Origin of the sequence: Streptomyces venezuelae ATCC 10712, assembly GCF_008639165.1 — a bacterium.
GTDB lineage: Bacteria > Actinomycetota > Actinomycetes > Streptomycetales > Streptomycetaceae > Streptomyces > Streptomyces venezuelae.
Genome location: NZ_CP029197.1, coordinates 5,506,122 through 5,563,792, shown reverse-complemented (window position 1 = coordinate 5,563,792; position 57,671 = coordinate 5,506,122). Strand labels below are relative to the sequence as shown.

The window sequence follows — 57,671 nt, the reverse complement described above, 5'->3', positions numbered from 1 at the left end:
GCAGGTAGACCGCGGCCTCCGACACCTTCGTGTTGATCTGCTTGTAGAGCTCGCCGGCCTTGTCCGGGTCGGTCTCCTTCAGCGCCTGGTCGAACAGGCCGTTGACGGCCGGGTCGTTCAGCTCCGAGAAGTTGTTGTTACCGCTCTGGAGGATGAAGCGGCCGTCGACCAGCGGCTGCAGGAAGCCCTGGCCGGTCGGGAAGTCGGCGCCCCAGCCCATGATGATGATGCCGTAGCCCTTGTCCTTGACGACCTTCGGCGAACCGATGATGCCGGAGGTCTGGGCGCCGTCGAACTGGTCGATCTGGGCGTCGATGCCGACGGCCTTCAGCGACTGCTGGAGGGACTCGGCGGTCGCGATCTCGATCTTCTTGTTGTTGCGGACCGCGATCGTGGTCTTGAAGCCGTTCGGCTTACCGCACTTCTTCAGGGCCTCCTTGGCCTTGGCGAGGTCCGGGGCACCCCCGAGCTTGCCGTACGGGTCGGCCTTCGGGTCGGCACCCTTGATCGCCGGCGGCAGCATGTTGGAGGCGATGTCGCCACCGGCCTGCGGGCCGCCACGGGCGGTCTGCAGCGACTTGGAGTCGGCCGCGTAGATGATCGCCTTGCGGCACTCGATGTTCGGGATCACCGTCTGCGGGAAGACCGCGTAGCGGATGAAGCCGGTCTGCGGGTTGTCGACGTTGCCCTTGTGCTGCTGGAGCACCTTCTGGCGGGCGGAGGCGCCGACGCCCGTCGCGTTGATGTCGAGGTCGTACTCGCCCTCGACGAGGCGGTTGTCCATGTCGTCGGCGTTCGTGGTGAACGTGACGCTGACGCTGTCCGGGAGCGCCTTGCGGACGTTGTCCGTCTTGGCGTCCCACTTGTCGTTGCGGACGAGCTTGATGGACTTGTTCGGCGTGTACGACTGCCACTTGTACGGGCCGGAGGAGAAGGGCTTCAGGCCGTACTGGGCCTTGGTGTCCTTGTCCTGGCGGACCGGGGAGGCGGCGGGCATGGCCAGCATCTGCAGGAAGTCACCGTTGGCGACCGGCAGCTTGAAGATGATGGTCTTGTCGTCCGGGGTCTCGATGGCCTTGAGGCCGAGCTTGTCCGCGGAGGTGTCCTTGTACGGGCCCTTGTACTCGCCCTTGGGGTCGAGGACCTGCTGGAGGTAGATCGGGCCGCCGGAGATGACGTCCTGGGCCCAGATGCGCTCGATGCCGTACTTGATGTCCTTGGAGGTGATCGGCTTGCCGTCCTCCCAGGTGACCCCGTCCTTCAGCGTGAAGGTGTAGGTGAGGCCGTCCGCCGAGACCTTGCCGGCGTCGGTGGCGAGGTCCGGGACGAGCTCGGTGGAGGCGGTGCCCGGCGCGGCCTTGAAGGTGACCAGCTGACGCGTGTAGTAGCGGGCGAAGTCCCACACGAAGCCGTAGTAGCCGCGCTGCGGGTCCCACGAGTCGGCCTCCTGCGAGCCGATGAACTTCAGCTCGCCGCCCTTCTTGTCGGAGGCGTTGGCGACCTTGTTCACGCCGGCGTTGAAGCCGGGCGTTCCGCCCTTGCCCTTGTCGCCGCCGTCGCCGTTGCCGCCGCCACAGGCGGTCGTGACGACCATCGTGGCCGCCGCGAGCAGCGCGCCCGCGGCGATTCTGCGCTGAGAGCTCTTCAGCATGGTTCCAGCAACCTCCGGGATAGTGGCGGCCGATACGGCGGTCCGCCGATTGGGGATGGGCCTCCTGTCGCCAGCGGCAGGGGCGGGTCGTGCGGGTCGGCGAACGGTCAGCGGGAGCCCTTCGGGTCGAGCGCGTCGCGCACGCCGTCGCCGAAGAGGTTGAACGCCAGGACGGTGACGAAGATCGCGAGGCCGGGGATCACCATGAACAGCGGGTCGGCCTCGTAGGTGGTGATGGCCGTCGACAGCATCTGCCCCCAGGAAGCGGTGGGGGGCTTCACACCCGCGCCGAGGAAGCTGAGGGCCGCCTCGGTGAGGATGTTCGTGGGGATCATCAGCGTCGCGTAGACCGTGATCGGGGCGATCAGGTTGGGCAGCAGCTCGCGGCGCAGGATGTACAGGCGTCCCGCGCCGAGGCTCTGGGCGGCCTCGACGTACTCGCGGTTGCGCAGCGAGAGGGTCTGGCCGCGGACGATGCGGCCCACGTACGGCCAGCCGAAGAAGCCGATGACCAGCACCAGGGCGGCGATCCGGACGCCCGAACCGTCGAGGCCGAGCAGCGAGTTCGGCAGCACGGAGACCAGCGCGATGGTGAAGAGCAGCTGCGGGAAGGCCAGCATCACGTCCATGACGCGGCTGAGGGCGGCGTCGATCCAGCCGCCGAAGTAGCCGGCGATGATGCCGAGGAGGGTGCCGAGGACGACGGCGAAGACCGCGGCCAGGAAGGCGACGAGCAGCGAGATCCGCGCGCCGTAGACGATCCGGCTGAAGACGTCGCGGCCGTTGACCGGCTCGACCCCGAAGAGGAAGTCGGAGCTCACACCGCCCCAGGAGCCGATGGGGGTGCCGAAGAGCGGGTCGATCTGGTCCTCGTGGAACTCGTCCGGCGGGTGGCCGAGCAGGCCGACGATGACCGGCGCGAAGAGCGCGACGAGGATCAGGAAGACGACGACGAACGCGCCCGCGAGGGCCAGCTTGTCGCGCTTGAGGCGGGTCCAGGCGATCTTCCAGGGCGAGCGGCCCTCGATCGCCTTGCCGGAGTTGTCCGGAATGCCGGATGCGTCGGGCGCGCCGCCGACGGTGGCGGTCGACTCGCCCGCACTCGTCTCGTGCAGTGGTGCCGTCATCGTGGTGAGGACCCCTCTCGGCCGCCGGTAGCCGGCCCTTGCCCGCCGCGGGTAGCGGCTCGGTGGAACAACCTGCTGGGCATGTGCTCGAAAGGAGCCGAACGCCCGGTGTTCCGGGGAGTCTTCAATGCGCTTGTGATCACCCGCCAGCCCTGACGAGGAATGTTTGCTCAAACGTGATGCGGTGCTGCGACTTCCGTTATCCGGACGTCGCGATCACGTGAGCGGACCATCTCGGGGCCTCTTCCCCCCAATCGGACATGTCGCTCAACTGGGCGTTCCACCGGCTCTATTGGGGCGAACGAAAACCTCCGGAGCGAACTCCGGAGGCCGGTGGGGTGCGGTGCGGAAAGGGAGACGTCTCAGTATCCGGACGGCGCCGGGGGCGGGTAGCCGTAGCCGGGGACGGCCGCCGCGCCGCGCCCGGCGTGCGCCTCGCGGTCGTAGAACGGCCGCCCGTTCGCCCGCAGCCAGAGCGCCACCGGGTCGTACGCGTCGGAGAGCGCGACCGTCGAGACCGGCAGCCCCTCCGGCACGGCGCCGATCGACTGGCGCATCATCGCCCGCACGGCGTCGACCGCCGCCGGGGAGGTGTCGTACAGATCGAGACCGATGGCGAGGTACGGGGTGCCGAGCGCGGGCTGCACCCAGCCGCGCCGGAGCGCCCGGACGGCCGGGGTGCGGTGCGCGTTCTGCGTGAGCAGGGCGTAGAACTGCGGGAGCTCCAGGGTGGGCTCGCCGACCCGGAGCGGCCCGGCGGGCATCCGGTCGAGGCCGGTGGCGATCCGCCGCAGGTCGGCCCAGGGAATGCCGACGCCGCCGCCGGGGGCGTGCGGATTGAGCCAGACGCCCCAGCGGTCGGGGTAGAGGGCGCGGGCGATCTCACGGCCGGTGACCAGCTCGTGGGCGCGCTGCCAGCCCGAGGCGGACAGTTCCTGGGCGGAGGTCACACAGGGCGCGTAGCCGAAGCCGTCGACCTCCATGTTCCCGTACTGGGCGTCCGCCGAGCCGGGCGTGCCGTGCCAGAGCAGCATCCACAGCTCGCCGTCGGCGAGGGCGTGCAGCAGCTGCTCGTACGCGTCGTAGCGTCCGGGTGCCACCTGGCGCAGCATGTGCTCGACCTGTCCAGCCGCAGCGGTGCCTGACGCGCTCACCCTGGGTTCCGCCCCTCTTGTGTCCACCGAATCAGTTCAGCTTAAACAGGCCGTCCGTCACACGGCGGCGCGCTGGTAGAAGGGCCGCACCCGCTCCAGCATCCAGTCGCCCACCGGGTCCTGCGCCATGTCGAGCAGGATGAGGTTCACCGGCCAGGCGACCTCGACCTGACCGAGGGCGCGGCCGAGGGCGTCCAGGGGTGCGTTGCGGTCGACGCCGTCCCAGGCGGCGAGCTGGACGCCGATGAACAGGGCGGGTTCGGTGCCCTCGACGCTGGCGAGGGTGCGGCGGGCGGTGGTGACGACGCCGGTCGCCTCGAACTCGGCGGAGGCGGCGGCGAGGAAGTCGACGGGATCGTCCTGCCAGTCGGGCTCGAAGAGCCGGACCCGGCCGCCGGTGGCGGGGCCGTCGAGCGGGGTCCGGCCGGCCCGGCAGAGCTCGGCGACGGCGGGCGGGGGCAGCGGGACGCCGACGGTGCCGCCGGGGTTCACGGCGATGCCGAGCTGCGGGGGCAGGCCGCGGGCGAAGTCGCGGGCGGGGGCGACGGTGAAGGACATGTGGCCGCCGACGACGGCGAGGAACTGCTCCTCGGAGCTGAAGACGGGGACGTACGCCGCGCCGTCGATCTCCATCGTGGCGAGGTCGAGGTCGGGGCTGTCGGGTCCGCCGCCGTTGGGCAGCGGCACCCAGACCGGGCTGCGGCCGAGCACCTCGACCAGCCGGCCGCCCGCCGCGGGGTTGCCGAGGGAGGCGGCAAGGACCTCTTCGAGCTCGTTGCCCGGCCACGTCACGTCCACGGTCCCGTTCCCCCTCCTCGCACGGCCTGCCGCACCGGCCGCCCGGCAGCACCCTAACGCCGCCCCGGCACCGCCGTGGCCAAAAAGAAGGGTACGAGGACCCTGCGGGGCGGGGGAGGTACGTCACACGCCCCGGAGGTCGCCGGTCGGGGGCGCGGGCGGTCCCGGGCGCCGACGGCCCCGGGCTCCGACGGTGTCGGCCCCCGGCTCAGGTGGTCTCCCTGAAGCCGATCTTCCGCAGGGTGTCCGCCGCCTCCCGGTCCAGGAGGGTCGCGGAGGCGCAGCCGTGCGGCAGCCGGCCCGACTCGGCGGCCGCGACGAGCCGCCCGACGGCCCGCCGGTGCCGGGCGAAGGCGTAGGCGGAGACGCCCCGGCCGCGGGCGCGCTGGCCCTCGCGGGCGGTGTCCGGGGCGACGTCGAGGAGGACCAGGTGCAGGGCCCGGCCGCGGCGGCGGGCCTCGCGGGCGAGCCAGCCGCGGACCCAGGACTGGGTGCCGCAGTCGTGCACCACCACCCCGGCGCCGGAGCGCAGGGCGCGCCGCAGCCCCGCGTAGTGCGCGAGCCGGACGAGCGGGCGGTACACGGCGTACGGCAGGAACCGCGGCATCCGGGCGTCCCAGCGCTCGCGGGCGTCCTGGGAGTCGATGGCGGCGCCCCCGGCGGCCCGCTTCATGAGGGTGGACTTGCCGCTGCCGGGCAGCCCGGAGACGACCACCAGGTCACCGGCGGCGAAGGTGAGGGCGCGGGGACCCCTGCCGCCGCGCTCGCGCAGGTCGCGCAGGAGCCGGCCGCGGCCGCGGGTCCTGGCGCGGGCTCGCTGGGACGGTATGCCGGTACTCGACGCGTACGCGCCGGTGTGCTGGATCCTCATCGCTTCTCCCCCTGCCGGGCCCGGGAAGACCCTTGCCCACAAAGTGTAAAGAAACGGTAATGGGACACAAGCGATGTGCCCCGTCGGGCTCGCGTGCAATGATGTGCGCGCCAGGCGCGCACAGTCGCCACACAATCGCATACCGGCCGCTCGAATCCGCGCGGGAGAGTTCCGGACCGCACGTCGTGTCCGGACGCCGAAGGAGCAAGACCCTCCCTTGAATCTCTCAGGCCCCGTACCGCGTGGATGAGGCAGATCTGAAAAGCGGGACACCCTGCCGTGTCCCCACCCAAGGTGCAAGCCGAGGATGCCCTCGGTGAACCTCTCAGGTTCCATGACAGATGGGGAGGACGTCCTCGCCCGTCATGTGTTTCGTCACCGATCACGCCCTTGGGACCCGGGAGCCACCCATGAGCATTGCCCCCCGTCTGACTGCCCTCGATGCCCTGCATCGTTCGCTGGGCGCGACCATGACCGACTTCGCCGGCTGGGACATGCCGCTCCGGTACGGCAGCGAGCGGGACGAGCACGTCGCCGTCCGCACCAAGGCGGGCCTCTTCGACCTCTCCCACATGGGCGAGATCACCGTCACCGGCCCGCAGGCCGTCGAGCTCCTCGACCACGCCCTCGTCGGCAACATCTCCACCGTCGGCGTCGGCCGGGCGCGCTACACGATGATCTGCCAGGAGGACGGCGGCATCCTCGACGACCTGATCGTCTACCGCCTCGGCGAGACGGAGTACATGGTCGTCGCCAACGCCTCGAACGCGCAGATCGTCCTGGACGCGCTGACCGGGCGCGCGGCCGGCTTCGACGCCGAGGTGCGCGACGACCGTGACGCGTACGCGCTGATCGCCGTGCAGGGCCCGGAGTCCCCCGGCATCCTGAAGTCGCTCACCGACGCCGACCTGGACGGCCTCAAGTACTACGCCGGCCTCCCCGGCACGGTCGCCGGAGTCCCCGCGCTGATCGCCCGGACCGGCTACACCGGCGAGGACGGCTTCGAGCTGTTCCTGAAGCCCGAGCACGCCGAGGGCGTGTGGAAGGCGCTGACCGAGGCGGGCGCCCCGGTCGGTCTGATCCCCTGCGGCCTGTCCTGCCGCGACACGCTCCGCCTCGAGGCGGGCATGCCGCTGTACGGCCACGAGCTGACCACCTCGCTCACCCCCTTCGACGCGGGCCTCGGCCGGGTCGTGAAGTTCGAGAAGACGACCAACGAAGGCCGGTTCGTCGGCCGCGAGGCCCTGGAGAAGGCCGCCGAGCGCGCCGAGACCGCCCCGCCGCGCAAGCTGGTCGGCCTGGTCGCCGAGGGCCGCCGGGTGCCCCGCGCCGGCTTCTCGGTCGTCAAGGACGGCGTGGTGATCGGCGAGGTCACCTCCGGCGCCCCGTCGCCGACCCTCGGAAAGCCGATCGCGATGGCGTACGTGGACGCGGCGCACGCCGAGCCCGGCACCCAGGGTGTAGGTGTGGACATCCGCGGCACCCACGAGCCGTACGAGGTCGTCGCGCTGCCGTTCTACAAGCGCCAGAAGTGACGTCCGCGCCGCGGAAGTGACGCATCCGTCTCACTTCCCGTCTCACCCCGCAAGACCCACGTTCATCAGCACTCCCCCGATCCAGGAGAATCAGGCCATGAGCAACCCCACGCAGCTGCGCTACACCAAGGAGCACGAGTGGCTGTCGGCCGCCGAGGACGGCGTCGCGACCGTCGGCATCACGGAGTTCGCGGCCAACGCGCTCGGTGACGTCGTCTTCGCCCAGCTCCCCGAGGTCGGCGCCACCGTCACCGCGGGCGAGACCTGCGGTGAGCTCGAGTCGACGAAGTCCGTGAGCGACCTCTACTCCCCCGTGACGGGCGAGGTCGTCGCCGCCAACCAGGACGTGGTGGACGACCCGTCGCTGGTGAACACGGCTCCGTTCGAGGGTGGCTGGCTGTTCAAGGTGCGCGTCACCGGTGAGCCGGACGAGCTGCTCTCCGCCGACGAGTACACCGCGTTCGCCGGGAACTGAGACCGGGCCCGAGACCCTTAGGGATCGATTCATGTCGCTTCTGAACACCCCCCTCCACGAGCTGGACCCGGACGTCGCCGCCGCCGTCGACGCCGAGCTCCGCCGTCAGCAGTCCACGCTCGAGATGATCGCCTCGGAGAACTTCGCTCCGGTCGCCGTCATGGAGGCGCAGGGCTCCGTCCTGACCAACAAGTACGCCGAGGGTTACCCGGGCCGCCGCTACTACGGCGGCTGCGAGCACGTCGACGTGGCCGAGCAGATCGCGATCGACCGGATCAAGGACCTGTTCGGCGCCGAGTACGCCAACGTCCAGCCGCACTCCGGCGCCTCCGCGAACCAGGCCGCCCTCTTCGCGATCGCCCAGCCCGGCGACACGATCCTGGGCCTGGACCTGGCGCACGGCGGTCACCTCACCCACGGCATGCGCCTGAACTTCTCGGGCAAGCAGTTCAACGTGGTCGCGTACCACGTGGACGAGGCCGGCCTGGTCGACATGGCCGAGGTCGAGCGCCTCGCCAAGGAGCACCGCCCGAAGGTGATCATCGCCGGCTGGTCCGCCTACCCGCGCCAGCTGGACTTCGCCGAGTTCCGCCGGATCGCCGACGAGGTCGAGGCCTACCTGTGGGTCGACATGGCCCACTTCGCGGGTCTGGTCGCGGCCGGTCTGCACCCGAACCCGGTCGAGTACGCGGACGTGGTGACCTCCACCACGCACAAGACGCTCGGCGGCCCGCGCGGCGGCATCATCCTGGCGAAGAAGGAGTTCGCGAAGAAGCTGAACTCCTCGGTCTTCCCCGGCTTCCAGGGCGGCCCCCTGGAGCACGTGATCGCGGCCAAGGCCGTCTCCTTCAAGGTCGCGGCCTCCGAGGAGTTCAAGGAGCGCCAGCAGCGCACCCTGGACGGCGCCCGCATCATCGCCGAGCGCCTGGTCCAGGACGACGTCACCGCCCACGGCGTCTCCGTCCTCTCCGGCGGCACGGACGTCCACCTGCTCCTCGTCGACCTGCGCGACAGCGAGCTGGACGGCCAGCAGGCCGAGGACCGGCTCCACGAGGTCGGCATCACGGTCAACCGGAACGCCGTTCCGAACGACCCGCGCCCGCCGATGGTCACCTCCGGTCTGCGCATCGGTACGCCGGCGCTCGCGACCCGCGGCTTCCAGGCCGAGGACTTCACCGAGGTCGGCGACATCATCGCGGAGACCCTGAAGCCCGGCTTCGACGCCGACAAGGCCGCCTCGCTCAAGGCCCGGGTGACGGCGCTCGCCGACAAGCACCCGCTGTACCCCGGCCTGAAGTAATTTCGTACCCTTTTGTTCGTACGAACCTTCGGGGCACCGCGCACACTGGACAGTGAGCGTGGTGCCCCACCCCATGTGATCACGCTGTTCCCCGCGCTTCTCTGCTCCACCCCGGCAGACAACGGCGTCTAGCCCCCACAAGGAGTCATCCCGTGGCCATCTCGGTCTTCGACCTGTTCTCGATCGGCATCGGCCCGTCGAGCTCCCACACGGTGGGACCGATGCGTGCGGCCCGGATGTTCGCCCGCCGCCTGAAGAACGAGGGCCTGCTCGCCCACACCGCGCACCTCCGGGCGGAGCTGTACGGCTCGCTCGGCGCGACCGGCCACGGCCACGGCACCCCCAAGGCCGTCCTCCTCGGCCTCGAAGGCAGCTCGCCGCGCACGGTGAACGTCGAGACGGCCGACGACGAGGTCGAGCGGATCAAGACCAGCGGCCGGATCAACCTCCTCGGCGCGCACGAGATCCCCTTCGACTTCGACGCCGACCTGATACTGCACCGGCGCAAGGCGCTGCCCTACCACGCCAACGGGATGACGATCTTCGCGTACGACGCGGAGGGCGCCCCGATCCTGGAGAAGACGTACTACTCGGTCGGCGGCGGCTTCGTCGTCGACGAGGACGCCGTCCAGGGCGAGAACCCGATCGTCCCCGACGACACCGTCCTCAAGTACCCCTTCCGCACCGGCGACGAACTGCTCCGGCTCGCCAAGGAGACCGGCCTGTCGATCTCCGCGCTGATGCTGGAGAACGAGAAGGCCTGGCGCACCGAGGACGAGATCCGCGCGGGCCTGCTGGAGATCTGGCGGGTCATGCAGTCCTGCGTCTCGCGCGGCATGTCCCGCGAGGGCATCCTGCCCGGCGGCCTGAAGGTCCGCCGGCGCGCCGCGAACCTGGCCCGCAAGCTGCGCTCCGAGGGCGACCCGAAGACGCACGCCATGGAGTGGATCACCCTCTACGCGATGGCCGTGAACGAGGAGAACGCGGCCGGCGGCCGGGTCGTCACCGCCCCGACGAACGGCGCGGCCGGCATCATCCCCGCCGTCCTGCACTACTACACGAACTTCGTGCCCGGCGCCGACGACGACGGCATCGTCCGCTTCATGCTGGCGGCCGGCGCGGTCGGCATGCTCTTCAAGGAGAACGCCTCCATCTCCGGCGCCGAGGTCGGCTGCCAGGGCGAGGTCGGCTCGGCCTGCTCGATGGCCGCCGGCGCCCTCGCCGAGGTCCTCGGCGGCACGCCGGAACAGGTGGAGAACGCGGCAGAGATCGGCATGGAACACAACCTGGGCCTGACCTGCGACCCGGTCGGCGGCCTGGTCCAGATCCCCTGCATCGAACGCAACGGCATGGCGGCGGTCAAGGCCGTCACGGCGGCGAAGATGTCGATGCGCGGCGACGGCAGCCACCTGGTCTCCCTCGACAAGGTCATCAAGACCATGAAGGAGACGGGCGCGGACATGAGCGTCAAGTACAAGGAAACCGCGCGGGGCGGCCTCGCGGTGAACATCATCGAGTGCTGACCCCTGCCCGCGTGGCGGGTGTCGGCCCGCGCCGTTGGGGCGGCGCGGGCCTGGTTTTCCGGTCAGTAGCGGACCCAGAGGACTATGACGTCCGGGCGGGTCGACGTGAAGGGCTCGCAGAAGAAGATCGAGCCCCAGATGTGGCGGCCCGCGACGCCCGCCGCCTGGCATTCGGCGTACGAGGAGTGGTGGCTGCGGGCGTAGAAGCCGGGGCCGGGGGCGGCCTCGGCGGAGGCGGCGGTGCCGAGGGCGAGGGCTCCGGCGGTGGCCGCGGTGGCCAGTGCGGCTGCGATGCGACGGTACATGGCATGTCCTCCTGAAAACGCCGGGATGCCCCGGCGGAGTGCGTGACGATGCGATGTGGAGCGTTGCGGTGCGATGCGGTGCGGTATGTGCCGGCTGCGCAGCCGGGTCGAACGTACCGTCGCGGACAGGGCCGCACAATAGGTCTAGGCCAATAGCCGGATCACGCCGGGGTCGGCAGCACGCTCCTCCCCGTCTCGTGCGCGTACAGCATCGCCCGGTCACGCAGGGCCGCGTGAACCGCCATGCGGGCGTCGCGGCGGCGCTGCGCCGGGCCGTCGGGCAGGTGCAGGATCCCCGCGTTGCCGCGCGAGCCGCGCTGGATCTCCGCCGTGCGGGGGATCCGCAGCGACTGGTAGCGGTCGAGCCGGGCCGCGGTCGTCGACGGCGCCGGATCGGCCAGGCAGGCCGCCAGGTCCATCGCGTCCTCGACCGCCTGGTTCGCGCCCTGCGCCATGAACGGCAGCATCGGGTGGGCCGCGTCACCGAGCAGGGTCAGCCGCCGCGAGGACCACACGTCCAGCGGCGGGCGGTCGTGCAGCGCCCACTGCAGGGTCGTCTCCACGGCGCCCACCACGTCCGCGACCAGACCGTTCCAGCCGCCGAACACCTGGCGCAGCGCCTCCGGATCGCCGGGGACCGACCAGGACTCGCCCGGGGACTGCGCCATCGGCACCGTCGCCGCGAAGCTCAGGTACTCCCCCGCCGCGACCGGGTAGCACACGAAGTGCCCGCCCGGGCCGAGCCAGAGGCGCACCAGAGGCGCGCGGGCCGCGTCCGGCAGCCGGTCCATCGGCACCAGGCCCCGGTAGATGCCGAGCCCGGAGAACTCCGGCTCGTCGCGCCGGAACGCCTCGCGGACGGTGGAGTGGATGCCGTCGGCGCCGACCACCAGCTCCGCCCCGCGGACGGTCCCGTCCTCGAAGGCCAGCCGGACGCCGTCTCCCGCCCCGTCCGTCTCCCGCGCCTCGCTGAGGCGTTCGCCCAGCTTGAGGCTGCCCTCGTCGACGAGCGTGAGGAGGGCGTCGTGCAGATGCGCCCGGTGCACCGTGTAGTACGGAGCGCCGTACATCCCCTCGCACTCCGCGCCCAGCGGCGTCCGGGCGATCGGCCGCCCGCTCCAGCCACGTACCTCCATGGCGTCGATCGCCACCGCCCGCTCGCGCAGGGCCGGGCCGAGGCCGAGCCGGAGCAGCGGCCTGACGGCGTTCGGCGAGAGCTGGACCCCCGCCCCTACCTCGGCGAGCCGCCGCGTCTGCTCGTACACCGTGTACGCGATACCCATGGAGGAGAGCGCGCCGGCCAGCGTCAGGCCGCCGATGCCGGCGCCGACCACCGAGACGTGCGGCCGCTCCTCCCCTCCCCACTCGTCCAGATCCCCGAACCGCACCTTTGAGACCGCCTTCCGCGTCGCTGCTGTGTCGGCACCTTCGGCGTCGCCGGCCGCGGTCTCCCGCAGCCCGGCCGTCCGCCGCACCCCGAGCATGGGCGGCCCACCGGCCCCCGGCAACGCGGGTCACGCCCCGCGCTGACAACTGTCGCGGCTTCCATGACGTCCGTCACCGCCGCCCCGGCGCGCCCGGTCCCGCCCTCCTGACCGCGCCTAACGTCGAGGCTGCGCCCGGGAGTCCGTCTGCGGGCGACGACCCCACGACACCCACACCGGGAGGCACACAGTGACACGAGCCGAGGGACCGCGGTGACCGCCGCGGTGGCCGTGGAAGGCCTGCAGAAGCGGTACGGCGACCACGAGGCCGTGCGCGGCGTCGACTTCAGCGTCGCCGAGGGCGAGATCTTCGCCCTGCTCGGGCCGAACGGCGCGGGCAAGACCACCACCCTGGAGATCCTGGAGGGCTTCCGCGACCGCGACGGCGGCCGCGTCGAGGTCCTGGGGCGCGACCCCGGCGTGAAGGCCGACGGCCACTGGCTGCGCGGCCAGGTGGGCCTGGTGCTCCAGGACATCGCCGTGGAGCCCTATCTGTCGGTACGGGAGACCGTGGCCCGCAACGCCGGCTACTACCCGGACCCGCGGAACGTCGACGAACTGCTCGACCTCGTCGGTCTGAACGAGAAGAAGGGCGCCAAGGTCAAGGACCTGTCCGGCGGCCAGAAGCGGCGTCTCGACCTGGCGCTCGGCGTCGTCGGCCGGCCCAGGCTGCTGTTCCTCGACGAGCCGACGACCGGCTTCGACCCGAACGCCCGGCGCGGCGCCTGGGACGTGGTGCGCAATCTCCGCGACGACGGCACCACCATCGTCCTCACCACCCACTACATGGACGAGGCGCAGGCCCTGGCCGACTCGGTCGTGGTGATCGCCGAGGGCCGGATCGTCGCCTCGGGCACCCCGGACACCCTCGGTGGCCGGGACAGCGCCCAGACCCGGATCCGCTTCGCGCTGCCGGACGGCGCCGCGCTCGCCGACGTACCCCTGCCGGTGAGCGACGTCGAGGACGGCCTGGTGACCGCCGAGACGACCGAGCCGACGGCCGCGCTGCACCGGCTGACCGGCTGGGCCCTCGACCGGGGGACTCCGCTGGACCGGCTGACCGTCGAGCAGCCGACCCTCGAGGACGTCTATCTGAGCCTGACCAAGGAGTACGTACAGCAGGAAGCCTCCTCGCCGTCGTCCGCGCGCGAGCGCAAGGCGCCCGCGGGACGAGGCCGCCGACCCGGACGGAGCCGCTCATGACCACGCTCATCCCCCCGACCACGGAGACCGCACCGGTGGTCCCGTCCGCACGCGCGGACGCCCCGCGCGAGCGGAACCCGCTGGCCCTGCTGGGCCATCAGATCCGTTACGAACAGCTGTCGTTCTGGCGCAACCCGCAGTCGATGGTCTTCACGTTCGTGCTGCCGATCGTCATCATCGGCATCTTCGGCGCCGTCTTCAGCGGCAGCGAGGGCCAGGACTTCTTCTTCGGCCTGACGGGCATGCAGTACTACACGCCGGTGATCGCCGCGGTGTCCGTACTCGGCGCCTGCTACGGCCAGTTGGCGATCGTGCTCGCGATGCGCCGGCAGACCGGGGTGCTGAAGCGGCTGCACGCGACGCCGCTGCCCGCCTGGGTGTACTTCGCGGGCCTCCTCGTGCACTGCGTCGTCGTCAGCATCGTGGACGTCGCGCTGGTCTTCGGCATCGGCGCGCTGTACGGCGTCGACCTGCCCACCCACTGGGGCGCGGTGCTGCTGACCCTGGTGCTCGGCGCGGCAAGCTTCTGCGCGCTCGGCGTCGGCGTGGCCTCGCTGATCAAGAACTCGGAGGCGGCCCCGGCCGTCGTGCAGTTCATCCAGTTCCCGCTGGTCTTCATCTCGGGCAGCTACTTCCCGATCCACGCGGAGCTCCTCAACACCATCGCGGGCCTGCTGCCCGTGAAGCCGTTCAACGACGCCATGCTGGCGCTGTTCACCCAGGACGCCGGCTTCCAGTGGCGGGACCTCGCGGTCCTCGCCGGCTGGGGTGTCATCGGCGCCCTGATCGCCGTCCGCAGCTTCCGCTGGGACCCGCGCCCCGAGTAGCGGGGACGCGCACCACGAAAAGGCCCGACCGGGAGACCGGCCGGGCCTTTCGTGTTCCCCGTGGGGGGGTCAAGCGTGCTGCGGTACGGGGGTGTTCGCCGGCAGCGGGAACGCGTGGGCCAGGACCGCGTAGGTGCGCAGCTCCTCCAGGAGGCTCAGGCCGAGCCGGTTGTGGAGCATGTGCGCGTGCGAGAAGAGGACCATGCCGGGGTGGGACGGGGACTGCTCCCGGATCTCCTCCGCGTGGGCGGCGATCCGGGCGTGCCAGCCGGCGAACGGGCCGTGGGCCGCCGGGTCGAGGGCGACCGTCCCCTCGACCCGGGTGATCGTGTCGAGGAGTCCGGCCGGGTGCCCGGCCTCGGCGGCCCAGGCGCGCCAGGCGCCGAGCCCGTGGGCGTAGTAGTACGCGCGCTCCGCCGGGTCCCCGAGGGCCGCGGCGACCGCCACGGTGCCGCGCAGGGCGAGCGTCGCCCGCTGCCGTTCGCCGGTGACCCGGGGCAGGGCGGCGAGGACGAGGGCGCTGGACAGTTCGAAGAGGGACTCGGCGGCGGGCATCAGGGACGCGCCGCCGTACCGGTCGTACTCCGGCTCGTAGACGGCCGGGTGGACGCCGGGGGGCAGCAGGGCCTTCACCGAGGTGTTCTCGCCGGTCTCGCCCGCGGCGGCGAGCCGCTCGGCCCCGCTGCGGTAGGCGGCGGGGTCGAGCGGCTCCTCGCCCTCGGCGGGCGCGCCGGCGACGGCGAGGCGTTCGGCGAGGGCGGCCGCCACGCGGGCGCGCGCCGCGTCGTCGAGGTCGCCGACGCGCAGGCGCAGATGGGGGCCGGACTGCCAGTAGCGGATGAAGAACCACGGTGTGCCGGGGGGGAGTTCGCGGATCGTGGGGCCGATGACATCGGTGACGACCCGGTCGTGTGCCGACCGGGCCGTCGTGCCGAGGTGGAGGTGCCAGGCGGTCCATGCGGTCCGCCGTGGCGTGGTGGGCGGGGTCGGGGTCACGGGACGCTCCTTCAGAGTCTGAGGTCGAGCAGCGCGCCGCCGGTGTCCTGCGGTACTCCCACGACCACGGACAGGACGATCATCTCGTCGGGGTCCAGGCCGAGGACGCGCTGGGTGGGAATCTCCTTGAAGGCCCGCACGGGGCGGGCGAAGAGGCCGGAGGCGGCGGCGGACAGGCAGAGTCCGTGCGCGGCCCAGCCGGCGGCGTGCTGCACGGCGCCCCAGCCGGCGGTCCCGAGGCGCTCGAAGAGCTCCCGGGTCCGTACGGACAGGAACACGGTGAGGGGCGCGTCGTGGATGCCGCAGCCGTTGACGGGCGAGAGGCCGTAGCCGTACCGCTCCTCCAGGCGTCGCGGCGCGGTCGGGTCGGCGCGCAGCAGGTGGGCGGCGCCGTCCCGCAGCAGGTGCACGCCGTCGGTCCGGCCCGTGACGCCCTGGACGACCGCGGTCACCTTCAACGCCTCGAAGGCGGCGGCGAGTTCGGGTCCCGGCGGGGGGACGGAGAGCCAGCGGGCGGCGCTGTCGAGGGCCTCGGCGGGTACCGTACGGCGCCGGCCGCTCATGCCGTGCAGGGCGCGCGGCATGCGTCCGGAGTGGCGCCGCCACAGCAGCTCGGCCCAGTCCGGCGCGATCGCGGAGGGGGCGAGGTCCGCCGGGACGGCGGTGGTGAGCGGGGCGGCGGCGCCGTCGTAGGTCTGCTCGCGGTTGACGCGGATGAGCGCGGCGAGGGCGGGGTCGGTACGGGGCAGGTGGTCCGGGGGTTCGGTGGGCGCGTGTCCCGCCAGGGCCGGCGGCTCGGGGGGCGCGTGGCCCTCCTCGCCGTCGAGTTCCACGACGAACGGGAGGGACCAGGCCCAGGCGTCGTCGAGGCCGAGGGCGGGCAGCAGGCGGTGGGCGTCCCGCCCGGGCGGCCGCAGCCGCGCGGGGACGTCGAACAGCTCAAGGCCCAGGCTCAACGACCGCAGCACGAAGCCGAGTTCGATGGCGATGAGCGAACCGCGGAACCACTGGTAGGCGGGCGGCACGCTGGTGTACCGGCCGGTGAGCACGACGTTCCGGGCGGGGGCGGCCGGGGCGCCGGTGAGGGCGTGCCGGTCCGGCTCCAGAAGCCGCCACGGCATGCCCGCGCCCCCGTCCACGAAGGCGTGGACGGGGAAGAGGCAGCGCGGCGAGGCGTACGGCCGGTGGTCGTTGTAGGGGTTCTCGGGCTCCCTGCGCTGCGGTCCGAAGGCGGTCACGAGGGCGCGGCCGAGCCGGTCGGCGACCGGCTCGGCCGCGGGACGGTCGGCGCTGCCGAGGGGGCCCGGCAGCGCCGGGTACGGCAGCCCCGCGAGACGGTCGTGGGTGCCGAGCGGCAGGGGCTCGCGCGGGCCGCCCCCGCGCGGCGGCGGGGGCGGTACGTGGGTGTCGGGCGGCGGCTGCGGCACCCAGGTCCACGGGGGCGCCTCCGGTGCGTCGTCCCCGGCCCCGTACGCGTACCAGAGGGGCTCACGGGCGATGCTGTTGTCGCCCTCGGGTCCCGGCAGGTCGACGGGGCCGCGCCGGGTCCACGCCCCGGCCGCGGCGGAGTCGCCGGATGCGGCACGCGGGGCGGTCGGGGCCGTCACGGGAACGGGTGGGGGTCGAGGGGGATCGCCCGGTGCTCCTGCCCGGTGCCGCGCAGCGCGGCGGTGAGCCGGGGCAGTCCGGCGAGCCGCTGCTGGGCGTGGCCGAAGCACATCGGGACGATGCCGGGGACGACCGCGCGGGCCACGTGGATGCCCGCGTCGGCGTGCTCGCGGCTGGTCTGGTCGACGAGGACGATCCGGTCGAGCCCGGCCTCGGCGAAGAGTCCGCGGACGAAGTCCAGGGCGCCGCGCACGTCTCCGCCGGAGCCGCGTTCCATCCGCCCGGGCCAGCCGGGGAAGGCCTCGTCGAGGGTGACCCGGGGGCCGCCGAGGGCGGCGGTGGCGCGGGCGGCGGTCTCGGGCAGCGAGGAGAACCGGACGTGGTCCTCCAGCTCCTGGACCAGCCACGGGTCCTCGACCATCGGTTCGACGGTCTCGCGGGTCCAGTCGACCGGGTTGGTGACGAGCTGGGCGACCTCGCGCAGGGCGCCGCGGATCGCGGACTGCGGGTCGGCGCCGGAGCCGGCCGAGGAGAAGGTGGCGGGGAAGGGGTTGAGCCGGTTGACCGCGAGCACCCAGACGACCGGGAGGCCGATGTCCTGGGTGGCGACGAGGAGGTGCACGTCGAAGCCGCGCGACTCCATCAACTCGATCATGGCGCGGCTGGTGGGGTCGGTGAGGGAGGAGTTCGGGATGGTGGGCAGCGGGGCTGCCCGGTGCCAGGAGAGCAGGAACGCGTCCCGCTCGGCCAGCTCGAACAGCGAGTGCAGGGCGGCCTCTTCGAGGTTGGCGCCGACGGCGCAGCCGCTGGAGGACTCGTAGAAGTAGTGCTTGCGGCCGGGCGTCCCGGCGGCGCGGGCGGCCCTGCGGTCCCGGCGGTGGTTGTACTCGTACTGGTAGAAGGCGTGGTCGGCGGGGACGAGCAGCGGACGGCCGTCGCCGAGGTCGTGGCCCCACACCCAGTCCATCGGGGTGTCCGCGTCGAACGGCGTGGCCCGGCTGGTCGGATGGGCGAGCTGCTCGGCCGTGTACTGCCCGAGACCGGCCGGGTCGACGGCGTGGTCGGCGACCTCCGTGTACGAGCGGTCGGTGAGCACCGGGATGTCGTACGGGAAGCCCGCGAGCCGTTCGTACGCCTCCAGGACCGCCACCGGACCGGTCTCGGCGAAGGTACGGGCGCGGCCGTGGCCCATGGCCGGGGCGTCCGGCACCACGGCCATGCTCATCGCGAACGGGGCACGGGACTCGCGCAGCAGGGCGCGGACCGGTCCGAAGCGGTCGTCGACGAGCCGGTCCTGGAGGACCCCGCGCTCGACCAGCCGGCTCGCGGCGGTGCGGGTGCAGTCGTCCGGGAAGGCGGGCCGGCCGGTCAGGGCGAGCGGCGCCGGCGTCCGCGTGCCGTCGAGGCGGTCGTACGCCGGTCCGCACAGCGGGCAGTGGAAGCTGCGGGCGACGCGGTGGCGGCGCAGGCCGCGCGGCGAGACGGAGAAGAGTTCACCGGGCCCGAGCGGCCGCCTCACCAGGTGCTCCAGGGTCGCCCGGAGCAGTTCGGGGAGGAGCGGCGCGCCCGGCCCGGGGGCGGCGGTCGCCTGCCGGAGGTCTCCGACGAGCGGGTGGTCGGGCACGGTCCGGTCGCGGACCTCGGCGCAGCCGGCGCAGCCCGCGTCCGTGCCGGCCCGCCAGAGCGGTCCGACGAGGACCTCGTCGCCCCGGAGGCGTACGGAGAGGTGGTCGCGGCCTGCGGCGCGGGCCCCGTCGAGGCGCTCCCGCTCCCAGTCGAGGTGCCAGCCGCGGTCGACCGCGACGGTGGACTCCGGGAAGACGTCGGTGAGGACGTCGAGCACGGAGCGCCAGTCCTCGTCGGCGGGGTGGGCGTCGAGCCCGGGGCCGAGGGCGAGGGAGATCGCGAGGGTGTCAGTGGGCATCGTGGGCCTCCACGGGGCCGTACCAGAGGGGGAGCTCGCCGAGGACCGGGTCGTGGCGGACGGCCGTGCCCCGGTACGTGGTGCCGGAGCGTGCCGCGAGGTCGGCCCGGAGGGTGTCGAGGGCGGCGCGGTCGGCGAAGAGCAGGGCGTCGGTGGAGAGCGGGTCGACGGTGCCCGGCTCCGTGCTCGTCTGGGTGCGGGCGAGCGCGGTGCACAGGGCGTTCCGGGCGGCTTCCGCCGCGTCGGCGCCCCAGGCGCGGGCGAGGCGGGCGCCGTCGGCGGTCACCTCGGCGAGCCGCCAGCCGAGGCCGGGCAGGGAGTGGAACCGCACGTGGGGCTCGGGGCCGAGGAGGCGGCGAAGGGCGGCGAGTATCCGCAGGCCTTCGGGGTCGAGCGCCTCCTCGCCGCCCGCGGCCACGGCGGGGGCGCCCGCCGGGAGGGCCGCGGGCGGCACGTGCGGGGTGACGGTCGTCGCCGGCAGGGGCCGGGTCTCCTCGGCGAGCAGGCGCAGGGCGCCGTCGAGGAGCCAGTGTTCCCTGGTGAGCCCGGCCGCCGGGGTGGGAGCCCCGGGGATGTGGGCGGACGGGCCGGCCGCCGGGGTGGGAGCCCCGGGGATGAGGGCCCGGAGGGCCGCCAGGGTGGCCGCCACCGTGGCGGTCTCCTGGTGGGCGGCCCAGGCGAGGACCGTGGTCGGGGGGCGGCCGCCGGACCGGAGTTCGGCGGCGCGCAGGGCGAGTGGCATCTGGGGCAGGTCGGCGCCCTCGGTGAGGGCGAGGAGCCCGGTCCAGCGGGCGGCGAGCGGGGTCGCCGTCTCGCGTGCCTCGTCGGGTTCGGGGCGGGGCTCGGCGGGCGCGGTGCCGAGGTCGGAGGGCTGCTCCGGGGTCTCGGGGAGGGAGCCCGGTCGGCCGGTCGCGGCCGCCGGGTGGGCTCCCTCGACGGACACCCGGTCGGAGACCAGGTCCGTCCCGTGCACGACGTGGGCCTCGCCCGGGTCGGCGGTGCCGGTCAGGACGTCGACGAGGAGCTGGGCGCCGAGGGCGCCGGCCAGCGCGTCCGCCATGGGGCGGGGCGCCGGCGCGGTGGACTCGGCGGCGGCCCAGGCACGGGCCCGGTCGCGGAACGCGGCCCCCGCGGCGGGGTGTCCGGGGCCGGTGACCGCAGGTCCGGGGCCGGTGACCGCGGGGCCGACGAGGGTGACGCCGGTGCCGCCGAGCAGCACCGGGACGACGAGGGGCGCCTCGACGGAGCCGGTCCCGTCGTCCTCGCGGATGTCGAGGACCGCGTCCGGGGCGCCGGCCGGCCCGTCCGTACCGGTGAGGACCGTGCCGATCCCCGCCCGGCGCAGGCCGCGCACGGCGGGTCCGGTCGCGGTGGCGGGTCCGGTGACGAGGACGGTCGCGGCCCGGAGCCGGGCGAAGGCGCCGTACGGGTCGTCGAGGAGGCCTTCGAGGCGGGCGAGCGCCTCGGTGTGGCGTTCCCGTACGGCGGCGGGCGGTTCGGGCGCGGTGTGCGCGGCCGGGTCGAGGAGCAGTCCGTTCTCGCGGAGCTTGTCGACGAGGAGGCGGACGGCGGGGCGGGCGCGTTCGGTGCCGATCTCGGCGACGAGCGCGTCCTCGTCGGTGCCGTCCTCCAGGAGCGGGACGCAGCCCTGGGCGACGGCGTGCAGGACCTCGGAGCCGCGCAGGACGAACTGGGCGCGGGCGCCGCTGAAGTAGACGCCGCCGGGGATGGGGGCGTAGTGCAGGTCGGGGCGTGCCTTGAGCATCGTCACCGCTCCTCTGCCTGAGTGCTCGGGTGGTAGGTGAAGCGGCCGCCGGCGGTCCGGCCGACCTCGACGACCCACTCGGTGGCGTGGCTGCCGTCGACGACGCCGGGCAGCGCCTCCTCCAGGTAGCTGCCGCCGGTGTCGGCCCCGCGCCGCTCCAGCATCCGGGGCAGGACGCGGGCGCCGAGCGCGCTGCTCAGGTCCACGTACTGGGGCTTCTGCTGGAGGCGCTTGGACTGGATGTCGGGGGCGCCGACGGAGAGCGGGCCCTCGTCCTCGGGGACGGTCTTGACGACGACCTCCTCGGGGACGCCGTACTTGGCGCGCCAGGCGTTGAGGGCGAGCAGCCGCTCGTGCTCCTCGGGCCCGGCGGCGAGGGCGGCGCCGAGTTCCTCTCCCCCGTACCAGCGGCGGCGGCCGATGAGGACGTCGCCGACGGCCATGCGGGGGGCGGTGCGGGTGGTGGCCCTGTCCCAGGGGGTGGCGGCGTGCCAGCTGTTGGGCAGGGCGTTGAAGAGGCGGCCGCTGATGGCGAGTCCGGAGGCGACGGAGAGCGGCGGCGGGAAGAGGCCGGGGTGGCCGGTGCCGAGCGGCAGGACCCGCAGCGGGGCCCCGTCGGCGTCCTCGACGCGCAGCGAGTCGGTCTCGGGGTCGTGGGCGAGCCGCAGCCCGAACCAGTCGTCGGGGGTGAGGCCGCCGGGCAGGATCGGGGTGTGGGCGTTGACGTTGAGGCGGTGCAGGCCCAGGTCCTCGGTGACGCGGGCGCCGTCGTAGCCGTACACCCGGCGTACGTGCTCGGCGAGGCGGGGCAGGGCGCGGCCGCCGAGGCGCCGGTCGGCCTCCAGGAAGCGGGCGTAGAGCATGCCGTGGCCCGGCAGTCCGTCGTTGAGGACGAGGTGGCCGTCACCGCGCTGGAGCAGGATGCCGTAGATCAGCGGGTCGCGGCGGAATCGTTCCGGCAGGTCGCCGGTGAGGCCCGCGACCTGCTCCGGGCTGATCCGGAGGGTGTCGTCGCCGCGCTCGACGGCCCCGCCGATGAGGGCGTGGAGCTCCTCGGTGACCTCGCGGCGCAGCTCGTAGATGCGCTCGAGGGAGCCGTCGGCGGGGCCGATGCCCTTGAGGGCGGTCGGGTCGCCGGGGCCGTCGGGGCCGTACACGGCGGCCATGGCGGCGGCGCGGCGGGACACCTCGCCGACGACGAAGGGGGCGTGGGCGGCGAGCGGGACGTTCGCGCCGGGGCCGAAGCGCTCGACGAACGCGGCTGTCATCAGGACCCGCACGTCGTGCAGCCAGTCGAAGACGGTGAGGAGTTCGACGGCCGGGCCGAGGTCCTTCAGGGACTCCTTCCAGGGCTCCGTGGCCACCTTGAGCGGCGGCATCACGTAGTCCTCCTCGACCGTGACGTGCGCGGGGCGGCCGGCGGCGTGGCTGAGTTCGCCGAGGGCGCCGCGCAACTCGGCGAGGGCGGCGCCGCGTTCGTCGGCGGGCGCGGCGGTGAAGGCGGGCATTCCGGCCTTGACCCGGTCGGTGAGCCGCTTCGTGACCGGACGGGGGTCGTCCGGGGTGAGCAGGACGTCGTAGTCGGTGGAGCCGTCCTCGGCCGCGTGGAAGGTGCAGAGGAGGCCCTGCGCGACGGCGCCGCGGACCTTCTGGTCGGCGTCCTCGGCGGCGATGCCGGAGCGTTCGGCGACGTGGGCGACGACGGACGGGAAGGGGCGGGGGCCCATGGAGACCGCGTCGAGGAGGTCACCGGCCGGGCCGTCGAGGGCGACGGCGGCGCGCCGCATCCCCTCGGGCGAGGGCTTGAGGAAGAACAGCTTGCCGGCCGCCGGGTCGGGCGCGGAGGTCGGCGGCAGGCCGATCCACATGTCCTCGATCGCCCGGTCCGCCGGGTCCGGCAGTCCGCCGAGGACGTAGTTGAGCATCACGCGGTCGAGGCCGGGGAAGGCGGTCGCGCCCGGGAAGCCGGCCTCGTCGGGGCCGGAAGCGGCCGGGTCGGGCTCGGCGATGCCGACGGCGGTGAAGCGGGCGAGCGGGCTCGTACGGACCATGGCACGGGTCACGTACTGGATGAGTCCGCGCTCGGACTTGCGGGACTTGGCCGGGACCTTGCCGGGGGCCCGGACGGCGGCGCGGTAGCGCTCGGCCTCCTGGTGGACCTCGGGGGCGACGAGCGCGAGGGAGCGCAGCAGGTCGGGGTCGCCGAGGAGTTCGGCGAGGACGCCGCGCTCGCGCTCGGCGGCGTCGGGGTAGCCGGCGACGAGCTCCGCGCGGACCCGGTCGCGCTCCTGGCGGGCCCGGAGCCAGGCGTCGAGCACCGGGGAGGCGGGCCCGGGCGTCTTCTTGGGGGCCTTGCCGCTGTTCACGGCCCGGCGCAGGGCGATCAGTTCGCGTCGTTCGGCGTCGTCGGCGGCGGCGCCGATCCGCTCGTACAGCTCGTCGGACGCGGCGGCGGAGGCCTCGGCGAGGGTCTGCTCGGCGGCGGTGAGGAGGACGAGCTGCCGCCGCAGCTCGGCGTCGGCGAGCCGGGCCCGGCGCAGCGGGTTGACCCGCAGGAACCAGAGGGGCTCTGGGGCGGACGGGGGGCCGGCGGCGGGGGTCGGGGCGGGCGTCTGCGCGGTCGTCGCGTCGGCGGCCGGTACGGGTGTCGCGGTGGGCGGCGGTACGGTCGCGGGCTCGGGCGGTGTGGCCCCGCGCGGGTCCGTCGGGCTGCCGATCACGGGGGCGGTCATCGCAGGGCTCCCTCGGTGGCGGTGCCCGGAGCGGCGCTCGGGGCGGGGGCGGCGGAACTCGTCTCCCCGGCGGGGGCGTTCGGCAGGCGGCCGGCGATCCGCTCGCGCCAGGAGACGCCCAGGACCTGGTCGACCGTCTCGGCGACGGCGAAGCAGGTGTAGTAGCGCTGCATCGGGGAGACGGTGAGCAGCGGCAGCTGCTCGTAGAAGAGGTTGGTCAGGAGGCGGAAGGAGGCGAACCACGGGGACGGGGCCGAGGTCACCCCGGCCGCGCCGACGGTCCGGTGGAAGTCGCTGTCGGGCTGCTCGCCCTGCGGGACGACCGTGGTGGCTCCGGGCGGGCCCATCTCCGAGCGGTCGAGCCCGGCGGTGGCCCCGTCGAGCAGGTCGAGGGTGAGGGTCCCGGCGGCGACCGCGCTCTCCAGCGCGCCGGCCCCGTAGGCGAGTCCGGTGCGCCAGGCGGCGGCGGTCGCGGAGACCTCGCCGCTCAGCCGCTGTTCGACGACCCTGCGGAGCACCGGCGCGTCCTTGGCGAGGCGCTCGGCGAAGACGGGGCGGACGTCCTTGGTGGGCGCGGCCCAGGCAAGGAAGGCCTCGACGTGGGAGCGGGGCGAGAAGACCCCGTATCCGAGGCCGAGGGTGTGGGTGTCGGCGAGCGCGACGAAGGCCTCGGCGAGCCGGAGGGTGCCGGAGCCGGGTTCGCCGGCGAGGTCGTCGACGGTCCGCAGGAGTGCGGGTGTCAGGGCCCCGTGCACGACGGTGCGGAAGCGGTCGAGGCGCGGGTCGCGGGGCGTGGCGCCGGGCCGCTCGCCGGGTTCGATCCGTTCGACGGCGCCGTGTTCGCGCAGCGGCAGGTAGGGCGGCTGGACGGCCTCCAGGCGCCCGAACTCGCGCGCCTGGCCGAGGTAGGTCTCCTCGGTGAGGGCCCGGGGCGGGTCGAGCGGGCCGGCGTCCAGGCCTCGTGCGACGGCCTCCCAGTCGGGGCCGCCGCCCGGGACGCCGCTCGCGTCGCGGGCGAGGATGTCGACGTGCGGCCCGTGGAGCCACCCGCGGCGCAGCTGGACGGCGGGAGCGCCCGCCTCGTTCAGCGCGCGGGCGACCGGTACGACGTACCGGGCGAGCCAGGCCGGTGTGACCGGCATCCGTGTGTGCAGCCGCACTCCCGTCAGGCCGTCGGAATCCGGCTTCACGGCAGTGCGCTCCAGCGCATCAACCCCCATGCTTTCGCACCTTCCGAGAATTCGAGAAACAACGTCCTGGTGATGTGTTTCGCTTCCGGCCGTAATCATGTGCCGGGGAATTGCGGCGGAACAGGGAAAAAGGCGCCGCGCTGACATGTGTCACGCTTTCCGTGACGCTCGGGCCACGGCTTCGTTCGAGCCGGGTGCGAGTCGGACTGGCTGAAAATAGACAAGCCGGTCGGATGATCGTGGATCATCGCTGTAAGGTCCGCGCCATGACTACGGAATCCACCGACGCCGAGTGCCTCACGCTCTCGCGTAATCTGCGCCGCCGCGGCGCGATCGTCCTCGCCGTCTTCGCCCTGGTATGGGCCTTCGCGGGCGGTTCGGGAATAGCGGCGATGCCCGTGGCCGTCGCGCTGGGCGTCGTCGCCGCCCTCGTGACCGCCGGCGCGGTGGTGCTCGCCTACCGGGGCACGGCGGGTCCGGTGACCCGTCTGGTCCGTCTGCCGGAGAAGTGGAACCGAGGGGTCGGCCTGGTCAACGCGGCCGAACTGGTGGCGATCTTCGCGGTGATCGCCTTGTCGAACGTCTCGGGCCACCCGGCGTTCATCCCGATCGGGATCTGCCTGGTCGTGGGGCTGCACTTCTTTCCGCTCGCCCGCCTCTACGACCAGGGGCAGTACAAGTGGACCGCCATCTTCCTGACGGCGGTCGCGATCGTCGGGCTGGTCGTCCTGGCGGCCGGCACCACCGCGGAAACGATCCGCGTCGTGGTGGGCCTGGGCGCGGCGATCGTGCTCTGGGCCTCGTCCTTCCACGTGGCCCTGCGCGGCTGACGCCCTTTACCGAGAACGCGCCCGCATACCCGGAACGCGCCCGAAACGCACGCGAGGATGCGCCACCCGGCCTGAGCCGGGCGGTCGCATCCTTCGTGCGTCGTGCGTTCAGCCTCGGTTACTCGGTCAGCAGGCCGAGCAGGTGGAGGAGGACGACGACGAGGTGCCGATCGAGCCGCTGGAGGCACCCATCTCCGGGAGGGCCACGCCCTGGGCGACCTCGAGGGTCTCCAGCTCCGCGACGTCGAAGTTGTCGAAGGCCGCGTCGTCGCCGTTCTTGATGTCGTCGATGCTCATGGTGAGTTTCCTTTCAGCGTTTCGGTTGGGGGAGGTTCAGCAGGCGGAGCAGGTGGAGGACGAGGAGGACGAGGTGCCGATCGAGCCGCTGGAGGCACCCATCTCCGGGAGGGCCACGCCCTGGGCGACCTCGAGGGTCTCCAGCTCGTCGACGTCGAAGTTCTCGAACGCCTTGTCCGCGTCCTGGCCCTGCTTGATGTCGTCGCTCATGGTGAATTCCTTTCCGAATTCTTTTCCGCAACCGTTCGGCTGCAACACCAATAATGCTGATCCGAGTTCGGCTGCACCAGCCTTTCCGAGTACCACCTGACGTTTATCACGCCCGGAATAACCGGCGTCATGCCGAAAGGCTCAGGGATTCTCGGGAAGGGACCACTCGGGGCTGTTGAGCATCTGCCAGCCCTCCCCCGGCTCACCTGCGACGGAGTCGTCGGGGCGCCGGCTGCCGAGCAGGAAGTCGCCCACGGAGGACTCCTGGAGGTAGTCGAGGCCCAGGACCCGCGCGGACATGTCGGCGTCGCCGTTGCCCAGCGCGCACGGGGCGAGCCCGAGGGCCGTCGCGACCAGGTACATCGTCTGGTAGAGCACGCCCGTGTGCCGGAGCGTGGTCGCGTAGGCGATGGCCCGGTACTTCCACGACATGCGCTGGAACCGGGCCGTGACGGTGACGAGGACGTCGGGCCGCGCCTCCATGCCGGTGGCCCGGGAGGCGACGTGGAACAGGGACTCGCGGTCGGCCTCCTCCTCGTTGCGCAGCACGAGCCGGTGGCCGACGGGGTCGTAGTAGTAGATGCCGGGGGCGAGGCCCGCGCAGCGCCGCACGGTGACGTACAGCTCCAGCTCGTAGCCCTGGCCGCCGCTCGGGTAGGGGCGGGAGACGACCTCGTCCCGGTCGCTGCCGGGCTCCGGCGTGTAGTGGGCGCGGACCCGGGCGACCCGGTAGAGGAACTCGCCGAGCTGGCGGGCGGTCATCTCCTGGTCGCCGTAGCCGCGGATGGACCGCCGGGTCTCGATCGCCGTGGTGAGCGAGGGGTCGTGGGCCGCGATCTCCTCCCGGGTCGGCCGGTACAGGGGCACCGCGGGGCCGTCGGGGACGGGCCGCACCGCCGGCCGGGGCTCGATGGCACCCCGGTGGGGGTAGACGGCGCCGAACACGTCGTCGTACCGGCCGGAGCGAATGCGCGAGTGGAAGAGCAGGTCGTGGAAGTCCCACTGGCGCAGGACGGGCTCGGCGTCCGAGCCGAAGTCCCCGTTGGCGTCGGCGAGTTCGGCGAATCCTGCCCCGACGAGGTGGCCGAGGACGTCGGCGGTGCCGGCCTCGTCGAGACCGGCGTCCGCACCGAGCCGGGCGGGGGTGCCGGGCTCGCCGAGCGCGGCGGCCAGGGTCCGGGCGGCCGGGTCGGTGAGCACCGCCCGGAACTTCACCAGCGGCGACTCCAGGACGAGGACGCCCTCGCGGGTGCGGCAGAAGGCGAAGCGGGAGAGCCGGACGGTCGCGCCGGCGGGGACGTCGACGGGCCGGTACGCGGCGTCGCGGGCCACCGGTTCCAGCCGGAGGAGCTCCCGGGACCCGCCCCTGGCCAGCACGGCGTGCGCCACCAGGTGCCGGGCGCGGTCGAGGACCCGCTCGAACTGCACCCGCTCGGCGGGGCGCAGCCCCTCGTACAACTCCTCGGCGGGCAGCGGCCCTTCGGCGAGCCGTTCCAGGGCGGTCCGGAGGCCGCCCCGGACGGGACGGAGGGCGAGGGAGGTGGCGGGCCCGGCGAGGGTGGCGACGTCGCCGTCCTCCGCCGTGAAGAAGACCCGCACGCCTCCGGTGAACGCCGGTACGGCCAGGGCGGGTCGGAAGGGACGCGGCGCGGTGTCCGATGGGGTCTGCGTGGTGTGCACGGTGCCTCCGTGGGCGCGAGGATGACGGTCCGGCGCCGGGGCCGTGCGGCCCCGGGGGCCGGCGGACGGGAAGGCGCCGTACGCAGGGCAGACGCCGGGCAACACTCTCGCGCGGGGAACCCGGCCCCGGTCCGCGCCCACCGGAATCGGTGACATTTCCCGGACGAGGCGTGACGGGCGGCATTCCGTGACGTGACTCCCGTCATCCCGGAGTCCCTGATTCCCATCCCCACCGGGGGAAATGACCGAGGTCATCGATCGCGTGACACATGCAAGAACCGGGGCGAACTCGCTCGGAGTTCCGGCCGTTCGCGCCCATGCTCGGAGAGCGGAATTCACCACCGCTCGGAAGCACCACCGGACCACCGCTCGGAAGCGCCACCGGACCACCGTTCCGAAAGGCCGTTCCGCACCACCGTTCCGCATCACCGATCCCGGAAAACCGTCACGTAAGGAATCCGCTGTGTTCTCTCGCCGCAACGCGATACGACTCGGACTCACCGCCGGTGCCGTCGGCGCTGTCGGCGCGGCCGGCGGGGTGTTCCAGGGCCTCACCTCCGGGACCCCGGCGGTGGCCGCCGAACCGCCCGCCGGTCCGCCCGCGGTCACCCCGTTCACCGTGCCGCTGCCGCGGCCGCGGGTCCTCGCGCCGTACCGGAGGACCCGGTCGGCCGACTACTACGCGGTCACCATGCGCCGGGCGCGGGTGGAGATCCTGCCCGGGCTGCGGACCGAGGTCCTGACGTACAACGGCACCTTCCCCGGCCCCACCATCCGGGCCCGCAGCGGGCGCACGGCCGTCGTGAAGCAGATCAACGCGCTGTCCGCGCCGACCTCGGTCCATCTGCACGGCGGGGCCAACCCGCAGGACCAGGACGGCGGGATGATGGACCTCATCCAGCCGGGCCGGTCGAAGACGTACGTGTACGCCAACCGCCAGCCGGGTGCCACCCTGTGGACCCACGACCACGCCCACCACCTGGAGTCCGAGCACGTCTACCGGGGCCTCTCCGGGCTCTACCTCCTCGGCGACGAGGCCGAGGACGCGCTGGGACTGCCCTCGGGGCCGTACGAGGTGCCGCTGATCCTCCGGGACGCGCACTTCGACGCGGCGGGGCAGCTGCTCTACACGATGGACGACGCCCTCAACCGCACGACCATCCTGGTCAACGGGGCCCCGTGGCCGCACCTGAAGGTGAAGGCCCGCAAGTACCGCTTCCGGATGGTCAACTCCTGCAACCTGCGGATCTTCGTGATGGCGCTGTCCGACGGCAGCCCGATCATCCACGTCGGCTCGGACGGCGGGCTGCTCCCGGCGCCGGCGCCGTCGCCGGTGGTCGTCCTCTCCCCCGGCGAGCGCGCCGACTTCGTCATCGACTTCTCGCGGTACGCGCCGGGCACCCAGGTCACCCTGGCGAACATGCTGGGCCCCGGGCCGACCGAGCTGGTCGGGCAGATCATGCGCTTCGACGTCGAGGAGAAGGTGCCCGACACCAGCCGGGTGCCGGACGTCCTGACCACCCTGCCGCCGCTGCCCACGCCGACCGTGGAGCGCTCCTTCGAGCTGCGGATGGACGAGCCGGGCACGGGCCACCTCGCGTACATCAACGAGAAGACGTTCGACCACGACCGGATCGACACCGAGATCGCGTGGGGCACCACCGAGGTGTGGACGGTCAAGAACACCAGCACGACCGTTCCGCACAACTTCCACACCCACCTCGTCCAGTTCCGGATCCTCGAACGGGACGGAATGCCGGTCTATCCGGCGGAGGCCGGACTCAAGGACACCGTCCTCCTCTTCCCGGGGCAGACCGCGAAACTCCAGCTGACCTTCGACACCCACCGCGGTGTCTTTCCCTACCACTGCCACATGATCGACCACAGCGCCATGGGAATGATGGCGCAGATGCGCATCTCGTAATTCCCTCCGCACCACCCGACTCCTCATTTCCGGAAAGGAGGAACCATGTACGTACGCCGCATTCTCGACGCTCTCGGAAAGGACCCGGGGCGCGTGGTGATCCACCGCGCCGACGAGGCCGTCACCGCCGGCCGGCTCGCCGGCTCGGTGCGGGCCACCACGGCCCTGCTGCACTCCCGCGGCGTCCGCCCCGGCGACACCGTCGCCGTGCTCACCGGCCCCAACCGGCCGCTGATGCTCGGCGCCCGGTACGCCGTCCATCTCCTGGGCGCCACCTCCGTGTACGTACGGTCGATGAACCCGCGTACCGACACGGAGACCTTCACGGTCGCCACCCAGGCGCAACTCCTGCAGGACCTGCGGGTGTCGGTGCTCCTCGTCGACGACGAGAGCGCCGAGCGCGGCACCTGGCTCACCCGCCGCGTACCCGGGGTGACCGCGCTGACCGTCCCCTGGGGGACGGGCGACGGTCCCGCAGGACCGCTGCCGGCGCGGCTGCCCGAGCCACGCCCGGACGACCTCGCGACCGTCGAGTTCACCAGCGGCAGCACGGGCCGGCCGAAGATGGTCGCCCAGCGGTACGACACGCGTGAGGAGCTCGTCAGCCGTCTCGCCCATGGCCTCGATCCCCGGGGACCCGCGACGCTGCTGTCCGTCACGCCGATCAGCCACACAACCGCGCCGATGGCCGACGCGGTGCTCGCGAGCGGCGGACGGGTCGTCCTGCACGACGAGTTCGACGCGAGCGACGTCCTCGACGCCTTCGAGCGGCACCGGGTGACCGACGTCTATCTCGCCGTCCCGCACCTCTACCGGCTCCTGGACCATCCGGCCGCCCCGCTCACCGACCTGTCGTCGCTGCGCCGCATCACGTACAGCGGCACCCCGGCGGCGCCGGCCCGGGTGGCACGGGCCGTCGAGCTCTTCGGCGACGTGCTCATCCAGGTGTACGGGACCACGGAGGCGGGCGGCATCAGCAGCCTCAACCCGCTGGACCACCGGGAACCCGAACTGCTCGGCTCGGCGGGCCGCCCGTTCCCCTGGGTGCGGGTGGAGGTCCGCGGCCCCGGCGGCGGCCCGCAGGTGGAGCGGGGGGTGTCGGGCGAGATCTGGATCAGCTCGCCCACCGTCACGGCCGGCTACCTCGGCGACGAGGAGCGCACCGGGACGGTCTTCCGCGACGGCTGGCTGTGCACCGGCGACCTGGGGCACTGGGACCGGTACGGCTACCTCCGGCTGGACGGCCGGGTGGGCGACGTGATCAAGCACGGCGGGCTCAAGCTGGACCCGGCGGCCATCGAGGAGGCGCTGATGCGCCATCCGCAGGTGCGCCAGGCCACGGTGTTCGGGGTGCGGGACCGGGACTGGGTGGAGCAGGTGCACGCGGCCGTCGAGCTGTACTCGGGAGCCGGGCACACCTCCTGCGACCTGCGGGGCTATGTGGCCGCGGCGCTGACGCCCGAGCACACCCCGGTCCGGGTCTCGGTCTGGCCGAAGCTCCCCCTGACCCCCTCGGGCAAACCGGACCGCGCCTATCTGCGCTCCGTCTCGCCGCCGGACCTGGCCGCCCGGGACGCCGCCGACCCGCCCGGCCCCGGCGCGCCCGCCACCGCCGGGCACGGCACGGACCCCCCGTACGGCACCGCCGCCCGGCACGGCACGGAGAACCGGCACGGCGCGGACCCCCCGTACGGCACCGGCGTCCCTCGCGTCGGCGGACCGGCCCTCAGCTCCCCGCGCGGAGCCACCGCGCGGGCCGACCCCGTCCGCGCGAGCGGCGCGGGTCACCAGCCCGATCACGCCACCTCGCGAACCAGAAAGGGCGTTCCATGACCGGTTTCGGCCACTTCGCCCGGTCGCTGCGGCTACGGCGGCTCTACCGCCACAGCACGGCCGGCCTGATGATCACCCCTCTCGACCACTCGATCCATGACGGTCCCGTGGTCCCGAAGGGCACCACCCTCGACCAGCTCGCCGCCAAGATCGCCTCCGGCGGCGCCGACGCCGTCGTCGTCCACAAGGGCAGCGTGCGGCACATCAGCCCGGAGCGGTTCGCCGCGATGTCGCTGATCATCCATCTCAACGCGAGCACCAGCCAGGCGCTCGACCCCAACGCCAAGTACGTCGTCGCCGGCGTCGAAGAGGCCCTCCGCCTCGGCGCGGACGCGGTCAGCGTCCACGTCAACCTCGGCTCCGACGACGAGCGGCAGCAGATCGGCGACCTCGGCCGGATCGCCGACGCCTGCGACCGCTGGAACCTGCCGCTGCTCGCCATGGTGTACCCGCGGGGGCCGCGGATCACCGACCCCCGGGACCCGGCCGTCGTCGCGCACGCCGTGACGATCGCCGCGGACCTGGGCGCGGACCTGGTCAAGACCGTCTTCCTCGGATCCACCGCGGAGATGCTCGACCTGACCGCGGCCTGCCCGGTGCCGGTGCTGGTGGCCGGCGGACCCGCCCTGGAGAAGGAGGAGGACGTCCTCGCGTACGTCAGGGACGCCATCGCCGGAGGGGCGGGCGGGGTGGCCATGGGCCGCAACATCTTCCAGGCCAAGGACCCGCGGGCGCTGGCGGCGAAGGTCGCCAGGGTCGTGCACCACTTCCCCGAACAGCACTTCACCACCGGCCCGTTCAGCGAGGCGGCCGGACGGGAGCGGCTTCACGGCGAACGCCTCACCCCCGACCACCTCGACGGCACACCGCTCGACGACCCGCACCACGACACCACGCACCTCGACCCGTCGCTCGACGGTTCGTCACTCGACAACCTGACAGGAGGTCCGCATCATGACGGACGCCAAACTGTGCTGGCTTGACATCCGTGAGGCCGGCGCCGCCACCGCCGCCGTCCTCGAGGAGGCCGTGCACCAGAAGATCGACGGCATCGTCGCCGCCGACCCGGCCGTCTTCGCCGGTCTGCCGCCCACCGTCCGCAAGGTACTGCTCTTCGAGGACGGCGCCGCGACCGTCCCCGCCGACCTCGGCGAGGCCGACGTGGTGATCGTGCCCGGGCCGCGCGACGCCCGTGCCGAACTCGAAGCGGCCCACCCGGACGTCCAGTTCGGGCGGTACGTGGAGATCGTCGACGCCGACACCCTGGAGGACGCCTGCCTGGCGGCGCGTCTGGAGGCGTGGAGCGTCCTGGACTTCCGCGACCCGACGAAGATCCCGCTGGAGATCGTCATCGCGGCCGCGTCGGGCGCGCCCGGTTCGATCGTGACGACGGCCGCCGACACCGAGGAGGCCGAGATCCTGTACGGCGTCCTGGAGCACGGCTCGGACGGCGTCCTGATGCGGGGCCGTACGGTCGGCGACGCGACGGCGCTGCGGACCGCGGCGACCGCGCACGGCGGCGAGATCTCCCTGGTCGAGTTGGAGGTCACGGCGACCACCCACATCGGGATGGGCGAGCGTGCCTGCGTCGACACCACGACCCACTTCCGCAAGGACGAGGGCATCCTGGTGGGCTCGCACTCCAAGGGCATGGTCCTGTGCGTCAGCGAGACCCACCCGCTGCCGTACATGCCGACCCGTCCGTTCCGCGTCAACGCGGGCGCCCTGCACTCCTACACGGTGGGGCAGAACGGCCGCACCCACTACCTGAGCGAGCTGCACGCCGGCAGCTCCGTCCTGGCGGTCGACGTCGACGGCCGCACCCGGCCGGTCAGCGTGGGCCGGGTGAAGATCGAGACCCGTCCGCTCATCTCCATCGACGCGGTCGCGCCCAGTGGTCAGACGGTCAACCTGATCCTCCAGGACGACTGGCACGTGCGGGTCCTCGGCCCCGGCGCCTCGGTGCTCAACAGCACCGAACTCAAGCCGGGCGACCGCATCCTGGGTCACCTGCCGACGGCCGACCGCCATGTCGGCTACCCGATCAACGAGTTCTGCCTGGAGAAGTAGGAGCGCGCCGAGCGCCCTGCTCCACCATGTCGTGACGCCCCGCCCCGGCACGCCCCGTGCCGGGGCCGGCGCGTGTCCCGGCGCGGCCGCCCGCGCCCGGGAGGCCCTCACAGCAGCCCGCATTCCGCGGCGATCCGCGCCGCGTCGAACCGGTTGCGCCCGCCGAGCTTCTTGATCGCCGCCGAGGTGAGGTTCCGTACCGTGCCCGCCGCGAGGTAGAGCTCGCCCGCGATCTCCTTGACGGTCGCCCCGCCCGCGGTCAGCCGCAGCACGTCCGTCTCGCGGACACTGAGCACCGTCTCCCCGGCCGCCGGGGTCCGCAGCAGCCCCGGGTCGACCGTGAGGCAGCCCCCCGCCACCCCGACGAGCGTGGTGATCAGCTGCGGCAGCCGGGCCGTCTTCGGTACGACTCCGAGCGCTCCGGCGGCCACCGCCCGGTCCACCACGGACGGCGTGGCCGAGCCGACCATCAGCGCGACGCCGCAGGTCGGGTGGTGCGAGCGGACCTCGGTCGCCGCGTGCAGCGCCTTGCCTCCCATGGTGCTCTCGCCGAGCAGCAGGACCGTGGGCCGGTGCCGCTGGACGGCGGGCAGCACCGCCTCGAAGGTCGTGGCGAGCCCCACGACATCCAGGCCGTTGGTGCCGTTCAGGGTCTCGGCGAAGGCCTCCAGGACCAGTTGGTGGTCACCGGCCACGACGACACGAATGGACATCTCTCTCCCCCGTGGTGACTTCTGTGGCGGCGGCCCTCTCGGGCCGCCGGTCAGCGGCTTGTCGCCCGCGCCGCGTCGACGGCGAGGCGGTCGACGACGTCGCGGATCCAGGTGCGGTCCTCGGCCGTCGTCCCGCCCGGTTCGGCCGGGGCGGCGGGCGCGCGCTCGATGTGCCGGGCGCCGGGCGGCAGCGCGGCCGCGAGGGCGGCGGACACGGCGCGGAAGGCGCGCAGCAGTTCCGCGGTGGAGTCCGGCGGCGGCAGGACGACGACCGCGGCGTGGACCGGGCCGGCGTCGTCGGCGATCTGGCCGGGCAGCCGGCCGGCCTCGGCCGGGTCGCGGACGTCGATCCGGTACGGCAGGGCCACGAGTCCGGCGTCGGTGAGCGCCTTGCAGAGGAAGGCCGCGTTGGTGGCGGCGTCGTCCGCGCGGTCCGGGTGGCCGGCTCCGACGACGGCGACGAGCGCGCCGGCGGCGCTCAGGCGGGTCGTGAGCTCGCGGCCGACGCCGGTGGTGGCGTCGACGACGAGGACGACGAGCCCGTCGAGCCGCGGCGGGGAGGAACCGGTCTGGAGCACGGGAACGCCTTTCAAGGAGATCGTCGAGCGGGTAGCGTGCTGATCGTGTGAATGGTGTGAATGGGATGGCTCCGCGGCGGGGCGGGAGATCCGGTTCTGAGCTCTCCGCGCCGGACCGGGCCGGGGGCGGTACGACCGTTGGGGGACACCACGTGGACGAGGTCTCGTCACTCGATCAGCACACGCTGGGCGTGTACCGCGCGATCCTGTTCCACAAGGAGCACGATCCGGAACGCCTGGCGAAGCTGCTGAGTTGTACGACCGAGCAGGTGACGGAGGCGCTCGACCTGCTGACGCGCCTGTCGCTGCTCGCGCCGTCCCGGGACACCCCGGGCCGGATGCGCGCGGTGAACCCGTCGCTCGGTCTGAAGGTGCTGCTCCAGCGGGAGGAGCGCGAACTCGCCTCGCGGCAGCAGCGGATCGAGCAGAATCGTGCCGCCCTGGCCGCGCTCGCGGCCGAGTACACGGCCTCGGGCCGGTCGGGCGGTCTGGACGGGGCGGAGCACCTCGACAACGTCGACGACATCCGCACCCGGCTCGAAGCCCTCGCCGAGTCCTGTACGGCCGAGTCGCTGGCCTTCCATCCCGGCAAGGCCCTCACGGAGGAGTCCGTCGAGGCCGGCCGGCCGCTGAACGAGCGGGCGATGGAGCGGGGCGTCCGCTTCCGGACCATCTATCTGGACAGCGTCGCGGGTGACCGGGTCACCCGGGCGCACGCCCAGTGGATGGCGGAGCGCGGCAGCGAGATCCGTACCTCGCCGACCCTTCCGATGCGGCTGCTCATCGTGGACACGGCGGCGGCGGTGGTCGCCGGGCTGCCGGGTCAGGCCCGTCCGTCCGCGCTGCTGTTCAGCAGCCAGCCGGTGGTCCTGGCCATGCGCGCCCTGTTCGAGGCCTACTGGGAGCACGCCTCCCCGCTGGACGGTCCCGGGGACGCCCTGCCGGGCGGGCTGACCCCGCAGGAGCGCAAGCTGCTCCAGCTTCTGGCCAGTGGTCTCACCGACGAGGCCGTGGCGCGTGCGCTGGGCATCGGGGTGCGGACGGAGCGGCGGATCGTGGCCGACCTGATGGAGCGGCTCGGTGCGTCCAGCCGGTTCGAGGCGGGGGTGCAGGCGACCCGCCGGGAGTGGATCTGAAGGGGTGCGGCGGCCGTGGCGGCGGTCGTGGCGTGCATGGGGGTCAGTCCCTCGGGGCGACGGGCCAGACGAAGTCGTCCGGGATCTCGGTGATGCAGGGCAGTCCGGGCAGCGGGCGGACGCAGGGGAAGTCCGGCAGCTGCGGGTGCGGCGGCGTCGGCCAGACGAAGTCGTCGGCGGCCTGGGTGACGGCGTGCGGGGCGGCGGGGGCGGCCTCGGCCGGGGCGGCCATCAGCAGTCCGCCGAGGAAGGTGGCGGCGACGGCGGCGAGGACACTGCTGGCGCGGCGCGAGCGACAAGACATGGAGGTCTCCGTTTCGTTGCTGTACGGGTGCGGCGTACAGGTGTCAGCGGTTCCTTACGGCCGGTGAGTTTTCAGCCTTCCCGGCCGCACACCTAGAGGAAATCACCGGTGGGCCCCGACTGTCCGCTTCCGGACAGGCCAGGAAGCTGCCTGGCAACGAGCTGCCTCACGACCTGCGGGAAAAGCGGAGGCACGCTCCGAGCGGACCCCCTTCTTCCGGCCAAAAGGCCAGGTGGGAGGCGCGCACCTGTCAGTCGCGCGCCGGGCCGCGATCCGGCCACGGGCACATGGTGCAGCGAGTTGCCGGCGGCACGGGACGGCCGCCGGGCGCCGGCCCGGCGGGGAGCGGGCGCGCGGGCGGCGGCGCGGGGAGGCTCAGGGAACGGGCCCGTGCGGATCGGGCACCACGGTCAGCAGCGCCGAGACGACCACGATCGCGGCGAGGACGGACAGCTCCACCCGGGCCGGTGGCTGCGCGTTCCCGCCGGAGAGCAGCCGCCCCCGGGCGGCCAGCGCCAGCAGGCTGACCCCGCCGAACAGCACCAGTTTGACCAGCAGGACCCGGCCGTAGGCGGTGCCCAGGACCGCGTCGAGGGGGAGCTTGCGCAGGGTGGTGGCGGTGCCGGTGAGCACGAGGGCGGCGTATACGAAGGCGGCCATCCGGGCGTACCGGAGGAGGACGTCCCGTCCGCCGCCGCGCAGCCGCATGGTGCGGAGCACGTACAGCAGGGTGCCGGTCCAGAGCGAGGCTGCGGTGAGGTGGACCAGGGTGAGGGAGGTGCCGAGGAGCGGCTGGTGGGTCTCGGGGTGGGCGCGCAGGGCCTCGGCTCCGGCGGCGACGGCGAGCGGCAGGGCGGCGAGCGCGGGGTGCCGGGAGGCGGCGCAGAGGGCGGCGAGGACGAAGGCGTTGGCCGAGACGAGGACGAGACGGCCCTCGCGGAGCCCGTACACGACGCTCGGGCTCAGTCCGCTGACGGCGGTGAAGAGCAGCAGGAGTCCGGCCGAGGCGGCCGCGGCGAGCAGGGCGGCGGGGACGGACCAGGAGCGCGGCCGGGGGCCTTCGCCGGCGAGCCGGCGGCCGGCGATCTCGCCGGTGTGCACGGCCAGACCGGTGAACACGAGGAGCCGCAGCAGCGTGGTGGTGCCCGCCGCGGGTATGCGGAGCTCGTCCGTGCCCGTCTGCGCGAGGCCGGCGCCCAGCAGGGCGACGACGAGGACGGCGACGGCGGCGAGGATCGCCGCCGTCGGACGGCTCGGGGTACCGAAAGGTCCGGGAAGCGTCACCGGACGATCGTCACCGAGCCCCGGACGGGCGGCAACTCAGCGTTGCGCCGCCCGTCCGGGCGGGCGGATCAGGCCTTGCTGAGGTGGGACCAGAACTCGTCCCAGGACAGCCGGCCGTCACCGTTGTCGTCGCGCTGCTTGATGAGGGCCTCGGCGACCGTCTCGGTGACGTTGAAGTCGCCGAGCTGCGCCATGACGCTCTTGTACTCCGCGGCGGTGATGAAGCCGTCGCCGTCCACGTCGTACCGGTTGAATGCCGTACGTGCCGACTCGATGTCCGCCACTGCTTCCGCCCCTTCTTGGTGCTTCTCTGACGGGGGTCAGATTAGCTGGCCCGGTGGGGCCGCCCGAGAGGGGTACGGCCGGTCCGGCCCCGGGGCGGTCAGCGGAAGATCCCCGTGTGGCCGAGCGAGTAGCGGCCGGGCTGCGGATACACGGCGAGGCCGTGGGGGCCGCCGCCGACGGGGATGCGGGCGAGCTGCTTCCCGCTGGCGGTGTCGATCGCGTAGACCTCGGAGTCGTAGCGGCCGGAGAGCCAGAGGACCTTTCCGTCGGCGGAGACGCCGCCCATGTCCGGGGAGCCGCCGTCCGGCAGCCACCACTTCTTGGTCAGCTTGTTCTGCGCGAAGTCGAAGACGGAGATCGAGCCCTCGCCGCGGTTGGGCACGTACATCTCGCGGGAGTCCCGGCTGATGTAGAGGCCGTGGCAGCCCTTGCCGGTGGGCAGCAGGGTGGGGGTGGTGAACTTCTCGCCGTCCAGGACCCACATGCCGTGGGCCATCATGTCGGCGACGTAGAAGGTCTTGCCGTCCGGGGAGATCTTCACGTCCTGCGGCATGGCTCCCTCGAAGGGCAGCTTCTGCTGGCCGATGACCTCCATCTTCTCGGTGTCGACCTTGAGCAGCTCGCCGGAGAACTCGCAGGAGACGACGAAGTAGCGTCCGTCGGCGGAGAAGTCGGCGTGGTTGACGCCGTAGCAGCTGACCGGGACGGTCTTCTTCCGTTCCATCGTGTGCGGGTCGCGGAAGACCAGCTCGCGGTCGAGCGAGGCCATCACGATCGCGTACTTGCCGTTGGGCGTGAAGTAGAGGTTGTACGGGTCGTGGACCTCGACGGGCTTGCCCGCGACGCCGGTGGCGGGGTCGATGGGGGTGAGGGTGTGGCCCCGGTTGTTGTTGACCCAGAGGGTCTTCATGTCCCAGGAGGGCACCACGTGCTGGGGCTGGATGCCGACGCGGATGGTCTCGACGACCTGGTAGGTGGCCGGGTCGATGACGGAGACGGTGTTGGAGTTGGTGTTGGGGACGTAGACCCGGGAGGGGAAGTTCCTGACCACCGGGGAGAGCTGGTTCGGCCGGTCGGCGGCGTAGACGTCGTTCGGGTCGAGGAGCGGCGGCATCCCGGGGAGCCCGGCGGGCGCCACGGCCCGCTTGGGCACGGCGGGGACGGCGGCCTCCTTCACGGGGGCGGCGCCGTCGCCCGGGTCCCCGCCGCCGCAGCCGGCGAGCGCGGTGAGGAGGGCGGCGGCGAGGAGGGTCCGGCTCCTCCTCGTGAGGCGGCTGCGCGTGGGGGTCTGCGTGCGGTGTGCCATCAGGTCAGCAGCTCCGTGGTGGTGACCGCGCGCAGGCCGCGGCGGTCGAGGTCGGCGAGGAGGAGGGGCAGCGCGGCGGCGGTGTCCGGGTAGCCGAAGTGCAGGCTGACGACGGAGCCGGCCCGGACCGGGCCGGTGACGTTGCGGACGACGGCGGTGGCGCCGGGCGAGGTGAAGTCGAGGGAGTCGACGTCGTACGAGAGGACGTGCGGGTATCCGGCGCGGCGGGCGGCGCGGAGCACGGTGGGGGCGGCGTGCTGGGTGCGGGAGGGCCGGAACCAGGTGCCGATGGAGCCGGTGAGGCGGCGCAGCCGGGTGGCGCAGGCCTCGATCTCGGCGAGGGCCCGGTCCTCGGTCAGGGCGTTGACGTCGATGTGGTGCTGGGTGTGGTTGCCGAGGTCGTGTCCGCCGTCGAGGATGCGGCGGGCCATGTCGGGGTGGGCGTCGAGCCAGCTGCCGACGGCGAGGACGGTGACCCGGGCGCCGGCCTTCTCGGCCTGGCCGAGGAGGGTCCGGGCGAGGGCGGGGTCGCCCTGGCCGTGGAAGGTGAGGGCGACCCGGGGCCGGTCGCGGGGGCCGTGGGCGATCTCGGCGGGCTGTCCGGGCAGGCGCCGGGGTGCGGGGGCCGCGTGGGGCGCGGGGGCGGGGTGCCGGGGTGCGGGCGCGGTGGGGCGGGGGGCCGTGCCGCAGGCGGTGGCGAGGGCTCCCGCGAGGGCGGCGGCCGCACCGGCCCGGAGGGCTCCGCGGCGGTCGGTCGGCTTCACGCGACCATTCAAAGGCAGTGCTGCCCGATTTATTACGATTAGGCCAATTCAGGACGTTTGCGGGCCTTCGGGCGGCGTCCAGCATGCGGACGACCCCGGGAAACACGCCGCGAACCGCATAGTCATTCATTGTTTGCAAGGTGAGTGCGACACGTCACCAACGATTCACTATTAAAGTGTCCGCTTTTGGTGCAGTTTGCCCCGCTAGGGACTTTTGGCGGTATGGCCACCCGTCTGCCATAGTCGGAGACACCGACCCCCATTGACCCGGGCCAGGTCGACACAGCGGCCGTGGATACACCCCCCCGTCCACGGCGCATCACACGGAAGCCCCCACGTGCCACACCACGGCACACGGGGGCTTCCGTGCGTTCCAGGGCCGGTCGCCGCCCCTCAGGGCCGGTCGCCGACCCGCATCTCGAACCAGGTCGTCTTGCCGCGCGGCGCCAGGTCCACGCCCCACCGGTCCGCGAGCTTGTCCACCAGGAACAGCCCCCGGCCGCTGGTGTCCAGCTCGTGCACCGGCATCAGACAGGGCAGCCCGCGCGAGGGGTCCCGGACCTCGATCCGGATCCAGCCGCGCCGCCGCTGGAGCCGTAACGCGAAGACCCGGGCCCCGGTGTGCCGGACCGCGTTCCCGACCAGCTCCGAGACCAGGAGGACCGCGTGCTCGGCGATCTGCGGGCCGAGCCCCCACTGCCGCAGCACGACGTGCTGGGTGAGCCTGCGGGCCACCCACGCGGACTCCGGGCGGGACGGCAGCCGGACATCCTCCTCCGCCGGATTGCCGTACAACTCCACTGCGCCGGCGGCCTGTTCGTCATCCGCGGCCGGTGACCACCGCGCTGCGGCGGCGCTCGCGCGCTGCCACGGTTGTTCCCTACCCTCCAGGCCCGCCATGCCCCCCATCATGGCCGCACGGAGCCGATCGCGGGGGCCGTTCCGCCGGAATCGACCCCCACGAAGGGACGACCGTCAGGTCAGGCGAACTTCGCCTTCCCCGGGCCCTCCTCGACGAAGCTGCGCATCCCGCGCTCGCGGTCCTCGGTCGCGAACAGGGCCGCGAACCAGGTGCGCTCGATGGCGAGACCGGTGTCGATGTCGGCCTCCAGACCCTGGTCGACCGCCTCCTTCGCGGCCCGCAGCGCCACCGCCGGGCCCTGCGCCAGCCTGGCGGCCCAGGCGTGCGCCTGCTCGTAGACCTCGGCGGCCGGGACGACCCGGTCGACCAGACCCAGCGTCAGGGCCTCGTCGGCCTTGACCATCCGGCCGGTGAAGATCAGGTCCTTGGCCCTGGACGGGCCGACGAGCCGGGAGAGGCGCTGGGTGCCGCCGGCCCCCGGGATCAGGCCGAGCAGGATCTCGGGCTGGCCCAGCTTGGCGTTGTCCGCGGCGATCCGGTAGTCGGCGCAGAGCGCGAGCTCACAGCCGCCGCCCAGGGCGTACCCGGTGATGGCGGCGACGACCGGCTTGGGGATGCGGGCGACGGCGGTGAAGGCCTCCTGCAGCGCGCGGGAGCGCTTGACCATGGCCACGTGGTCCATGACCTGCATCTCCTTGATGTCCGCGCCCGCCGCGAACACCTTCTCCCCGCCGTACAGGACCACGGCCCGCACGTCGTCGCGGTCGGTCGCCTCCTGGGCCAGCTCGCGCAGCCGGTCCTGGGTGGCGATGTCCAGGGCGTTCATCGGGGGGCGGTCGAGGCGGATCGTGCCGACGCCTTCGGCGACTTCGAGGTTCACAGTCATGGGAGGAAGGTTAGTGGCCGTTAACGACAAGGGGCCCGGTGCTGTTGCTCACAGCACCGGGCCCCGCGCTCAGTCGCGTACGACTACTTGATCCACTCCGACCAGTCCATGTTCCAGCCGTTGAGGCCGTTGTCCGGCTTGATCTGCTTGTCCTTCGAGTTCTTCACGACCACCACGTCGCCGATGATCGAGCGGTCGTAGAACCAGGCGGCCGGCTTCGAGCTGTCGCCCGCGCCCCGCGCGTCCTGGAGGCCGACGCAGCCGTGGCTGACGTTGGAGGAGCCGAAGGTGCTGGCCGGGGCCCAGTAGTTGCCGTGCACGAAGGTGCCCGAGGTGGACAGCCGCATCGCGTGCGGCACGTCCTTGATGTCGTACTCGCCGCCGAAGCCGACCGTGGCCCCGTTCATGCGGGTCACCTTGAACTTCTCACTGATGACCATCTGGCCGTTGTACGTGGTCGTGGACGGCGCGCCCGCGGTGATCGGGATGGTCTTGATGATCTTGCCGTCGCGCTCGACCTTCATCGTCTTGGCGCTCGCGTCGACGGTGGAGACCTGACGGCGGCCGATGGTGAACTTCACCGTCTTCTTCTGCTTGCCGTAGACGCCCGGGCGGCCCTCGACGCCGTCCAGGTTGAGGTGCACGGTCACCTTGGTGCCCGCGGCCCAGTACTTCTCCGGGCGGAAGTCGAGACGGTCGTTGCCGAACCAGTGGCCCTCGATCGGGACGGACGGCTCGGCCGTCACCGTGATGGCCTTCTCGACGGCCTCGGGGTCGGTGATGCCCCGGGTGAAGTTGATGGACACCGGCATGCCGACGCCGACGGTCGAACCGTCCTCCGGCGTGTAGTGGCCGACGAAGGTGTTCTTCGGGACCAGGGTGGTGAAGGTGGTGTCCTTCGCCGACTCACGGCCCTCGGCGTCCTTCGCGATCGCGTGGACCTTGTACTGCGTGGCCGCGGCCAGGTGGGCCGTGGGCGTCCAGCTGGCGCCGTCCGCCCCGATCTTGCCCGCGACCTCGGTGCCCTTGGAGTCGGCGACCGTGACCGTGGTCAGCTTGCCCTGCTCGGCGGTGACCTTGAGGGCCCCGCTGGTGGCGACCGAGTCGGCGCCGTCCTTCGGAAGGATCGTCACGACCGCCTGGGAGGCCGCGTTCTCCTGCTTGCCGCCGCCCTGGGCCGCCGGCGCCTTTCCCCCGCCGCCGCCGGTGGACGCGGTCTCACCGCCGCCGCAGGCGGTCAGGACCAGGAGCAGCGCCCCCGCCGCCAGCGCCTGCAGGCGGACGCCCCCGCGCCGCCTGCCTCTGACCGATGCCCCCGATATCGGCTGCCCGTTCACTGTGGTGTTCTCCCCTCGCACGGCCTGGCAACCGCCACGGCCCCACCCCCGTGCGCATCCACTCGCGCACACGGCGCTAGATAATCACACCGGAGGACACGAAAGATCCTCATGAATGTCACCGTTCCGTCCCGATCGACCTGCTAGGACAACGAAAGGGACCGAAAGCGGCCGGAGGTGCGGAGGAGACGGCGGGTCAGCGCAGCGCGGAGCCTTCCTTCCACCGGTTCCACTCCATGTTCCAGCCTCCGAGGCCGTTGTCCGGAGCGACCTTCCGGTCACGGGAATTGACCACTTCCACCACGTCGCCGACGATCGTCCGCTCGAAGAACCAGCCCGCCGGCGAATCGGCGCTGCCGCCCTTCTCGTCCCGCAGCCCGACACAGCCGTGACTGACGTTCGCGGAGCCGAAGGTGCTCGGCGAGGCCCAGTAGTTGCCGTGCAGGAAGGTCCCCGACTCGGTGAGCCGCATCGCGTGCGGCACGTCCTTGATGTCGTACTCGCCGCCGAAGCCGACCGTGCGCCCGTCCATCCGCGTCACGTCGTACAGCTCGGTCACGACCATCTTCCCGTTGTACGTGGTGGTCTTCGGCGCTCCCGCGGTGACCGGCAGGGTGGCCAGCACCTCACCGTCTCTGCGGACCTCCATGGTGTGCTCGGCGGCGTCCACCACGGAGACCTGGGAGCGGCCGACGGTGAAGCCGACCGTCTTGCGCTGGATGCCGTAGACGCCGGGCGCGCCCTCGACGTCCCGCAGACCGAGCTCGACGGTGACCTTCGTGCCCGGCTGCCAGTACGCGGCGGGGCGGAAGTCGAGCCGCTCGGTGCCGAACCAGTGGCCGACGACCTCGACCGGCGGCACCGAGGTGATCCGGATGGCCCGCTCGACCTCGGCCCGGTTCTCGATCGGCCGGTTGAACGCGAAGGAAACGATCATGCCGGTGCCGACCGTGGAGCGGTTCTCCGGCTTGAAGTAGCCGATGAAGCGGCTCTCGGGCACCACGGTGGTGAACGTGGTGTGCCGGGCGGAGCGGCGGCCGTGCCCGTCGAGGGCGACCGCGTCCACGCTGTACTTCGCCGCCAGCGCGAGCCGGGTCTCCGGCCGGGGCCGCCAGCGCAGCCCGTCCGCGGAGATCTCCCCGGCGACCTCGGTCCGCTGGGCGTCCTCCACCTGGATCACGGTCACCCGTTCGAGCCGCCCGCTGTCCACCTTCACCTCGACCGGGCCGCCGGCCGGCACCCCGCGGCTGCCGTCCTCCGGGCTCACCCGGATCACGTCCCCGGGGGCCCGCGCCTTGCCCGGCAGGGCGACGCCGATCCCGCCACCGCCGTCCGGCGCCGTGCAGCCCACGAGGCCCGCCAACAGTCCCGCCACCGCGAGGGCGTACCCCGCCCGCTTCCATACAAGTGTCACGCTCGGCCCAACGACGGCCACCCTCCAGGGGAAACGTGCGTGCGGGTCATGTTGGGAGCGGGGCCGTCCGGGCAGAACAGGGGGAGGACCATGCGCGGGAGCGGCGGCCGGGACGCCGTCACTCCCCCGCGTGCGGGCCCGACGAGCCGCGGGAGGCCGGGACGGTGGCGAGCGCAGCCGAGCAGGAGGCGGTACCTGACCATGCCCCGGAGCGGGCCGGGCCGCCCGTGTGGCCGGGGGCGCCGACGCCCCTGGGGGCCCGCTGCCGGGTGGGCCCCGACGGGGTCGCCGGCACCAACTTCGCCCTGTGGGCGGGCGGGGCGGAGGCCGTCGAGCTGTGCCTCTTCGACCCCGACGGCGCGGAGCTGCGGCTGCCGCTGACCGAGCTGACCCACGAGATCTGGCACGGGTTCGTGCCCGGGATCGGGGCCGGACAGCGGTACGGCTACCGGGTGCACGGCCGCTGGGACCCGTGGACCGGCGCCCGCTGGAACCCGGCGAAGCTGCTCCTCGACCCGTACGCACGGGCCGTCGACGGCGACTTCACGCTGCCCGCCGAGGTGTACGGGCACGTCCGGGACTGGCCGCAGCAGCACGTCGCCGACACCGTGCGCGACGAGCGTGACTCGGCGCCGTACGTCCCGAAGGGGGTCGTCGTCCAGGACGACGACGACTGGTCCGACGACCGCAGACCCAAGACGCCCTGGCAGGACTCGGTCATCTACGAGCTGCACGTGAAGGGCTTCACCCGGCTCCACCCGGGCATCCCGGAGCACCTGCGGGGCACCTACGCGGGCCTGGCACACCCGGCGGCGATCGAGCACCTCGTACGGCTCGGGGTGACGGCCGTGGAACTCCTGCCGGTGCACCAGTTCGCCCACGAGGACCACCTGCTGCGGCGCGGGCTGCGCAACCACTGGGGCTACAACTCCATCGGCTACTTCGCCCCGCACGCCGGCTACTCCTCCTCGGGGACGACCGGGCAGCAGGTCGGCGAGTTCAAACGGATGGTGCGGGCGCTGCACGCGGCCGGGATCGAGGTCATCCTCGACGTCGTCTACAACCACACGGCGGAGGCCGGCGAGCTCGGCCCCACGCTCTCCCTCAAGGGCATCGACAACCGCGGCTACTACCGCCTCCAGTCGGACGCCCGCCGGTACGCCGACTACACCGGCTGCGGCAACACCCTGCACGTCGTCCAGCCGCAGGTGCTGCGGCTCATCACCGACAGCCTCCGCTACTGGGTCACCGAGATGGGCGTCGACGGCTTCCGCTTCGACCTGGCGGCGGCGCTCGCCCGCTCGATGCACGACGTCGACATGCTCTCCCCCTTCCTCGCGGTCATCGCCCAGGACCCGGTGCTCCGCCGGGTCAAGCTCATCGCCGAACCCTGGGACGTGGGCAACGGCGGCTACCAGGTGGGCGCCTTCCCGCCGCTGTGGACGGAGTGGAACGACCGCTACCGGGACGCCGTACGGGACTTCTGGCGCGGCGCCCTGCCCGACGTGCGGGACCTCGGCTACCGGCTCTCCGGCTCCAGCGACCTGTACGCCTGGGGCGGACGCCGGCCCTACGCCTCGGTCAACTTCGTCACCGCCCACGACGGCTTCACCCTGCGGGACCTCGTCACCTACGAGCGCAAGCACAACGAGGCCAACGGCGAGGGCAACCGCGACGGCACCAACGACAACCGCTCCTGGAACTGCGGCGCCGAGGGCGAGACCGACGACCCCGAGGTCAACGCCCTCCGGCTCCGCCAGCAGCGCAACCTCCTGACGACCCTCCTCCTCTCCACCGGCGTCCCGATGCTCGTCGCCGGCGACGAGATGGGCCGCACCCAGGGCGGCAACAACAACGCCTACTGCCAGGACAACGAAACCGGCTGGCTCGACTGGACCCTCCCCGACGACCCCGGCCGCGCCCAGCTCCTCGCCCTGACCCGCCGGCTCCTCGCCCTCCGCCACGACCACCCGGTCCTGCGCCGCCGCGCCTTCTTCTCCGGCCGCCCGCAGGGCGCGGACGGGCTGCGGGACCTGGCCTGGTTCACCGCCGAGGGCGCCGAGATGACCGAACCCGACTGGTACGCGCCCACGGCCACGCTCGGCCTCTACCTGTCCGGCCGCGACATACCGGGCCGGGACGAGCGCGGCGCGCAGATCACCGACGACAGCTTCCTCGCCGTCCTCCACGCGGGCCACCGCCCGCTGGACTTCCGCCTCCCCGGCCCGCCGTGGGCGGAGACGTACGAACTGGTCGTCGACACCTCGGCCGAAGACCAGGCGACCGCCCCGGGAACGCTCCACCCGGGCGGCGGCATCCTCACGATGGGAGCCCGCTCGATGGTGCTGCTCCGGGTCAGGACCTGAACGCCCGGACCCGGCCACCGCGGCGCGACGGCGGTGGCCGGGCGGGGCGTGCCCCGACCGGCCGGAAAACCGGATGAGACGTGTCAGTGGTGAACCGTAGGGTCGGACCTGATGCCCGAGAAACCTGACGCCCCCGAGTCCCCCGGCCCCGACGACCCCGCCGCCCCCGACCCTCACGGCCGCTCCGCGGTCCGGGTGCTGCTCCGCCTCTGGCCGTACGTGCGGCCGGTGCGGGGGCGGCTGTTCACCGCCGCGTTCGTCGCGATCGTCGCCTCCTGTCTGTCGCTGGTCATCCCGCTCGTACTGAAGTGGCTGGTCGACGGGCCCGTCGCGGACCGGGACCCGGGCGGGGTGTGGCTGGGCGCGCTCTACCTCCTGCTGCTCGGCATCGCGGAGGCGGTGCTCTTCGGGTACCGGCGCTGGCTGGTGGCGCGGCCGCTGTCGGGGGTCGAGGCGCGGATGCGGGCCGACCTGTACGGCAGGCTGCAGCGCCTCCCGATCGCCTTCCACGACCGGTGGGCCTCCGGGCAGCTGCTCTCGCGCGGCACGACCGATCTGATGCTGGTCCGGATGTTCCTGGCCTTCCCGCTGACGTTCCTGCTGGTCAACGCCGTGACGATCCTGGCGGGTTACGTCCTGCTGCTGGCCCAGGACTGGTCGCTCGGGCTGGTCCTGCTGACCCCGGTGATCCCGCTCGTCGTGGTCTGCTCGGTCTTCGAGGGCCGGTACGGGCTGGTCGCCCGCCGCGCCCAGGACCAGGTCGGCGACCTGACGACGGTCGTCGAGGAGAGCGTCCTCGGCATCCGGATCGTCAAGGGCTTCGGCCGCCACCGCAGCCAGGCCCGGGCCTTCCGCGAGCTGGCCGGCCGGCTGCGCGGCACGGAACTGGTCAAGGCCCGGCTACTCGCGATGATCTGGGCGGTCATCACCGTCGTACCGGAACTGGCCATCGGCGCGGCGCTCGTCCTCGGCACCGTGCAGGTCGCGGACGGGGACCTGTCGGCGGGCACGCTCGTCGCGTTCCTGTCGACGGCGCTGGCGCTGCGCTGGCCGGTGGAGTCGATCGGCTTCCTGCTGGCGATGAGCCAGGAGGCCGCCACCGCGACGGAACGGTACTTCGAGGTGATGGACGCCGAGGAGGAGCCGGCCGCCCCGGCCACCGGCGGCACCACGGACACCCCGCCCGGCGGCGGCTCCGGCGGCGCGTCCGGCGGCGGCTCCGGCGGCGCGTCCGGCGGCGGCTCCGGCGGCGTGCGGTTCGAGGGCGTGACCTTCCGCTACCCGGACGCGCCGGCGGGCTCCCCGCCCGTCCTCGACGGCATCGACCTGCACATCCGCCCCGGCGAGACCCTCGCCCTGGTCGGCGGCACGGGCTCCGGCAAGACCACGCTCACCGCCCTCGTCCCGCGCCTGCACGAGGCGACCGGCGGCCGCATCCTGCTGGACGGCGAGGACATCGCCCTGATGGAACGGGACCGGCTGCGGGCCCTGGTGTCCATGGCCTTCGAGGAACCGACGCTCTTCTCCGCAAGCGTCGGGGAGAACGTCCTGATGGGCGCGGACGGGACGGCGGGCGAACCGGAACTGCGCCGCGCCCTGGGCGTCGCGCAGGCGGACGGCTTCGTCGACCGGCTGCCCGAGGGCTCCGGCACCCAGGTCGGCGAGCAGGGCCTGAGCCTGTCCGGCGGGCAGCGCCAGCGGCTCGCCCTGGCACGGGCCGTCGTCGGCCGCCCCCGCTTCCTGGTCCTCGACGACCCGCTCTCCGCGCTCGACGTCCACACGGAGGCACGCGTGGAGGCGGCGCTGCGGGAGGTGCTGCGGGAGACGACCGCGCTGGTCGTCGCGCACCGCCCGTCGACGGTGATGCTGGCCGACCGGGTGGCGCTGCTGTCCGAGGGCCGGATCGCGGCCGTGGGCACGCACCAGGAACTGCTGCGCACCAGCGAGGAGTACGCCTGGCTGATGTCCGGCGAGGCGAAGACCGGGGAGGGCGACCGATGACGAACACCACGCTCACGAAGCCGCAGGCGCCGGCCGGTCCGGCCCCCGAGGGGGACCCCTTCGACCGGGACGACCTGCCGGCGCCGCGCGGGGCGACGGGCGCGCTGCTGCGCTCGCTCCTCGCCGGTCACCGCTTCCGGGTCGCGTGCGCCGCGCTGGTCCTGCTCGTCAAGGAGGGCGCGGTCCAGGCGGGCCCGCTGCTCGTCGCGTACGCCATCGACCGGGGCGTCCCGGCCTTCCGCGCCGGGGACCACGGTCCGGTCGTCGCGGTCGGCGTGGGCTACCTGCTCTGCGCGGCGCTGTCCGGCCTCCTCCAGTACGTCTTCGTGCGGGCGGCCGCCCGGGTCAACCAGGACGTGCTGCTGGACCTGCGCGGCCGGATCTTCCGGCACGCCCAGGTCCTGAGCGTCGACTTCCACGAGCGCTACACCTCGGGCCGGCTGATCTCCCGCTCGACCACCGACGTCGAATCGCTCCGCGAGCTGCTCTCCGAGGGCCTCCAGGAACTGATCGGCGTGGTGCTCTCCTTCGTCTCGATCTCGGTGATCCTCGTCTGGCTCGACCTGGGCATCGGGGCGGTGGCGGTCGCGTCCTTCCTCCCGCTGTACCTCCTGGTGCGGGTCTACCAGCGGCGCGCGGGACGGGTGTACGCCGAGCGGTCCACGGCGATCGCGGGCGTGATCGTGAAGTTCGCGGAGACGATGAACGGCATCCGGCCGGTCCGGGCGTTCCGCCGGGAGCGGGTCAACGAGGCCGAGTTCGCGGTGCTCAACCACCGGCACGAGCGCAGCAACGGCGACGCGCTCCTGGAGATGGCCCGCTATGTGGTCGGCTCACGGCTCGTCGCGAACACCGCGGTCGCCGGCATGTGCCTGTGGGGCGCCTACCGGGTGGCCGCGGGCTCCCTCGAACTGGGCGTCCTGGCGGCCGCGGTGCTGTACATGCGGCGCCTGTACGACCCGATCGACCGGCTGGGCATGTTCCTCAACTCGTACGAGTCGGCCGCCGCGTCCCTCACCAAGATCGCGGGCCTGCTCGCCCAGGAGCCGGGGGTCCCGGAGACGGCGACGCCCGCCGAGCTCCCCGCCCGGGCGGGCTCCCCGGGCCGCGAGGTCGTCTTCGACGGCGTGCGGTTCGCCTACCGCACGGGCGGCGAGGTCCTGCCCCGCTTCGACCTGACGATCCCGGCCGGCCAGACGGTCGCGGTGGTGGGGGCGACGGGCGCGGGCAAGTCGACGCTCGCGAAGCTTCTCGCCCGCTTCTACGACCCCACGGACGGCGCGGTGCGGCTCGACGGCGTGGACCTGCGTGACCTCGCCACGCCCGAACTCCGGCGGGGTGTCGTCATGGTGACGCAGGAGGCGTTCCTCTTCTCGGGGACGGTCGCCGAGAACATCGCGATCGGGCGCCCGGACGCGACCCGCGCGCAGATCGAGGAGGCGGCCCGCGCCATCGGGGCGCACGAGTTCATCAGCGGTCTCCCGGACGGCTACGACACCGACGTGCGCAAGCGCGGCGGCCGCATCTCGGCCGGCCAGCGCCAGCTGGTGGCCTTCGCGCGGGCGCTGCTCGCCGACCCGGCGGTGCTGATCCTCGACGAGGCCACCAGTTCCCTGGACGTGCCGGGCGAGCGGGCGGTGCAGCGTGCGATGGACACGGTCCTGGCGGGCCGTACGGCGGTGGTGATCGCCCACCGCCTGTCCACGGTCGAGGTCGCGGACCGGGTCCTGGTGATGGAGTCGGGCCGGATCGTGGAGGACGGCACCCCGTCGGAACTCGTCACCGGCGACGGCCGCTACGCGGGCCTGCACCGGGCGTGGCGGGAGAGCCTGGTGGGCTGAGGACCCTCGCGGGGGCGCGTCTCGCCGTCGGCGAGCGCGCCCCGTCCCCGGTCCCGCCACCGCCGTGCGCGCGCCCTCCCCCGTACCGCCCGCCCACCCGATCGAGGCATCTCCGGCGGCGGGCGGAGCGAACAGAACGAGCCACGCTGCGACTCGATCCCATCGGCGGCCCCGCACCCGGGCCGGCCTCGGTCACGAGCGGCGGCGCCTGCGGTCTCGATCCGCGGACGGTCTCCGCATCCGGGCTCGGGAGAACACCGGACGGCATCGCGACCTTGATCGATGAAACGTCCGGTTAACGAACATGGCCTTACGAGCAGCGAACGATTTCCGGCCAACTTGTCGACGCACTCCTGACAGGTCCCCGTCATTCCTGTCACTCTCTCCCCGTCTTCGCAACACCGTTCGGCGCTTCACCCGAACGAGTTCCGCGTCACCTGTACGTGCTCCACAGCTCTGCTTGCTCCGCCCGGCCGGACCTCACCCAGTCCGCCGGTACCCCCCTCGCAAGAAGGAGTCTGCGTGAGATCCACGCCCAGCCGTCGCGCCACCGCGACCGGCGCTCTGATCGCTGCCGCCGCCATGCTCGCCGTGAGCGTCCAGACGGGTGCCGCCACCGCGGCAGACGCCCCCTGGAGCATCGCCCCCAAGGCCCAGCAGGGCACGTCGGCGAACCCCGGCAAGCTCCCGGCCGACCTCACCCCCGCCGAGCGCACCGCGCTCATCAAGGCGGCCGACGCCGACAAGGCCGCCACGGCCAAGTCCCTCGGCCTCGGCGCCCAGGAGAAGCTGGTCGTCCGTGACGTCGTGCAGGACCGCGACGGCACGACCCACACGCGCTACGAGCGCACCTACGCCGGACTGCCCGTCCTCGGTGGCGACCTGATCGTCGCCGAGACGAAGGCCGGCGCGACGACGGGTGTCACCAAGTCCACCCGCGCCGAGCTCAAGAACATCGACACCGCCGCCACCCTGGCGCCGGCCGCCGCCGAGAAGCAGGCCGTCGGCCTCGCCCAGGCGGACGGCTCCGACAAGGCCAAGGCCTCCCGCGCCCCCCGCAAGGTCGTCTGGGCCGCCAACGGCGCCCCCGTCCTCGCGTACGAGACCGTCGTCGGCGGCCTCCAGCACGACGGCACCCCGAACGAGCTGCACGTCGTGACTGACGCCAAGACCGGCGCGAAGCTCTTCGAGTGGCAGGCCATCGAGACCGGCGTCGGCAACACGATGTACAGCGGCCAGGTCACCCTCGGCACCGCCCCGTCGTACACCCTGACGGACACCGGCCGCGGCAACCACAAGACGTACAACCTCAACGGCGGTACGTCCGGCACCGGCACGCTGTTCAGCAACACCACCGACACCTGGGGCAACGGCCTCCCCTCCAACAAGGAGACCGCCGGCGCCGACGCGCACTACGGTGCCGCGCTCACCTGGGACTACTACAAGAACGTGCACGGCCGCTCCGGCATCCGCGGTGACGGCGTCGGCGCGTACTCCCGGGTCCACTACGGCAACGCGTACGTCAACGCCTTCTGGTCCGACTCCTGCTTCTGCATGACCTACGGCGACGGGTCCGGCAACACCAAGCCGCTGACCTCCATCGACGTGGCCGCGCACGAGATGACGCACGGCGTCACCTCCAACACCGCCGGCCTGGTCTACAGCGGCGAGTCCGGCGGCCTCAACGAAGCCACCTCGGACATCTTCGCGGCGGCCGTCGAGTTCTACGCCAACAACGCCCAGGACAAGGGCGACTACCTCGTCGGCGAGAAGATCGACATCCGCGGCAACGGCACCCCGCTGCGCTACATGGACAAGCCCAGCAAGGACGGCTCGTCCAAGGACGCGTGGTACTCGGGCCTCGGCGGCATCGACGTCCACTACTCCTCCGGCCCGGCGAACCACTGGTACTACCTGCTCTCCGAGGGCAGCGGTGCCAAGACCGTCAACGGCGTCAACTACGACTCGCCGACCTCCGACGGCCTGCCCGTCACCGGCATCGGCCGGGACAAGGCCTCGCTGATCTGGTTCAAGGCGCTCACCACCAAGTTCGGCTCCAACACCAACTACGCCGGAGCCCGCACGGGCACCGTCGCCGTGGCCACCGAGCTGTACGGCGCCAACAGCCCCGAGACGCTGGCCGTCCAGCACGCCTGGGCCGCCATCAACGTCGGCACCCGCCCCGGCGGCGGCGAGCCGCAGCCGGGCAAGGTCTTCGAGAACTCCACCGACGTCGCCATCCCGGACTCCCCCGGAGCCGCGGTGACCTCGACGGTCAACGTCACCGGCATCGCGGGCAACGCGCCCTCCGCCCTCAAGGTCGACGTGGACATCGTCCACACCTACCGCGGTGACCTCGTCGTCGACCTCGTCGCCCCGGACGGCACGGCCTACAGCCTGTCCAACCGGTCCGGCGGCAGCGCCGACAACATCGTCCAGACCTTCACCGTGAACGCCTCCTCCGAGGTCGCCAACGGCGCCTGGAAGCTCCGCGTCCAGGACAAGGCCGGCGCCGACACCGGCTACATCAACAACTTCAAGCTGACCTTCCCGTAAGCCGGGAGGCAGCACCCCGCACAGAACGACGGGCGCCCGGAGGGATCACTCCCTCCGGGCGCCCGCCCCTTTTCACTCCCGCTTACGCGGACCGGCCGCTCAGTCCCACCAGAAGCGCCATGTCCCTCCACGAACCTGACGGTTCGCCAACTGAGGGGCGTCGGTTTCGTCGGGGGCGTACACGTACTGTTCGATCGCGGCTTCGGCCACCGCCAGCGGTTCCTGGGGCGGCCGTGCGACATCGAGGATCACGAGGGAACCGGACAGGTAGAGCAGCTCCGCCCCGAAGCGGTCGTACCAGGTGTGCAGGAACGCCACGTGGTCCGACCCGAGCATCGGCCGGCCGCCCGGCCCGTGGTCCCAGTTCCGGCCCCGGGCACGGTCGGGCAGCAGACCCGGCACGTGAAAGCCCCTGGAGGTCTCCACCAGGCACAGCCAGGACGGTCTGAAGTCGCTCCACGGATCGGACGCCTTGGGGACGGGCGAAACGGACGGAGCCAGGCGCTCCGGGTCGAACTCGTCCCGCCATTCGTCCGCCTCCGACTCGTCCCCCGCGCCCTTGAGGTGGTCCGCGAGGGCGGCGTCCCGGATCTCGGCGACGAGCTCACGGGGAGCCGTGATGGCCCGGTCGTCGAAGGGCTCCTCCTCGTCGGGCGCGCGGTCGAGCCAGGCCGAGGGAGACAGCGGGGACAGCACGGGATGGAAGCCGGTGCCGTCCCGCAGGGCCAGCAGGCGTCGCCACGCGTCCACGGCACCGTCTCCGGTGATCCGGATCCCCAGCACCCGCGAACCGGCACGCGTGACCGCGTCCTCGGTTCCGGCTTCGGTGTCGGGGGTGGCGAGCCCGGCGGAGCGCAGGATCTCCGCGAGCCGGTCCTTGTTCGTCATCTGTCTCCCTCGGAATGTCGCTCGATGCTACGGGAGGTGCTCGGTGAAGCCCCATCCGTCGCCGACGAACCGGATGCTGTTCAGTCGCAAGGGGGTCTTCGAGGTGAAGGCCGTCTTCTTGGCACTCGCGATGGCCGCACGGGCGAGCTTCTCGTTCCCTTCCGGCAGACGGATGATCACGGCGTCGGCTCCTTGTTCGTCCGCGCTGCGGATCTCCCGGGCGATCCGCTTCGGCTGGTCGCTGTCCTGTTCCTTGAACTCGGTGCGGACCCCGTCCACCCAGGCGTCGAAGCTCTTCTTGTCGCCGAGGGACCCGGGAGCACCGGTGTCCGAGCTGCGCGCGACGACCGAGCGTCCTTCCATCGCCAGCATGAACGCGATCTCGAACTCCTCGTCTTCGAATCCGAACTCGTCGGGCTTGTTCCCCGACAGGGCGGACTCGTCGATGCGCTCGAGCGCCTCCTCGACCATGCCCTCCAGGCCCTTGTACTCGATGCCGAAGAGCTTGACGCCGTAGAGGTTCGCGTACCGGTTGAAGTTGCAACCCGCCCGCTCGGGGCCCGGCGTCATCCGGCAGGCCAGCTTGTTGGCGTCGTCGATCCCCTCGATGTACTTGCCGATCTCGAACTTGTGCTCGTCCATGATCTGCTCGAGCCGGGCCTTGCGCTGCTTCTTGGCCCGCTGCGTGTTGGTCGTCCTGACGCGCTCCTTGGAGTCCGCGTCCTGGTGGGTGGTCGTCTTCGGGGCCGGTGAGTTGCCGTGACCCTTGGGCTTGTCGCTGACCTCCCAGCCGCCGCTCGTGAGCTTGCAGTCGACGAAGAGGCAGTCGTCCGGCTTGAGACCGCTCGGGTCCGACAGGGAGACCGGGTTGTTGTTGGAGTACGTGTACCCGTGCGTCTGCTGCGGGTCCGCCACGTCCATGACCGGGTCGACCGAGACGAAGCGGCCGATGGCCGGGTCGTACTCGCGGGCTCCGAGGTGCGTCAGACCGGTGTCCGCGTCCTTGGTGCCGCCGACGAAGCCCTTGTCGCCGCGCCAGGTCGCCGGCTGGGCGCCGCGGGTCTCGCCGAAGAGGCCGGTCTTGCGCCGGACCACCGTCTGGACCGCGTCGGCCGTCACCTGGGTGGAGCCGGTGCCGTGGTGGTCGTTGAAGAGGAACGTCAGCTTGCCGCCGGTGCGCAGGGCGACGGCCTGGCCGCCCACGCTGTAGTAGCGGGTTCCGGTGACGGTGCCGGTCGTCTTGTCGAGCTTGAGCTCGTTGCCGCCGGGCAGGTAGAGCGTGGTGCCGGTCGAGTCCGTGCGGAGCAGCCGGTTGCCCTCGGTGTCGTAGACGTAGCTGCTGGTCTTGGTGCCCTGGACGACCGACGCGAGCCGGCCCTCGTCGTTCCAGACCAGGGTCTGCTGCGCGGCCGCGCCGACCTTGCGGGTCTCGGTGTTGCCCGAGGCGTCGTAGGTGAACAGCTCCTCGTGGGGGTCGGTGCCGGTCTGGGTGACCTTGGGCAGGTTGTGCTTGCCGGCGGCCGGGGCGGCGTAGGTGCGGAGGGTGTCCGCGGTGGGGCCGGAGGCCGTCTTGTGGTCGGTCTCGGTCTTGCGGTTGCCGACGGCGTCGTAGGTGTACGACGTCCAGTAGGCGTCCTGACCGCCCACCACCGTGGCCGAGGGGGCCGCGGCGCAGGCCTCACCGGTGTTGGTCCAGGCCTCGGTGATCCGGCTCAGGGCGTCCGTGCGGAAGCACTGGGTGTCGGTGGTGCGTCCCGCGTCCTGGCCGAAGGCCGAGGCGATGGAGGTGATGTTGCCGGCCGGGTCGTAGGCGTACCTGACGTCCTCGACGCGCTGCGGCGCCACCTCGCGGTCCAGGTAGGAGCGGGTGACCTGGCCGGTGTGCTCGTCGTACTGCTTGGACACCCACAGGTGCTGGCCGAAGGCCCCGTACTCCTGCTTGACGTTCCGGCCGTAGTGGTCGTAGGTGTTCGCGGAGATGATCTGGTCGCTGCCGGCACCGACGGTGTTCAGCAGTCCGGCGCCCGCCGTGTAGGAGTTGGCCACCTTCTCCGCGGGCAGCCCGCCGGCGGCGGGCTGCATCACGTACATCACCTGACCGGTGTTGGCGTTGTACGAGTTGGTCCACTTGTACGTGCCCGCGAGCGCCGTCTGGCCCGTGACGGACGGGACGGTCACCTGCTGGAGGACCGGCTGGTAGAGGGGGTTGTAGGCGGTGGTGGCGGACTCGTACGCCTGGCCGTTCACCCAGCGGATCGACTTGGCGGGCTGGCCCTTGCCGTTGGTGGCCGTGTCGTAGGTCCACTCGGCGAGCTTGGTCGTGCCCTTCGTGACGGCGGTCTTGCGGCCGAGCGCGTCGAAGTCGGTGTGCAGGGTGGTCCCGCGGCCGACGTCGGTCACGTCGGTGACGCGGTTCGCGGCGTCGTAGGCGAACGTGGAGGTGCCCTTGTCGGGGTCCTTGACCTCGGTCTCGCGGCCGCGGACGTCGTACTTGAACGTCCATGTCGCGCCGGCGGCGTCGGTGACCCCGCTCAGCCGGCCCTGCTTGTCGTAGGTGTACCGGGTGGTCTGCGACGCGGTGCGGTCCGCCGTGGTGTAGGAGACGAGGGCGGTGGGGCGTCCGATGCCGTCGACGACCTTGGTGGTGGCGGTGCCGCCCTGCGGCGGGATCACCGTGGTGCTGTCGCCGTTGTGGAGGGTGGTGGTGCGCTTGGTCTCGTCACCGAAGCGCTTCGAGATCACGGCGGTGACCCGGCCGGCGCCGTCGTACTCGGTGTCCGTGGACGACGGGTAGTTCAGGTCCTGGCCGGTGACGAGGGCGGGCTCGGCCGCGCCGGTCGCGAAGAACCGGCCGGAGTCGCGCCAGACCTGGCCGCGGGTGTCGTAGAACTTCTCGGTCACGAGCCGGCCGGCGCCGTCCGGCGACGGCTCCTGGGTCTGCCGTTCGCGCAGCAGGCCGTCCTGGAAGGCGTACGCCTCGCGGTAGGTCGAGTCGTGCGCGAGGACCTTCGTCGTGGTGACGATCGGCCCGTCCTTGCGGACCAGGTAGTCGAAGGCGTAGCTCGGCGAGTCGGGGTAGGTGACCGCCGAGCGGGTCGGCTGCCACACCTTGGTGACGCGGCCCAGCGGGTCGTACGCGGTGGTCGTCACCTTGTTGTTGGCGTCGGTGACCTGGGTCGGCTGGCTGCGCAGCGGGTCGTAGACGGTGGTGGTGGTGTGACCGAGCGGGTTCGTCGCGACCATGCTGGTGGGCGTCTCGCCGGCGGCCGGCGTGAAGGCCGTGGTGGTCACCTTGCCGAACGGGTCCGCGACGGACAGGGACCGGCCGTAGACGTCGGCGCAGGACTGGTCCTTGTTCGTCCCGCAGTCCTTCGGGATGGAGGACTGGACCTCGTAGCCGTCACCCTTGCCGTTGATCTTCTCGGTGCGGGTGAGCAGACCGGAGCCCGGGACCGTGCCGAAGGCGCCGTGGTCGTAGTAGTTGCGGACGTCGTCGATGATGTCGCCCGGGCGGCTGACCGTGCCGCCGCAGAGGACGGAGACGCTCTCGACGCGGCTGACCGCGTCCAGGATGTGCTTCGCGGTGTTGCGGGCGTAGCTCGTCGTCGTGCACTGCTCGTCGCCGGTGACGTCGACGTCACCGGTGTACGACTCGGTGCTGACCATGCCGTACGCGTCGAAGTCGCTGGTCCGCTCGGTGGTGCGGGTGCCGCCGGTGACGGTCGTGCGGGTGGTCTCCTTCTCGACCCCGGTCTTGTACGACACCAGCGCCGGCAGACCGGGCCGGAGGCGGGTGGCGACCGCGGCGGAGCGCCACGGGGTGTACGAGGTGGACGAG

At 72.7% G+C, this 57,671-nt stretch carries 45 protein-coding genes and 2 riboswitches (2 of these 47 cut by a window edge); of the genes, 16 read left to right on the top strand and 29 right to left on the bottom strand.

Going from position 1 to position 57,671, the window contains the following annotated elements:
- The 5 genes from DEJ43_RS25825 to DEJ43_RS25805 form a co-directional block, all read right to left on the bottom strand.
- Window positions 1-1,651, bottom strand: the 5' portion of a protein-coding gene (locus DEJ43_RS25825; RefSeq protein ID WP_015036335.1) for an ABC transporter substrate-binding protein. The gene continues 113 nt to the left of window position 1, outside the view; 1,651 of the gene's 1,764 nt are visible here — the first part of the coding sequence; its start codon is at window positions 1,649-1,651; its stop codon lies beyond the left edge, outside the window.
- A 107-nt stretch (window positions 1,652-1,758) separates the two neighbouring features.
- A complete protein-coding gene (locus DEJ43_RS25820; protein ID WP_015036334.1) occupies window positions 1,759-2,778 on the bottom strand; it encodes an ABC transporter permease in 1,020 nt (339 codons plus the stop codon).
- A 362-nt stretch (window positions 2,779-3,140) separates the two neighbouring features.
- Complete coding sequence (locus tag DEJ43_RS25815; protein WP_041662891.1) at window positions 3,141-3,932, bottom strand: enhanced serine sensitivity protein SseB C-terminal domain-containing protein; 792 nt, start codon at window positions 3,930-3,932, stop codon at window positions 3,141-3,143.
- Window positions 3,933-3,989: 57 nt separating this feature from the next.
- Window positions 3,990-4,730 (bottom strand): enhanced serine sensitivity protein SseB, encoded by a 741-nt coding sequence (locus DEJ43_RS25810; protein WP_015036332.1) that lies wholly within the window; start codon window positions 4,728-4,730, stop codon window positions 3,990-3,992.
- A 208-nt stretch (window positions 4,731-4,938) separates the two neighbouring features.
- Complete coding sequence (locus DEJ43_RS25805) at window positions 4,939-5,601, bottom strand: AAA family ATPase (protein ID WP_015036331.1); 663 nt, start codon at window positions 5,599-5,601, stop codon at window positions 4,939-4,941.
- A 151-nt stretch (window positions 5,602-5,752) separates the two neighbouring features.
- A riboswitch (glycine riboswitch) is annotated at window positions 5,753-5,852 on the top strand.
- A 1-nt stretch (window position 5,853) separates the two neighbouring features.
- Window positions 5,854-5,952: riboswitch (glycine riboswitch) on the top strand.
- A 59-nt stretch (window positions 5,953-6,011) separates the two neighbouring features.
- Here DEJ43_RS25805 and gcvT point away from each other — a divergent pair.
- The 4 genes from gcvT to DEJ43_RS25785 all read left to right on the top strand — a co-directional run bounded on the left by gcvT (window position 6,012) and on the right by DEJ43_RS25785 (window position 10,434).
- The gene (gene gcvT, locus DEJ43_RS25800) at window positions 6,012-7,136 is read left to right on the top strand and encodes a glycine cleavage system aminomethyltransferase GcvT (protein WP_015036330.1); all 1,125 of its coding nucleotides are present in this window, start codon (window positions 6,012-6,014) and stop codon (window positions 7,134-7,136) included.
- A gap of 97 nt (window positions 7,137-7,233) precedes the next feature.
- Window positions 7,234-7,611, top strand: a complete 378-nt coding sequence (gene gcvH, locus DEJ43_RS25795) for a glycine cleavage system protein GcvH (RefSeq protein ID WP_041662890.1) — start codon at window positions 7,234-7,236, stop codon at window positions 7,609-7,611.
- A gap of 31 nt (window positions 7,612-7,642) precedes the next feature.
- Window positions 7,643-8,911, top strand: a complete 1,269-nt coding sequence (locus DEJ43_RS25790) for a serine hydroxymethyltransferase (protein WP_015036328.1) — start codon at window positions 7,643-7,645, stop codon at window positions 8,909-8,911.
- 152 nt (window positions 8,912-9,063) lie between these two features.
- Complete coding sequence (locus tag DEJ43_RS25785) at window positions 9,064-10,434, top strand: L-serine ammonia-lyase (protein WP_015036327.1); 1,371 nt, start codon at window positions 9,064-9,066, stop codon at window positions 10,432-10,434.
- Window positions 10,435-10,496: 62 nt separating this feature from the next.
- Here DEJ43_RS25785 and DEJ43_RS25780 read toward each other — a convergent pair whose 3' ends face one another.
- Together DEJ43_RS25780 and DEJ43_RS25775 are read right to left on the bottom strand one after the other, a co-directional pair.
- On the bottom strand, window positions 10,497-10,739 hold the full coding sequence (locus DEJ43_RS25780) for a hypothetical protein (protein WP_015036326.1): 243 nt from the start codon (window positions 10,737-10,739) through the stop codon (window positions 10,497-10,499).
- Between the two features lie 161 nt (window positions 10,740-10,900).
- The gene (locus tag DEJ43_RS25775) at window positions 10,901-12,223 is read right to left on the bottom strand and encodes an FAD-dependent monooxygenase (RefSeq protein ID WP_015036325.1); all 1,323 of its coding nucleotides are present in this window, start codon (window positions 12,221-12,223) and stop codon (window positions 10,901-10,903) included.
- Window positions 12,224-12,436: 213 nt separating this feature from the next.
- Here DEJ43_RS25775 and DEJ43_RS25765 point away from each other — a divergent pair, with 213 nt between their 5' ends.
- Together DEJ43_RS25765 and DEJ43_RS25760 are read left to right on the top strand one after the other, a co-directional pair.
- Window positions 12,437-13,426, top strand: coding sequence for an ABC transporter ATP-binding protein (locus tag DEJ43_RS25765; protein ID WP_015036324.1), 990 nt, complete (start codon window positions 12,437-12,439; stop codon window positions 13,424-13,426).
- Window positions 13,423-14,253: an ABC transporter permease gene (locus DEJ43_RS25760; protein WP_015036323.1), complete on the top strand. Its 831-nt coding sequence runs from the start codon at window positions 13,423-13,425 to the stop codon at window positions 14,251-14,253. Before DEJ43_RS25765 ends, DEJ43_RS25760 begins: the two co-directional genes overlap by 4 nt.
- Window positions 14,254-14,322: 69 nt before the next feature.
- On the opposite strand, the gene DEJ43_RS25755 is transcribed toward DEJ43_RS25760, so the two are convergent.
- From DEJ43_RS25755 to DEJ43_RS25730, 6 genes are read right to left on the bottom strand one after another with little or no spacing between them, the layout of a single operon-like run.
- Window positions 14,323-15,249, bottom strand: a complete 927-nt coding sequence (locus tag DEJ43_RS25755) for a thiopeptide-type bacteriocin biosynthesis protein (RefSeq protein WP_015036322.1) — start codon at window positions 15,247-15,249, stop codon at window positions 14,323-14,325.
- Between the two features lie 11 nt (window positions 15,250-15,260).
- The gene (locus tag DEJ43_RS25750; RefSeq protein WP_071891506.1) at window positions 15,261-16,856 is read right to left on the bottom strand and encodes a nitroreductase family protein; all 1,596 of its coding nucleotides are present in this window, start codon (window positions 16,854-16,856) and stop codon (window positions 15,261-15,263) included.
- On the bottom strand, window positions 16,853-18,781 hold the full coding sequence (locus DEJ43_RS25745; protein ID WP_015036320.1) for a TOMM precursor leader peptide-binding protein: 1,929 nt from the start codon (window positions 18,779-18,781) through the stop codon (window positions 16,853-16,855). Before DEJ43_RS25745 ends, DEJ43_RS25750 begins: the two co-directional genes overlap by 4 nt.
- On the bottom strand, window positions 18,771-20,546 hold the full coding sequence (locus tag DEJ43_RS25740) for a hypothetical protein (RefSeq protein WP_051025936.1): 1,776 nt from the start codon (window positions 20,544-20,546) through the stop codon (window positions 18,771-18,773). Before DEJ43_RS25740 ends, DEJ43_RS25745 begins: the two co-directional genes overlap by 11 nt.
- 2 nt (window positions 20,547-20,548) lie before the next feature.
- Entirely contained in the window at window positions 20,549-23,278 is a 2,730-nt protein-coding gene (locus DEJ43_RS25735) for a lantibiotic dehydratase (RefSeq protein ID WP_015036318.1), read from the bottom strand.
- The gene (locus DEJ43_RS25730) at window positions 23,275-24,498 is read right to left on the bottom strand and encodes a hypothetical protein (protein WP_223831100.1); all 1,224 of its coding nucleotides are present in this window, start codon (window positions 24,496-24,498) and stop codon (window positions 23,275-23,277) included. Before DEJ43_RS25730 ends, DEJ43_RS25735 begins: the two co-directional genes overlap by 4 nt.
- 236 nt (window positions 24,499-24,734) lie before the next feature.
- Between DEJ43_RS25730 and DEJ43_RS25725 the strand changes: the two genes are divergently transcribed.
- Window positions 24,735-25,298, top strand: coding sequence for a hypothetical protein (locus DEJ43_RS25725; RefSeq protein WP_015036316.1), 564 nt, complete (start codon window positions 24,735-24,737; stop codon window positions 25,296-25,298).
- A gap of 126 nt (window positions 25,299-25,424) precedes the next feature.
- Here DEJ43_RS25725 and DEJ43_RS25720 read toward each other — a convergent pair whose 3' ends face one another.
- The 3 genes from DEJ43_RS25720 to DEJ43_RS38600 form a co-directional block, all read right to left on the bottom strand.
- The gene (locus tag DEJ43_RS25720; RefSeq protein ID WP_015036315.1) at window positions 25,425-25,595 is read right to left on the bottom strand and encodes a thiazolylpeptide-type bacteriocin; all 171 of its coding nucleotides are present in this window, start codon (window positions 25,593-25,595) and stop codon (window positions 25,425-25,427) included.
- Between the two features lie 36 nt (window positions 25,596-25,631).
- Window positions 25,632-25,805: a thiazolylpeptide-type bacteriocin gene (locus tag DEJ43_RS25715; protein ID WP_015036314.1), complete on the bottom strand. Its 174-nt coding sequence runs from the start codon at window positions 25,803-25,805 to the stop codon at window positions 25,632-25,634.
- A gap of 141 nt (window positions 25,806-25,946) precedes the next feature.
- The gene (locus tag DEJ43_RS38600; RefSeq protein ID WP_261340882.1) at window positions 25,947-27,485 is read right to left on the bottom strand and encodes a SagB/ThcOx family dehydrogenase; all 1,539 of its coding nucleotides are present in this window, start codon (window positions 27,483-27,485) and stop codon (window positions 25,947-25,949) included.
- A 463-nt stretch (window positions 27,486-27,948) separates the two neighbouring features.
- Here DEJ43_RS38600 and DEJ43_RS25705 point away from each other — a divergent pair, with 463 nt between their 5' ends.
- The 4 genes from DEJ43_RS25705 to DEJ43_RS25690 are packed head-to-tail and all read left to right on the top strand — an operon-like array spanning window position 27,949 to window position 33,312.
- Window positions 27,949-29,409: a multicopper oxidase family protein gene (locus DEJ43_RS25705; RefSeq protein WP_041662887.1), complete on the top strand. Its 1,461-nt coding sequence runs from the start codon at window positions 27,949-27,951 to the stop codon at window positions 29,407-29,409.
- A 45-nt stretch (window positions 29,410-29,454) separates the two neighbouring features.
- Entirely contained in the window at window positions 29,455-31,242 is a 1,788-nt protein-coding gene (locus DEJ43_RS25700) for a class I adenylate-forming enzyme family protein (protein WP_015036311.1), read from the top strand.
- Window positions 31,239-32,225, top strand: coding sequence for a 2-amino-3,7-dideoxy-D-threo-hept-6-ulosonate synthase (locus DEJ43_RS25695; RefSeq protein ID WP_015036310.1), 987 nt, complete (start codon window positions 31,239-31,241; stop codon window positions 32,223-32,225). Before DEJ43_RS25700 ends, DEJ43_RS25695 begins: the two co-directional genes overlap by 4 nt.
- Complete coding sequence (locus DEJ43_RS25690) at window positions 32,197-33,312, top strand: 3-dehydroquinate synthase II family protein (protein ID WP_015036309.1); 1,116 nt, start codon at window positions 32,197-32,199, stop codon at window positions 33,310-33,312. Before DEJ43_RS25695 ends, DEJ43_RS25690 begins: the two co-directional genes overlap by 29 nt.
- 107 nt (window positions 33,313-33,419) lie before the next feature.
- Here the strand turns inward: DEJ43_RS25690 and DEJ43_RS25685 are convergent, their stop codons facing one another.
- Complete coding sequence (locus DEJ43_RS25685) at window positions 33,420-34,025, bottom strand: response regulator transcription factor (RefSeq protein WP_015036308.1); 606 nt, start codon at window positions 34,023-34,025, stop codon at window positions 33,420-33,422.
- A gap of 50 nt (window positions 34,026-34,075) precedes the next feature.
- Window positions 34,076-34,603, bottom strand: a complete 528-nt coding sequence (locus tag DEJ43_RS25680) for a Rossmann-fold NAD(P)-binding domain-containing protein (protein WP_015036307.1) — start codon at window positions 34,601-34,603, stop codon at window positions 34,076-34,078.
- Window positions 34,604-34,755: 152 nt separating this feature from the next.
- On the opposite strand from DEJ43_RS25680, the gene DEJ43_RS25675 reads away from it, so the two are divergent.
- Window positions 34,756-35,739, top strand: coding sequence for a helix-turn-helix transcriptional regulator (locus tag DEJ43_RS25675; protein ID WP_015036306.1), 984 nt, complete (start codon window positions 34,756-34,758; stop codon window positions 35,737-35,739).
- A gap of 43 nt (window positions 35,740-35,782) precedes the next feature.
- Here the strand turns inward: DEJ43_RS25675 and DEJ43_RS25670 are convergent, their stop codons facing one another.
- The 9 genes from DEJ43_RS25670 to DEJ43_RS25630 all read right to left on the bottom strand — a co-directional run bounded on the left by DEJ43_RS25670 (window position 35,783) and on the right by DEJ43_RS25630 (window position 44,181).
- Window positions 35,783-36,043 (bottom strand): hypothetical protein, encoded by a 261-nt coding sequence (locus DEJ43_RS25670; RefSeq protein WP_015036305.1) that lies wholly within the window; start codon window positions 36,041-36,043, stop codon window positions 35,783-35,785.
- 375 nt (window positions 36,044-36,418) lie between these two features.
- Entirely contained in the window at window positions 36,419-37,327 is a 909-nt protein-coding gene (locus tag DEJ43_RS25665) for a CopD family protein (protein WP_015036304.1), read from the bottom strand.
- A 68-nt stretch (window positions 37,328-37,395) separates the two neighbouring features.
- A complete protein-coding gene (locus tag DEJ43_RS25660) occupies window positions 37,396-37,611 on the bottom strand; it encodes an EF-hand domain-containing protein (RefSeq protein WP_015036303.1) in 216 nt (71 codons plus the stop codon).
- 98 nt (window positions 37,612-37,709) lie between these two features.
- Window positions 37,710-38,918: a YncE family protein gene (locus tag DEJ43_RS25655; RefSeq protein WP_015036302.1), complete on the bottom strand. Its 1,209-nt coding sequence runs from the start codon at window positions 38,916-38,918 to the stop codon at window positions 37,710-37,712.
- Entirely contained in the window at window positions 38,918-39,682 is a 765-nt protein-coding gene (locus DEJ43_RS25650) for a polysaccharide deacetylase family protein (protein ID WP_015036301.1), read from the bottom strand. Before DEJ43_RS25650 ends, DEJ43_RS25655 begins: the two co-directional genes overlap by 1 nt.
- Window positions 39,683-40,075: 393 nt before the next feature.
- Window positions 40,076-40,582, bottom strand: a complete 507-nt coding sequence (locus DEJ43_RS25645; RefSeq protein ID WP_041664207.1) for an ATP-binding protein — start codon at window positions 40,580-40,582, stop codon at window positions 40,076-40,078.
- A gap of 80 nt (window positions 40,583-40,662) precedes the next feature.
- Window positions 40,663-41,430: an enoyl-CoA hydratase/isomerase family protein gene (locus DEJ43_RS25640; RefSeq protein WP_041662885.1), complete on the bottom strand. Its 768-nt coding sequence runs from the start codon at window positions 41,428-41,430 to the stop codon at window positions 40,663-40,665.
- An 83-nt stretch (window positions 41,431-41,513) separates the two neighbouring features.
- Window positions 41,514-42,767 carry a L,D-transpeptidase gene (locus tag DEJ43_RS25635; RefSeq protein ID WP_015036298.1) on the bottom strand — a complete coding sequence of 418 codons (1,254 nt, stop codon included), beginning with the start codon at window positions 42,765-42,767 and terminating at the stop codon, window positions 41,514-41,516.
- Between the two features lie 196 nt (window positions 42,768-42,963).
- Window positions 42,964-44,181: a L,D-transpeptidase gene (locus DEJ43_RS25630; RefSeq protein WP_041662884.1), complete on the bottom strand. Its 1,218-nt coding sequence runs from the start codon at window positions 44,179-44,181 to the stop codon at window positions 42,964-42,966.
- Between the two features lie 164 nt (window positions 44,182-44,345).
- Here DEJ43_RS25630 and glgX point away from each other — a divergent pair, with 164 nt between their 5' ends.
- The 4 genes from glgX (at window position 44,346) to DEJ43_RS25610 (ending at window position 52,945) form a co-directional block, all read left to right on the top strand.
- Window positions 44,346-46,547 carry a glycogen debranching protein GlgX gene (gene glgX, locus DEJ43_RS25625; protein WP_015036296.1) on the top strand — a complete coding sequence of 734 codons (2,202 nt, stop codon included), beginning with the start codon at window positions 44,346-44,348 and terminating at the stop codon, window positions 46,545-46,547.
- Between the two features lie 111 nt (window positions 46,548-46,658).
- A complete protein-coding gene (locus DEJ43_RS25620) occupies window positions 46,659-48,548 on the top strand; it encodes an ABC transporter ATP-binding protein (protein WP_015036295.1) in 1,890 nt (629 codons plus the stop codon).
- Window positions 48,545-50,389: an ABC transporter ATP-binding protein gene (locus DEJ43_RS25615; protein ID WP_071891501.1), complete on the top strand. Its 1,845-nt coding sequence runs from the start codon at window positions 48,545-48,547 to the stop codon at window positions 50,387-50,389. Before DEJ43_RS25620 ends, DEJ43_RS25615 begins: the two co-directional genes overlap by 4 nt.
- A 522-nt stretch (window positions 50,390-50,911) precedes the next feature.
- Window positions 50,912-52,945, top strand: a complete 2,034-nt coding sequence (locus tag DEJ43_RS25610; protein ID WP_041662883.1) for a M4 family metallopeptidase — start codon at window positions 50,912-50,914, stop codon at window positions 52,943-52,945.
- A gap of 99 nt (window positions 52,946-53,044) precedes the next feature.
- On the opposite strand, the gene DEJ43_RS25605 is transcribed toward DEJ43_RS25610, so the two are convergent.
- The gene (locus DEJ43_RS25605) at window positions 53,045-53,833 is read right to left on the bottom strand and encodes a DUF4253 domain-containing protein (RefSeq protein ID WP_015036292.1); all 789 of its coding nucleotides are present in this window, start codon (window positions 53,831-53,833) and stop codon (window positions 53,045-53,047) included.
- A gap of 27 nt (window positions 53,834-53,860) precedes the next feature.
- Window positions 53,861-57,671 carry the 3' portion of an RHS repeat-associated core domain-containing protein gene (locus DEJ43_RS25600; RefSeq protein WP_233448081.1) on the bottom strand. 2,444 nt of this gene lie beyond the right edge of the window, so only the last 3,811 of its 6,255 coding nucleotides appear in the window; its start codon lies off the right edge, out of view; the stop codon is at window positions 53,861-53,863.

Bases quoted from the DNA above. Each gene is read 5' to 3' on its own strand.
- DEJ43_RS25645 (WP_041664207.1), bottom strand. From the start codon at position 40,582: ATGGCGGGCCTGGAGGGTAGGGAACAACCGTGGCAGCGCGCGAGCGCC.
- DEJ43_RS25615 (WP_071891501.1), top strand. From the start codon at position 48,545: ATGACGAACACCACGCTCACGAAGCCGCAGGCGCCGGCCGGTCCGGCC.
- DEJ43_RS25775 (WP_015036325.1), bottom strand. From the start codon at position 12,223: ATGCTCGGGGTGCGGCGGACGGCCGGGCTGCGGGAGACCGCGGCCGGC.
- DEJ43_RS25820 (WP_015036334.1), bottom strand. From the start codon at position 2,778: ATGACGGCACCACTGCACGAGACGAGTGCGGGCGAGTCGACCGCCACC.
- DEJ43_RS25725 (WP_015036316.1), top strand. From the start codon at position 24,735: ATGACTACGGAATCCACCGACGCCGAGTGCCTCACGCTCTCGCGTAAT.
- DEJ43_RS25695 (WP_015036310.1), top strand. From the start codon at position 31,239: ATGACCGGTTTCGGCCACTTCGCCCGGTCGCTGCGGCTACGGCGGCTC.
- DEJ43_RS25735 (WP_015036318.1), bottom strand. From the start codon at position 23,278: ATGACCGCCCCCGTGATCGGCAGCCCGACGGACCCGCGCGGGGCCACA.
- DEJ43_RS25715 (WP_015036314.1), bottom strand. From the start codon at position 25,805: ATGAGCGACGACATCAAGCAGGGCCAGGACGCGGACAAGGCGTTCGAG.
- DEJ43_RS25740 (WP_051025936.1), bottom strand. From the start codon at position 20,546: ATGCTCAAGGCACGCCCCGACCTGCACTACGCCCCCATCCCCGGCGGC.
- DEJ43_RS25745 (WP_015036320.1), bottom strand. From the start codon at position 18,781: ATGCCCACTGACACCCTCGCGATCTCCCTCGCCCTCGGCCCCGGGCTC.
- DEJ43_RS25760 (WP_015036323.1), top strand. From the start codon at position 13,423: ATGACCACGCTCATCCCCCCGACCACGGAGACCGCACCGGTGGTCCCG.
- DEJ43_RS25605 (WP_015036292.1), bottom strand. From the start codon at position 53,833: ATGACGAACAAGGACCGGCTCGCGGAGATCCTGCGCTCCGCCGGGCTC.
- DEJ43_RS25690 (WP_015036309.1), top strand. From the start codon at position 32,197: ATGACGGACGCCAAACTGTGCTGGCTTGACATCCGTGAGGCCGGCGCC.
- DEJ43_RS25730 (WP_223831100.1), bottom strand. From the start codon at position 24,498: ATGGGGGTTGATGCGCTGGAGCGCACTGCCGTGAAGCCGGATTCCGAC.
- DEJ43_RS25805 (WP_015036331.1), bottom strand. From the start codon at position 5,601: ATGAGGATCCAGCACACCGGCGCGTACGCGTCGAGTACCGGCATACCG.
- gcvT (WP_015036330.1), top strand. From the start codon at position 6,012: ATGAGCATTGCCCCCCGTCTGACTGCCCTCGATGCCCTGCATCGTTCG.
- DEJ43_RS25670 (WP_015036305.1), bottom strand. From the start codon at position 36,043: ATGTCTTGTCGCTCGCGCCGCGCCAGCAGTGTCCTCGCCGCCGTCGCC.
- gcvH (WP_041662890.1), top strand. From the start codon at position 7,234: ATGAGCAACCCCACGCAGCTGCGCTACACCAAGGAGCACGAGTGGCTG.
- DEJ43_RS25720 (WP_015036315.1), bottom strand. From the start codon at position 25,595: ATGAGCATCGACGACATCAAGAACGGCGACGACGCGGCCTTCGACAAC.
- DEJ43_RS25685 (WP_015036308.1), bottom strand. From the start codon at position 34,025: ATGTCCATTCGTGTCGTCGTGGCCGGTGACCACCAACTGGTCCTGGAG.
- DEJ43_RS25700 (WP_015036311.1), top strand. From the start codon at position 29,455: ATGTACGTACGCCGCATTCTCGACGCTCTCGGAAAGGACCCGGGGCGC.
- DEJ43_RS25790 (WP_015036328.1), top strand. From the start codon at position 7,643: ATGTCGCTTCTGAACACCCCCCTCCACGAGCTGGACCCGGACGTCGCC.
- DEJ43_RS25620 (WP_015036295.1), top strand. From the start codon at position 46,659: ATGCCCGAGAAACCTGACGCCCCCGAGTCCCCCGGCCCCGACGACCCC.
- DEJ43_RS25640 (WP_041662885.1), bottom strand. From the start codon at position 41,430: ATGACTGTGAACCTCGAAGTCGCCGAAGGCGTCGGCACGATCCGCCTC.
- DEJ43_RS25780 (WP_015036326.1), bottom strand. From the start codon at position 10,739: ATGTACCGTCGCATCGCAGCCGCACTGGCCACCGCGGCCACCGCCGGA.
- DEJ43_RS25655 (WP_015036302.1), bottom strand. From the start codon at position 38,918: ATGGCACACCGCACGCAGACCCCCACGCGCAGCCGCCTCACGAGGAGG.